General features: G+C 51.0%; 49 protein-coding genes (2 of these 49 cut by a window edge). 32 read left to right on the top strand and 17 right to left on the bottom strand.

The features are described 5' to 3' along the window. The 6 genes from ACFMKP_RS06595 to rplU form a co-directional block, all read right to left on the bottom strand. A protein-coding gene (locus ACFMKP_RS06595) for a VanW family protein (protein WP_382290183.1) crosses the window boundary here: on the bottom strand, positions 1 to 1,805 show its 5' portion. 250 nt of this gene lie to the left of the window's left edge; only the first 1,805 of its 2,055 coding nucleotides appear in the window; the start codon lies at positions 1,803 to 1,805; the stop codon falls past the left edge of the window. A gap of 232 nt (positions 1,806 to 2,037) precedes the next feature. Further along, on the bottom strand, positions 2,038 to 2,646 hold the full coding sequence (locus ACFMKP_RS06590) for a phosphatase PAP2 family protein (RefSeq protein WP_382290179.1): 609 nt from the start codon (positions 2,644 to 2,646) through the stop codon (positions 2,038 to 2,040). A 2-nt stretch (positions 2,647 to 2,648) separates the two neighbouring features. Further along, positions 2,649 to 3,257, bottom strand: a complete 609-nt coding sequence (locus tag ACFMKP_RS06585) for a thymidine kinase (protein ID WP_204754447.1) — start codon at positions 3,255 to 3,257, stop codon at positions 2,649 to 2,651. Positions 3,258 to 3,368: 111 nt separating this feature from the next. Then, positions 3,369 to 3,686, bottom strand: coding sequence for a 50S ribosomal protein L31 (gene rpmE, locus ACFMKP_RS06580; protein WP_054535363.1), 318 nt, complete (start codon positions 3,684 to 3,686; stop codon positions 3,369 to 3,371). A gap of 23 nt (positions 3,687 to 3,709) precedes the next feature. Then, complete coding sequence (rpmA, locus tag ACFMKP_RS06575; RefSeq protein WP_012190209.1) at positions 3,710 to 3,976, bottom strand: 50S ribosomal protein L27; 267 nt, start codon at positions 3,974 to 3,976, stop codon at positions 3,710 to 3,712. A gap of 41 nt (positions 3,977 to 4,017) precedes the next feature. Then, complete coding sequence (gene rplU / locus ACFMKP_RS06570) at positions 4,018 to 4,335, bottom strand: 50S ribosomal protein L21 (RefSeq protein WP_054535362.1); 318 nt, start codon at positions 4,333 to 4,335, stop codon at positions 4,018 to 4,020. Positions 4,336 to 4,750: 415 nt separating this feature from the next. On the opposite strand from rplU, the gene ACFMKP_RS06565 reads away from it, so the two are divergent. From ACFMKP_RS06565 to ACFMKP_RS06545, 5 genes are all read left to right on the top strand, one after another. Continuing rightward, entirely contained in the window at positions 4,751 to 6,169 is a 1,419-nt protein-coding gene (locus ACFMKP_RS06565; protein WP_382290175.1) for a DNA/RNA non-specific endonuclease, read from the top strand. Positions 6,170 to 6,341: 172 nt separating this feature from the next. Beyond that, positions 6,342 to 7,244: an ABC transporter ATP-binding protein gene (locus tag ACFMKP_RS06560; RefSeq protein ID WP_204754445.1), complete on the top strand. Its 903-nt coding sequence runs from the start codon at positions 6,342 to 6,344 to the stop codon at positions 7,242 to 7,244. Continuing rightward, positions 7,241 to 8,479, top strand: a complete 1,239-nt coding sequence (locus tag ACFMKP_RS06555) for an ABC transporter permease (protein ID WP_382290173.1) — start codon at positions 7,241 to 7,243, stop codon at positions 8,477 to 8,479. Before ACFMKP_RS06560 ends, ACFMKP_RS06555 begins: the two co-directional genes overlap by 4 nt. Beyond that, a complete protein-coding gene (locus tag ACFMKP_RS06550; RefSeq protein ID WP_382290171.1) occupies positions 8,469 to 9,752 on the top strand; it encodes an ABC transporter permease in 1,284 nt (427 codons plus the stop codon). The genes ACFMKP_RS06555 and ACFMKP_RS06550 overlap by 11 nt, the downstream gene beginning before the upstream one ends. A 166-nt stretch (positions 9,753 to 9,918) precedes the next feature. Beyond that, positions 9,919 to 12,291, top strand: a complete 2,373-nt coding sequence (locus ACFMKP_RS06545; protein ID WP_382290169.1) for an alpha/beta hydrolase family protein — start codon at positions 9,919 to 9,921, stop codon at positions 12,289 to 12,291. Positions 12,292 to 12,347: 56 nt separating this feature from the next. Here ACFMKP_RS06545 and ACFMKP_RS06540 read toward each other — a convergent pair whose 3' ends face one another. The 3 genes from ACFMKP_RS06540 to ACFMKP_RS06530 form a co-directional block, all read right to left on the bottom strand. Then, on the bottom strand, positions 12,348 to 13,586 hold the full coding sequence (locus ACFMKP_RS06540; RefSeq protein ID WP_382290167.1) for a glycosyltransferase: 1,239 nt from the start codon (positions 13,584 to 13,586) through the stop codon (positions 12,348 to 12,350). 136 nt (positions 13,587 to 13,722) lie between these two features. After that, on the bottom strand, positions 13,723 to 14,376 hold the full coding sequence (locus tag ACFMKP_RS06535) for a thiamine diphosphokinase (RefSeq protein ID WP_382290165.1): 654 nt from the start codon (positions 14,374 to 14,376) through the stop codon (positions 13,723 to 13,725). Continuing rightward, positions 14,376 to 15,044, bottom strand: a complete 669-nt coding sequence (locus ACFMKP_RS06530; protein WP_382290163.1) for an HAD family hydrolase — start codon at positions 15,042 to 15,044, stop codon at positions 14,376 to 14,378. The genes ACFMKP_RS06535 and ACFMKP_RS06530 overlap by 1 nt, the downstream gene beginning before the upstream one ends. Before the next feature lie 103 nt (positions 15,045 to 15,147). On the opposite strand from ACFMKP_RS06530, the gene ACFMKP_RS06525 reads away from it, so the two are divergent. The 14 genes from ACFMKP_RS06525 to lspA all read left to right on the top strand — a co-directional run bounded on the left by ACFMKP_RS06525 (position 15,148) and on the right by lspA (position 30,540). Continuing rightward, positions 15,148 to 17,673 (top strand): glycosyltransferase, encoded by a 2,526-nt coding sequence (locus tag ACFMKP_RS06525; protein ID WP_382290161.1) that lies wholly within the window; start codon positions 15,148 to 15,150, stop codon positions 17,671 to 17,673. Between the two features lie 210 nt (positions 17,674 to 17,883). Beyond that, a complete protein-coding gene (locus ACFMKP_RS06520) occupies positions 17,884 to 19,044 on the top strand; it encodes a glycosyltransferase family 4 protein (protein ID WP_382290159.1) in 1,161 nt (386 codons plus the stop codon). Positions 19,045 to 19,060: 16 nt separating this feature from the next. After that, positions 19,061 to 19,936: a class I SAM-dependent methyltransferase gene (locus ACFMKP_RS06515; RefSeq protein WP_382290157.1), complete on the top strand. Its 876-nt coding sequence runs from the start codon at positions 19,061 to 19,063 to the stop codon at positions 19,934 to 19,936. A 21-nt stretch (positions 19,937 to 19,957) separates the two neighbouring features. Further along, entirely contained in the window at positions 19,958 to 22,000 is a 2,043-nt protein-coding gene (locus ACFMKP_RS06510) for a glycosyltransferase family 39 protein (protein ID WP_382290155.1), read from the top strand. Continuing rightward, positions 22,000 to 23,880 carry a selenocysteine-specific translation elongation factor gene (selB, locus tag ACFMKP_RS06505; RefSeq protein ID WP_382290153.1) on the top strand — a complete coding sequence of 627 codons (1,881 nt, stop codon included), beginning with the start codon at positions 22,000 to 22,002 and terminating at the stop codon, positions 23,878 to 23,880. Before ACFMKP_RS06510 ends, selB begins: the two co-directional genes overlap by 1 nt. Before the next feature lie 101 nt (positions 23,881 to 23,981). After that, positions 23,982 to 25,172 (top strand): zinc-dependent metalloprotease, encoded by a 1,191-nt coding sequence (locus ACFMKP_RS06500; RefSeq protein ID WP_382290151.1) that lies wholly within the window; start codon positions 23,982 to 23,984, stop codon positions 25,170 to 25,172. 244 nt (positions 25,173 to 25,416) lie between these two features. Beyond that, positions 25,417 to 25,899, top strand: a complete 483-nt coding sequence (locus ACFMKP_RS06495; protein ID WP_382290149.1) for a hypothetical protein — start codon at positions 25,417 to 25,419, stop codon at positions 25,897 to 25,899. A 16-nt stretch (positions 25,900 to 25,915) separates the two neighbouring features. Then, on the top strand, positions 25,916 to 26,620 hold the full coding sequence (locus ACFMKP_RS06490) for a maleylpyruvate isomerase family mycothiol-dependent enzyme (RefSeq protein ID WP_382290147.1): 705 nt from the start codon (positions 25,916 to 25,918) through the stop codon (positions 26,618 to 26,620). Between the two features lie 10 nt (positions 26,621 to 26,630). After that, positions 26,631 to 27,119, top strand: coding sequence for a hypothetical protein (locus tag ACFMKP_RS06485; RefSeq protein ID WP_054537416.1), 489 nt, complete (start codon positions 26,631 to 26,633; stop codon positions 27,117 to 27,119). Next, positions 27,116 to 27,877 carry an MTAP family purine nucleoside phosphorylase gene (locus ACFMKP_RS06480; protein WP_382290145.1) on the top strand — a complete coding sequence of 254 codons (762 nt, stop codon included), beginning with the start codon at positions 27,116 to 27,118 and terminating at the stop codon, positions 27,875 to 27,877. The genes ACFMKP_RS06485 and ACFMKP_RS06480 overlap by 4 nt, the downstream gene beginning before the upstream one ends. Next, a complete protein-coding gene (locus tag ACFMKP_RS06475) occupies positions 27,874 to 28,536 on the top strand; it encodes a hypothetical protein (RefSeq protein ID WP_382290143.1) in 663 nt (220 codons plus the stop codon). The genes ACFMKP_RS06480 and ACFMKP_RS06475 overlap by 4 nt, the downstream gene beginning before the upstream one ends. Before the next feature lies 1 nt (position 28,537). Next, a complete protein-coding gene (gene map, locus ACFMKP_RS06470; RefSeq protein WP_382290141.1) occupies positions 28,538 to 29,287 on the top strand; it encodes a type I methionyl aminopeptidase in 750 nt (249 codons plus the stop codon). 3 nt (positions 29,288 to 29,290) lie between these two features. Then, on the top strand, positions 29,291 to 30,043 hold the full coding sequence (map, locus tag ACFMKP_RS06465) for a type I methionyl aminopeptidase (protein ID WP_382290140.1): 753 nt from the start codon (positions 29,291 to 29,293) through the stop codon (positions 30,041 to 30,043). Beyond that, positions 30,040 to 30,540, top strand: a complete 501-nt coding sequence (gene lspA, locus ACFMKP_RS06460; protein WP_382290138.1) for a signal peptidase II — start codon at positions 30,040 to 30,042, stop codon at positions 30,538 to 30,540. Before map (ACFMKP_RS06465) ends, lspA begins: the two co-directional genes overlap by 4 nt. 197 nt (positions 30,541 to 30,737) lie before the next feature. On the opposite strand, the gene ACFMKP_RS06455 is transcribed toward lspA, so the two are convergent. Further along, positions 30,738 to 32,486 carry a diguanylate cyclase gene (locus ACFMKP_RS06455; protein ID WP_382290136.1) on the bottom strand — a complete coding sequence of 583 codons (1,749 nt, stop codon included), beginning with the start codon at positions 32,484 to 32,486 and terminating at the stop codon, positions 30,738 to 30,740. A 302-nt stretch (positions 32,487 to 32,788) separates the two neighbouring features. Between ACFMKP_RS06455 and ACFMKP_RS06450 the strand changes: the two genes are divergently transcribed. Further along, positions 32,789 to 33,673 (top strand): roadblock/LC7 domain-containing protein, encoded by an 885-nt coding sequence (locus ACFMKP_RS06450; protein WP_382290134.1) that lies wholly within the window; start codon positions 32,789 to 32,791, stop codon positions 33,671 to 33,673. 55 nt (positions 33,674 to 33,728) lie between these two features. On the opposite strand, the gene ACFMKP_RS06445 is transcribed toward ACFMKP_RS06450, so the two are convergent. Continuing rightward, positions 33,729 to 34,880, bottom strand: a complete 1,152-nt coding sequence (locus tag ACFMKP_RS06445; RefSeq protein ID WP_382290132.1) for a DNA/RNA non-specific endonuclease — start codon at positions 34,878 to 34,880, stop codon at positions 33,729 to 33,731. Between the two features lie 399 nt (positions 34,881 to 35,279). Between ACFMKP_RS06445 and ACFMKP_RS06440 the strand changes: the two genes are divergently transcribed. Then, on the top strand, positions 35,280 to 36,464 hold the full coding sequence (locus ACFMKP_RS06440; RefSeq protein ID WP_382290130.1) for an MFS transporter: 1,185 nt from the start codon (positions 35,280 to 35,282) through the stop codon (positions 36,462 to 36,464). 44 nt (positions 36,465 to 36,508) lie between these two features. Here ACFMKP_RS06440 and ACFMKP_RS06435 read toward each other — a convergent pair whose 3' ends face one another. Beyond that, positions 36,509 to 38,938 (bottom strand): hypothetical protein, encoded by a 2,430-nt coding sequence (locus ACFMKP_RS06435; protein WP_382290128.1) that lies wholly within the window; start codon positions 38,936 to 38,938, stop codon positions 36,509 to 36,511. A gap of 241 nt (positions 38,939 to 39,179) precedes the next feature. Here ACFMKP_RS06435 and ACFMKP_RS06430 point away from each other — a divergent pair, with 241 nt between their 5' ends. Continuing rightward, complete coding sequence (locus ACFMKP_RS06430; protein ID WP_382290126.1) at positions 39,180 to 39,998, top strand: expansin EXLX1 family cellulose-binding protein; 819 nt, start codon at positions 39,180 to 39,182, stop codon at positions 39,996 to 39,998. A gap of 61 nt (positions 39,999 to 40,059) precedes the next feature. On the opposite strand, the gene ACFMKP_RS06425 is transcribed toward ACFMKP_RS06430, so the two are convergent. Together ACFMKP_RS06425 and ACFMKP_RS06420 are read right to left on the bottom strand one after the other, a co-directional pair. Then, positions 40,060 to 41,481: a glutamine synthetase family protein gene (locus tag ACFMKP_RS06425; protein ID WP_382290124.1), complete on the bottom strand. Its 1,422-nt coding sequence runs from the start codon at positions 41,479 to 41,481 to the stop codon at positions 40,060 to 40,062. Positions 41,482 to 41,757: 276 nt separating this feature from the next. Continuing rightward, positions 41,758 to 43,653, bottom strand: coding sequence for an ATP-binding protein (locus ACFMKP_RS06420; protein ID WP_382290122.1), 1,896 nt, complete (start codon positions 43,651 to 43,653; stop codon positions 41,758 to 41,760). Between the two features lie 180 nt (positions 43,654 to 43,833). Here ACFMKP_RS06420 and ACFMKP_RS06415 point away from each other — a divergent pair, with 180 nt between their 5' ends. From ACFMKP_RS06415 to ACFMKP_RS06405, 3 genes are all read left to right on the top strand, one after another. After that, complete coding sequence (locus ACFMKP_RS06415; protein ID WP_204754417.1) at positions 43,834 to 44,340, top strand: polyhydroxyalkanoate synthesis regulator DNA-binding domain-containing protein; 507 nt, start codon at positions 43,834 to 43,836, stop codon at positions 44,338 to 44,340. A 62-nt stretch (positions 44,341 to 44,402) separates the two neighbouring features. Beyond that, the gene (locus ACFMKP_RS06410; RefSeq protein WP_382290119.1) at positions 44,403 to 45,638 is read left to right on the top strand and encodes a patatin-like phospholipase family protein; all 1,236 of its coding nucleotides are present in this window, start codon (positions 44,403 to 44,405) and stop codon (positions 45,636 to 45,638) included. A 468-nt stretch (positions 45,639 to 46,106) separates the two neighbouring features. Then, entirely contained in the window at positions 46,107 to 48,848 is a 2,742-nt protein-coding gene (locus ACFMKP_RS06405) for a chitinase C-terminal domain-containing protein (RefSeq protein ID WP_382290117.1), read from the top strand. Positions 48,849 to 48,987: 139 nt separating this feature from the next. Here ACFMKP_RS06405 and ACFMKP_RS06400 read toward each other — a convergent pair whose 3' ends face one another. Together ACFMKP_RS06400 and ACFMKP_RS06395 are read right to left on the bottom strand one after the other, a co-directional pair. Further along, on the bottom strand, positions 48,988 to 50,256 hold the full coding sequence (locus ACFMKP_RS06400; protein WP_382290115.1) for a hypothetical protein: 1,269 nt from the start codon (positions 50,254 to 50,256) through the stop codon (positions 48,988 to 48,990). Further along, the gene (locus ACFMKP_RS06395; protein WP_382290114.1) at positions 50,243 to 50,776 is read right to left on the bottom strand and encodes an RNA polymerase sigma factor; all 534 of its coding nucleotides are present in this window, start codon (positions 50,774 to 50,776) and stop codon (positions 50,243 to 50,245) included. The genes ACFMKP_RS06400 and ACFMKP_RS06395 overlap by 14 nt, the downstream gene beginning before the upstream one ends. 190 nt (positions 50,777 to 50,966) lie before the next feature. On the opposite strand from ACFMKP_RS06395, the gene ACFMKP_RS06390 reads away from it, so the two are divergent. After that, positions 50,967 to 51,425: a redoxin domain-containing protein gene (locus ACFMKP_RS06390; RefSeq protein WP_382290112.1), complete on the top strand. Its 459-nt coding sequence runs from the start codon at positions 50,967 to 50,969 to the stop codon at positions 51,423 to 51,425. Here the strand turns inward: ACFMKP_RS06390 and ACFMKP_RS06385 are convergent. Further along, entirely contained in the window at positions 51,408 to 52,106 is a 699-nt protein-coding gene (locus ACFMKP_RS06385) for a helix-turn-helix domain-containing protein (RefSeq protein ID WP_382290110.1), read from the bottom strand. The genes ACFMKP_RS06390 and ACFMKP_RS06385 overlap by 18 nt on opposite strands. Before the next feature lie 508 nt (positions 52,107 to 52,614). On the opposite strand from ACFMKP_RS06385, the gene ACFMKP_RS06380 reads away from it, so the two are divergent. The 6 genes in view from ACFMKP_RS06380 to ACFMKP_RS06355 are tightly spaced (each overlapping or abutting the next) and all read left to right on the top strand, a layout consistent with a single transcriptional unit that may run on beyond the window. Beyond that, on the top strand, positions 52,615 to 53,544 hold the full coding sequence (locus ACFMKP_RS06380) for a proline racemase family protein (protein ID WP_382290108.1): 930 nt from the start codon (positions 52,615 to 52,617) through the stop codon (positions 53,542 to 53,544). Then, the gene (locus ACFMKP_RS06375) at positions 53,541 to 54,650 is read left to right on the top strand and encodes an NAD(P)/FAD-dependent oxidoreductase (protein ID WP_382290106.1); all 1,110 of its coding nucleotides are present in this window, start codon (positions 53,541 to 53,543) and stop codon (positions 54,648 to 54,650) included. The genes ACFMKP_RS06380 and ACFMKP_RS06375 overlap by 4 nt, the downstream gene beginning before the upstream one ends. Beyond that, positions 54,647 to 54,889, top strand: a complete 243-nt coding sequence (locus tag ACFMKP_RS06370) for a 2Fe-2S iron-sulfur cluster-binding protein (RefSeq protein ID WP_382290104.1) — start codon at positions 54,647 to 54,649, stop codon at positions 54,887 to 54,889. The genes ACFMKP_RS06375 and ACFMKP_RS06370 overlap by 4 nt, the downstream gene beginning before the upstream one ends. Beyond that, positions 54,879 to 56,102, top strand: a complete 1,224-nt coding sequence (locus ACFMKP_RS06365; protein WP_382290102.1) for an FAD-dependent oxidoreductase — start codon at positions 54,879 to 54,881, stop codon at positions 56,100 to 56,102. The genes ACFMKP_RS06370 and ACFMKP_RS06365 overlap by 11 nt, the downstream gene beginning before the upstream one ends. Then, positions 56,099 to 57,013, top strand: coding sequence for a dihydrodipicolinate synthase family protein (locus tag ACFMKP_RS06360; protein WP_382290100.1), 915 nt, complete (start codon positions 56,099 to 56,101; stop codon positions 57,011 to 57,013). Before ACFMKP_RS06365 ends, ACFMKP_RS06360 begins: the two co-directional genes overlap by 4 nt. Then, on the top strand, positions 57,004 to 57,671 hold the 5' portion of the coding sequence (locus ACFMKP_RS06355) for an aldehyde dehydrogenase (NADP(+)) (RefSeq protein ID WP_382290098.1). The gene runs 901 nt beyond the window's last position; the window shows 668 of its 1,569 coding nt (coding positions 1–668); the start codon lies at positions 57,004 to 57,006; its stop codon lies off the right edge, out of view. The genes ACFMKP_RS06360 and ACFMKP_RS06355 overlap by 10 nt, the downstream gene beginning before the upstream one ends.

Raw genomic sequence — 57,671 nt, 5'->3', positions numbered from 1 at the left:
TAAACCGTAATATCCATGCCATCGCGAGCGGTATCGGTCTGATTGAAGACACCGACTGGCTCTTTGGCATCAGCGATAAAGGTTGGCTCAGTTGGCTTAGGATATTCTTTGGTCACATAGGGGCCATCAAGCACAACTTCGCGATCAGGAGCCGTGCCATACAAGGCGTAGGTAACGGTAGCAGTTGAATCGTTGACATAGGTGTTGAGCAACAACCAATTGCCAGTATCATTGACAAAGCGGAAGTCCAATGCCCCAGTGAAGATTGCCGCATCCATGCCAAACGATTCGTACACTTCATACCACGAAATGCGGAAGGAGTGAGTATGGCGCTCGGTAATGGGCAAACCAGCGTGGAACGCAGCGCGGAACAAGGTCGTTGAATCTTGGCAAATCCCACCGCCCCATTCTTCTTGGGTGCGATTGCCAACAATTGCATAGCCCTTGACGAAGCCATTTGATTCGTCGATTGAGCCAACCGCATTGTTGAACGAGAATTCCTCGCCAGGCTTGATCAAGATACCATCAAGCAAGTACGAGCCAGCTTTGATATTGGTAACCCGATATGAAGCCGAGCCTTTGTAGGAGCTTTGGCCAACCCCAACCGTTTCGACAATCCCCAAGCTATGCAGGTTTTCGGCGGTTACATCGGGCTGCACTTCTTTAATCACCAATTCGATGGTTCGGGTTTCGCCAATCGTAGCTTGCTCGATAATCCGCAGCGCTGAGGCTTCTTCATCGAGGCGCAAGCCAGTGCGGCCTTCGCGAGTAATTGTTAGGGCACCGCCATCCCACGCCACGCGCGGATTGACTGAGCCACGGCCAATTTCGTCGGCGAAGCTTGCGACCCGTTGGCGAATCATTTGCTCGTTCAACGAGGCCACCATTTTGGTTTTGCCATTCGCGTCGGTGTGGGTGTCGAGCCGAATCAAAGCCCGCAAATCATCAACGCTCAATTCCCATTGCAACTCGCCTGCAACCAACGTCAACGGTGATTGCAAGACAGCATCAATCGTTTGTTTGGCTTCAGCAACTCCATCATCAAGCACGGTTGGCACAACCATTTCGGTGCGCAACACCACTTCAGCTGGCGAGAGCGTTTGCAACTGAGTCAAAATATCCTGTGCAGTTTCATCAATCAAGATCAAACGTCCTTCGCGGGCAGGAGTCATGGTGGCGTTATTACCAGCCACAATCAAGTTAGCATTGACTGGCGCAGCAATCAAATCGTTGGTTGCAGTGCTCAGATAATCGCCCAATTGGCCTTGATCGATCGTCACTTGCAACGGAATATCATAGCCATTTTGCCAAATACCTGAAACTGCTTGCAAGGTATTGATGATATTACCACCACGCCCAAGCTTATAGGCCTCATCGACCGATTGCTCAACCGAGAGGCTGATGCCTGCAGCTTGCGCTGAAGGCTCCCAGGTTTGACCATTGAAACTGAGTGCTAAAGGCCGCTTGAGCAAATCGGCGTAGCGCTCGTTGAGCAAGGCTTTGGCTTCATCAGGCGTTTTTTGGCTCATATCGATACCTTGAATTGCCACATTTGGATAAATGCGGCCTTCAAAGGTGCGGTTGAGATACCACAGCCCTACGCCAAATAGCAAGCCAAACAAGCCCAACGTAATGCCAGCGCCCCAGATAAATGTTCGCAGACGGCTGCGTTTACGTTGTGGTGGCGCAGCCGATCGAACGGGGAGATCGTCGGCCAATGGGGCAGTTGCTTCGTACTGCTCGACATCGCCATTTTGACGGCGACGCTCCATGGGGCCATATTTTTGATAAAATTCATCTGCCATGCCAAACACTCCTAGCGACCAAACAGCACAATAGTTTTATAAATTAACAAACCAAGCCTAATGTGCTTAGATGTTGATGAAAATACTGGCAATTAACGAAAATACCAAAACCACCACCAGAATGATGGACACAATTCGGTAAATTTGTTTAAGCTGCTGATTATTCACCGAGGACTCTCCTAGTTAAACATTGTGGCTATTATACCATTGCTCAGGTATTATGTCGTTCCGTTTAAAGCTGATGTTTCGCTGAAAAATCGGCAAATAAACGCTTTGCAACCATGCGAGCAAGCAGCATACCAGCAAGTACATCCCAGAGCCGATGTTGTTTGGTAGTGAGGGTGCTGATGATAATTGCCAAGGCCCAAGCCGCTACGAGCCAACGCCAGCGCGAACGCAAACGCCAATGGGCCTCCGCCAACACCACCGCATATGCCGTGTGCAAACTTGGCAAGGCATTGTACGGTGGATCAACGCGCCAAAGCCAAGCAAGCAGGCGGTTGGTTGCTGGTTCTGGGCGGGGCACGCTGGTGCGCACACTGCAAAACAGCATTGAGCCAAGACCATTGAGCAGGCTAATTGCCCAAAAAACTCGGCGGGCTTGGACGGGCTGAGGCCAAAAATAAGCAGCATTCAAGCCTAAAAAGGGGTAGAGCGAAAGATAGGGGAAGACACTGGCGGGGATAAGTGGAATCAGCCGATCAAGCGCGGTTTCGGGCACAATATAGGCTGGCTGATCGGGAACGTGGCTTGCAGCAAAGTAACCGCCAAACGAGATCAAGGCAAGCGCCAGATCGGGGCTTGGCGAGGCCATCGGCGATTGTTGCTGCAAGCCTAGCATATTTAGCTATTCACAGCCGATTCGCTGTAGTGATTGCCGTTGCGGATGGTGCGTGGCACTTCATGGCAACGGCGACAGCGTGCTTCATAGGCTTCTTGCGCCCCAACCAAAATAATTGGGTCATCATACGAGGCAGGCATGCCGTTGATCAAGCGTTGCGTGCGCGAAGCAGCCTGACCACAAATCACACAAATTGCTTGCAGCTTGGTCACTTCTTCGGCTTTGGCGAGCAAGGTTGGCAATGGGCCAAATGGCTCACCGCGAAAATCTTGATCTAAGCCAGCGACAATGACCCGAATGCCGCGTTGGGCTAAAATATCGCATAAATCGATCACCGCAGGATCAAAAAACTGAACCTCATCGATCGCCACGACAGTTGTTTCAAGCACAATCGCCGCCGCAATATCGGCAGCAGTTTGCACGGGAGTTGCCAGCACGCGTACTCCATTATGTGAAGCAACTTCTTCATCGGAATAGCGAGTATCGATGGCTGGCTTAAACACTTGGATTTTTTGCCGGGCGATTTGCGCGCGCTTGACGCGGCGAATCAGTTCCTCGGTTTTGCCGCTAAACATACTGCCGCAGACAACTTCAATCCCACCACGTTGCATGAGAACTCCTTATCGCATCAAGAGGAAGTGTAGGCCGCAAGGCAACAAAAGAGCCACGCGAAGCCTAGTGGTATCGCGTGGCTGTTTGTAGTTCAGAACAACGATCAAACCTTATTCTTCGGTTGAAGTTGGTTCTTCGCCGTAGACTTCATCGTAGAGGCTGCGCTTCTTGGGGGCTTGTTGAGCGCGAGCTTCGCGGCGGCGTTGGGCATCTGATTGCTTTTCTTGGCTTGATTGCAAGCGCTTCATAAAGCGATCAACTTGACCAGCGGTATCCAAGATGCGTTGTTCGCCGGTGTAGAACGGGTGGTTGCCTGACCAAACGTCCAAGCGCAATTCAGGCTTGGTTGAGCCAGTGATCAAGACTTCTTCGCCGTTCACCACAATTTTGGCATTTGGATAATATTTTGGGTGAATGTTCTTCTTCATGATAACTCCTCGATGGTGATGCTTTAGGCTTCAGCTTCAGCAGGTACAACGCTCACCATTTTTTGGGTGCGGCTGTAATCTTCGAATTTGACATGACCATCAATCATCGAGTAGATGGTGTAATCGCGGCCAAGGCCAACATTTGCGCCAGGGCGCACTTTGGTGCCACATTGGCGAACGATGATTGAACCAGGCTGAACCAACTCACCACCGAAGCGCTTGATACCACGCATTTGCGGCTTGCTGTCGCGCCCGTTTCGCGAGCTACCTACACCTTTTTTATGTGCCATTTGCAGGCTCCTTTCAGACGCGGGCCAACCGCGCGGTCAGATTACTTGTTGGGAACTACAATATCGTTGATGGTGATTTCAGTGTATTTTTGGCGATGGCCGGTACGGCGGCGATAGCGTGCTTTTGCTTTGTAGCGGAACACGACGATCTTTTCGCCCTTCACAACTTCGCCAACGGTTGCTTTCACAACTGCGCCACTGATCAAGGGTGCGCCAACAAAGGTGTCAGCTCCACCAACCATCAAGACTTCATTAAATTCGATAGTGCTTCCATCTTCAGCGTCGGTCAAGGCAATTTGTAATGTTTGGCCTGGCTCAACGCGATACTGTTGGCCACGGTCTCGAATAATGGCGTACACGATGCCGCTCCTTCTGGCGGTTTGGTCCGCCGCCGATAAAAAAGAGAGGGGCATCTGCCCGCCCTCTTTTAATGATATTTTTTCTTTACAATACGGCGACGAATTATAACAGAGAGCTTTGATGCTGTCAACCACAGCGATTTGAATTTTTAGGCCGCTTGGCTAGCGCAAATCACGCTCGATTTGAGCATTCCCTCACCCCCCAAACCCCCTCGCCCACGAAAACGCGGGCGAGGGGGAGCACGCCTACTCACCTCTGCGAGCTAGCCCAATAGTCGTTGTCGGCTTTGCCAAATATAACTAGCTTTTGACCATGCTTTAATAAATTATTAAGTATGGTATTCTATAGTACCTACGCTCAGAGCAAAGCATAACAACCCTCCAGATCAGCAATTCCATTCTGAAAGGAACTTAAATGAAGGATCATCGGCTGATTACCCTGCTCGCGTTGTTCGTCATTATTTTTGCTGGGGCCAGCATGGTTCACCCATTGGAAGCCAAAACCGTCAGTAGCGATAACTTGGTTTTGGGCAATCCTAGCGGGGCGGTCGCCAGCAGCAGCTATCCTACCAATTATTTGATTCAACGTAACCAATACGCACTTTCGTATCATCGTGATAATGGGATCGCCAATTGGGTCAGTTGGCACCTCGATAGCAGCGATATTGGCAGCGCCTCACGCAGCGATTTCCAACCAGACAGCAGTTTACCCAGCGGTTGGTATCGGGTGGCAACCGGAGACTATAGCGGCAGCGGCTACGATCGCGGCCACATGACTCCCTCTGGCGACCGCACCTCAAGCTCCAGCGACAACCAACCAACATTCTTTATGACCAACATCATTCCCCAAGCTCCCGACAACAACCAAGGCCCATGGGTCGACCTCGAAACCTATGCCCGCGAGTTGGTTAGCGCAGGCAACGAGTTGTACATGATCACTGGCGGTGCTGGCTCACGCGGCACAATCGCCAATGGCAAAGTGCGCATCCCCAACTCAACCTGGAAAATCATTGTGGTGCTGAGTCAAGGCAGCAATGATCTGAGCCGCATCAGCAATAATACGCGGGTTATTGCAATCAACATGCCAAATGTGCAAGGCATTCGCAATAACGATTGGCGCGATTATCTGACCACGGTCGATGCGCTCGAAAGCTTGACTGGCTATAACTTTCTCTCGAATGTTTCAACTAGCATCCAAAGTATAATCGAAGCGCGGATTGATGGCTCGACCACCCCAGTGCCAACCTCAGTGCCAAACCCAACCTCGGCTCCCAACCCAACCGCGACTCCAGTACGCACCGCAACGCCGCCACCAAGCACTGGCTGTAGCTCAACGCGCTTGTTCTTCTCGGAATATGTCGAGGGTAGCGGCAGCAACAAAGCCTTAGAACTTTACAACAACACTGGAGCCAGCGTCAGCTTGAGCGGCTATAGCATCCAGCTGTATGCGAATGGCGCAACCAACGCCACCAGCAGCGTTAATTTAAGTGGCTCGCTGGCCAATGGCGCAACCTATGTGATTGCCAATGCCTCTGCTTCGAGCAGCCTCTTGAATCTGGCCAACATTACTAATGGCGTGGCCAACTTCAATGGCAACGATGCCTTGGTATTAACCTACAACGGCACAGTTGTTGATAGCTTCGGCCAAGTTGGCAACGACCCGGGCAGCAGTGGTTGGGGTGGGTTGACCAGCGACCGCAGCTTGCGCCGCAAAGCCAACATCGCCTCAGGCGACACCAATCGCATCGATAGCTTTAGCCCAAGCAGCGCGTGGGATGCCTACAGCAGCGATACATTCAGCGGATTGGGCAGCCACAGCGTGAGCTGTCAATAACGCTTTAGACAATTTTTCTGAAACCAATAACATGCCACTGGAGTACTATCCAGTGGCATGTTCGTCCTTAAGGACGAGAACGATTCGCCCTCGAATACCTGTTTAATAATTAATGAGCCATGGTATTCTTAGGCGGTGGGTAGGCTCCTAGCCTACAGGAGGAAACGATTGAATGGCAATGTTAAATGTTGTTGATGTTAAAAAGTCTTTTGCGGGAACGCAGGCAGTTCGCGGAGTCAGCTTTAATGTTGAACCTGGCGAATTGTTTGGTGTACTTGGCCCCAATGGGGCCGGTAAAACCACCACGATCCGCATGATTCTCGATATTTTGCGCCCCGATAGTGGCTCGATTGAAGTCCTCGGCGGCCCAATGGATGAATCCAAGAAAAATCGCATTGGCTATTTGCCCGAGGAACGCGGCCTCTATCGCAACCTCAAAGTTATCGATTGTATGGTCTATTTGGCAACTCTCAAGGGTATCGAGCGCAACGAGGCTCGCAAACGAGCCAGTGCCTATCTCGAACGGGTCGAACTCGGCCATGTTGCCCAGAAAAAAGTCAGCGAATTGAGCAAAGGGATGCAGCAAAAAGTGCAATTTGGCACGACGATTTTGCACGAGCCAGACATCGTAATTATCGACGAACCCTTTGAAGCACTCGATCCGGTCAACACGCGTATGGTCAAAGATCTCTTGTTTGATATTCGCCGTGAAGGTCGCGCGGTGCTGATGTGTACCCACCAAATGCACCTGATCGAAGAAATGTGCGACCGGATCGTGATGTTCAATCGCGGCGAAATTGTCTTGAACGGAACCTTGCGCGATGTACGCCGCCGCTTCGCTCCTAACGCAGTTTGGGTTGAAGGCAATGGCTCGTTCGATAATTTGCCTGGCATCGAGAGCGTCCAAACCGAAAATGGCCAAGTGCAGCTCAACCTGCAAGCTGGCACCAGCCCCCAAAGCGTTTTCCAAGCCTTGGCAAGCCGTGGCGACACCACGATCGATCGTTTTGAAGTGGCAATTCCGTCGCTTGACGATATTTTCGTGCGCGTCGTCAATGGGGAGCGTGGCCAATGAGCAAGGCAAAATGGTGGACAATCGCCGCTCATGAATATGCAGTTCATGCCAAACGCAAAGGTTTTTTGATTGCAACCTTTGGCACGCCGCTCTTGCTTGTGGCAATCTTCGCGGCAATCTTTGCCTTTATTGCCTTCGGCGATCAGAGCAATAGCCTTGGCGTGGTTGACCAAGCAGGCATCACCCAAAAACTACCTGCTACAGTCACGATCACCGATACCTTGCGCAAAGATGTGGCGGTTATTCGCTTTGATAGCGAAGATTTAGCCAAAACGGCGCTTAGCAAGCAAGAAATTGATGGCTATGTGGTTATTCCAAGCGATTATCTGCAAACTGGAGCCTTGCGTGGCGTTGCCAACGAAGGCAATTTGAGCAGCGATGCCCGTGGCCGCTTCACCGATTACATGCAAAAAGCCTTGATTGCCAATCAACCATCGTTGAATGATCAACGAGCGCTTGAGCCAATTGATCAGGTCTACAATCGCAAGCCAAATAGCGATGTTGAAACCAGCGAAGGCCAAGGGGTTTTGCTCTTTTTCGCGCCCTATATGTTTGGCATTTTCTTCTTTATCGCTGTGTTTAGCTCAAGTGCCTACTTGATGACCGCCTTGGTTGAAGAAAAAGAATCCCGGGTAATGGAAATTTTGGCGACCTCGTTGCGGCCATTTGAGCTAATGGTTGGCAAAATTGTCGGCCTTGGCTTAGTTGGCTTAACCCAAATTAGCATCTGGGTGGGCACAGCGCTGCTTGCCTTTACGATTGCCCGCGCCAACATCGAAGGTATGGCCAATTTGACCTTGCCAACCAACGTCTTGTTGATTGGCGTAGTGATGTTTGTGCCAGCCTATCTGATGGTTGCGGGAGCACTCGGCGCAATTGGCGCAAGCGTTTCAGCAGTCCAAGAAGGACAGCAATTCTCGGGCATTATCTCGATCTTGATGATTTCGCCAGTCTGGTTTATCAACATGATTATTGAAAACCCGAATGGCCCATTAGCCCTGTTCCTGAGCCTGTTCCCCTTCACAGCGCCCATTGTTATGATGCAGCGGGTTGCGTTGGTGAGCGTGCCAGCATGGCAAATTGGGCTATCGGTGCTGTTATTGATTGGCATGGCTTTATTAATGATTTGGCTTGCAGCCCGAATTGTGCGGGTTGGGATGTTGCGCTATGGCAAACGGCTTACATGGACCGAAATTCGCCGCGCATTGAGCCTTGGAGGTCAACATGGCGAATAAAATGCTCAGTGTCGCCCAAAATGAATTTATTAAACACATTCGTAAACCAACCTTTTGGCTCGCTGTTTTCGGCATGCCGCTGCTAATTGCGGTGGTTGGCTTTTTTAGCCAATCCAACAACAATAATCGTAGTGGTTTTGCGGTGCCAGGCTTGGGCGACCCAGCCAAAATCAACGAAGATATTCTTTCGGGCGAGCTTAAAATTGGCTTTGTTGACGAAAGTGGCGTAGTTAAAGGCATTCCAAGCAGCTTCGATCCCCAAACTGCTTCGCTGTATATCCAATACCCCGATGTGGCGCAAGGCTTGGCAGCGATGGAAAAAAGCGACATTCCCGCCTTGTATGTGATTCCAAGCGATTATTTGGCCACTGGCAAGGTGCAACGCTATAGCAACCAAGTTAATCCTTTTGGCGATTCGCTCCAATCATCGTTGGTCGAATTATTGCTAAGCACCAGTTTGTATCCCGATAACGGTAGCAGTTATGCCTTTTTGCTCCAGCAGCCAACCACCCAGCTCAAAGTTGAGGGGCCTGATGGGCCAATCAACAAGGCGACGAACGAAGGCGAACGCATGCAATCGGCCTTTCTCTTAGGTATGGGCCTGGCCTTATTGCTCTATATTTCGATCTTCTCATCGGCCAACTTGCTGTTGCAATCGCTGATTGAAGAAAAAGAAAATCGGGTCATCGAGGTTATGCTTTCGTCGTTGCGTCCTCGCAGTTTGTTGCAAGGCAAAATTCTTGGCCTCGGCCTCTTGGGCTTGGTTCAAGTTGCAATCTGGATTGCAATGGGTGCGTTGATTACGGGTCAAGGTGCAGCCTTGGGCAGTATGATGGCCAATGTCGAAATTTCGCTGGGCGCATGGTTGCTGGCGTTGATAAGTTTTGTGCTTGGCTATGCCATGTATGCGTCGCTGATGGCGGGCATTGGGGCAGTGGCCAACACGATGCGCGAAAGCTCGCAACTGACGGTCATTGTTGGCTTGCCAATTATTATCCCGTTGATGTTCATCAGCGTGATTATCGAGCAACCAAATGGTGGCTTGACCACAGGTCTGAGTCTGTTCCCATTGACCGCACCGGTCGTCTTGACGATTCGCAGCGTGTTGACCAGCGTGCCACTCTGGCAAGTTGGGCTGTCGGTTGGATTAATGATCGTGACCGTGATTGGCTTGCAATTTGTCACAGCGCGTATGTTCCGCGCCAGCACCTTGCTGCGTGGTAGCAAAGCCTCATTTGGCGCAATGTGGCAAGCCTTACGTCAACCAGAATAGGCTGCAACATTCAAAATGCTGGCGGCGTTAAATAATCCGCCAGCATTTTGGCAAAATTGCTCTCGTTTTTTAGCAGCAAATCTGCTACAGTAGACTCCTGAGTTGGAACTTGTTCGGTTGTTGGGTTTTGTGTGGAAGAGCTTTGCTCTAGGAGGAACCTAGCGTTATGCGAAAACGCATCGGCTTAATACTGGCTTTGCTGGCAGTTTTGTTCACAACAATGCCTGCAGCAGCAGAAATTGTCAATGTCCCCTACGCCGAAGAACCAGAATTTTTGCTTGACGACGAGGAGTTGTTGAAAGTTGCGCAACTGCAAGACAACACCTACCCCGGCGTTAGCAGCACGATCAGTCCTGATGACACCACCGTATTGATTGGCAACTATCGCTACAGCGATACTGGCTCAGCGTTGTTGAATGTTGTTGATGGCTCAATCGTGCCAGTTCAACCATTGCAACTGCCAGAAGATAGCGATTTCTTTCCATTTTCTGCAACTGAAATGGTTTGGCTCGACAACGACCATATTGGTCAAGTCTTGTTTGACCCATTCACGGGCAGCATGATGCTGTCAATCGACCGCAACACTGGTGCAATTAGCCTGTATCCCGTTAATTTGCCTTACATTCCATTGTCAATTGCGCCAAACGGCTCAAGCTTGTTGGTTGTGACCTTCGATCAAAGTGAACTCGAAGCCATGCGCCAAGCACCTGATTCGGTCAAATTACCGTTCAGCGTCGAAGCGCCAAAAACAACCATGGAACGGGTCAAGCCAAAAGATCGGGTTGCCTACTACGCCCACACCGACTCCCGTGGCCGGATGAGCGAAGAAACCATTGATTTGGCAATCTACGACCTGAACACTGGCGCATTGACCCCATTGTACAGTGTGCCCGACCACACCTTGCTCTACGATTATGCTTGGGCAAAAGATGGTAGCAAGCTGGCCTTGATTCGCGATAGCGTGATCTTGGGCGAAGGCTTTGGCGAAAAACGCTTGGTTGATATTATGACCCAAGATGCACTTGGCGGTCTGTCACCCAAGGATAACCCACTCTTCACCCAAAATGTGCTCGACACCTTCGATCTGACGACTGGCAACTTCAAGCCTGAAGCTTGGCGGGCAGTCGATGGCGATGGTCGGGTTGTACGCGACATTGAATGGAGCACCGACGGCCAACGCTACATCGTGCGCTTGGAACGCCCAGCTCAAATCGCTGGTCGCCCAAACCCAACCTATATCTTCCCAGATATGGCAAGCTATGAATTCCGCAGCGTTGATGGTAGCTTACTGCGTGAATTGTACACGCCAGAATTGCAAACGCCTGACGCTTCAGCAATCAAGTTCCTGTCACCAGATGAAGTCTTGTTCAACACCGTCACTGGCACCAACCAAGCCTTGTACTACTTCAACCAAGGTTCAGGTGAGTTCCGCAAGATCTCAACCATGGATGGCACCTACTTCGGCGCGATCAGCACTAACCTGACCCAACAATTGATCTTCAGCTATATGTCGTTCAGCCAGCCAGCCGATATTTATCGTATGAACTGGAACGGCCAAGCCTTGAGCCGCTTGACCTGGGGCAACGGCGAGCTGGAAAAGATCAGCAATGTACGGGTTGATAGCGTTTCGTTTACCGTCAGCAGTGGCGCACAACGCAACGGCTTCTTGATCCAACCAGGTGGCGCTGAGTTCCCACCAAAAAATGTGCCAATTGTGTTCTGGCAAGAAGGTGGCCCACGCGCTACCATGACCCAATTCTTTGCAGCCAACACGGAAAACCCTTACAACTTGTTGCCAAACTTTGGCATCGCTGTGTTGTATGTGCCACTTCCAGGCCGCTTGGGCTTTGGGCCAGAATTCTTGAACGCCTTGGCTGATAACGACAACTTTGGCAAAATCGACATCGACGAAGGTGCCGAAATTGTTGGCCAAGCAATCGCACGTGGTTGGACTTCACAAAGCAAAATTGGGGTTACCGGTTGTTCATACGGCGGCTATTTCAGCGCCCAAAGTATCACCCGCCACCCAACTCGCTACGCTGCTGCCAACCCACAATGTACCTTGTTGAACACTGCCAATGAATTCCACTTTGGCTTGGGGCCATTAATTGCCTACCTCGAAGGTGGCACGCCAATGGATAAGCCCGCAGAATACAACGCAGACTCGCCATTGAGTCGCGCTGATCGCGTGCGCACCCCAACCATGTTGTTCCATGGCGAATACGACTTCTTGCCAGTCAAGTATGCAGTCGATTTCCATGATCAAATCGAAATTCAAAAGCATCGCGTCAAGTTGGTAACCTATGAACTCGAAGGCCACGGCCTGAGCGACCCAGCCAATCAATTCCGTGCTGCTCAAGAGCAAATCTTGTGGTTCCGCCAATATTTGAGCGGCGACCCAAGCGTTGCTGGCGAGCCAGTCGTTGCCGATGCAGCAACCATGACGGTACCTGAAACCACGAATGTGATCGTGTTTGAAGAAACCACCACGGTTGCCCCAAGCTTCCAACTCAGCAAAAACTGGATTGCTGCTCAGTAATTTGGTTGAATGCAACAAGCGGAGCCATAACGGCTCTGCTTGTTTTTTGTTTAAGCCTAAGCGGTATCCTTGCTTGCTTGCAGCAATTGGTCAAGGCGTTGAGCAGCCAACTCAGCACCATTCAAGGTAAGTGTTGGCGCTAAGGCAGCAGCACGCGAGACAACATCAGGCGCAAGCGCCGCTTCTAAGGAGTCAATAACTCGATCAAGTGTCAGCTCTGCCACACTAGGAATCTCTACCCCCACACCTAACGTTTGCATACGATGCGACCAATAGAATTGATCATAGACATGCGGTACAAGCACTTGGGGTTTGCCTGCTAAAGCTGCGGCCATGGTTGTTCCTGCTCCGCCATGATGGCCAATCAGAGCTACTCGTGGAAACAATTGGCTGTGATTAACTTCGCCCACACTCAGCACATCTGCTTCATCAATTGGCGCAAAATTCCCCCAACCACGCAGCAAAATAATCCTTCGCCCAACCATGCGTGCTGCTTGAATTAGGCTGTGGCCAGTTGCTGAATCAGTGCGCATACTGCCAAAACCAAAGCACAGCGGTGGCTCACCAGTAGCCAGAAAACGCTCAAGCTCAACTGGCAATTGATTCGAATCTTGCACCAGCCACCCTCCGGTTTGCCACACGCTCAGATCATTCGTCTTGCCCGCTGGACCTAAAACCTTGTCAGCGGCAAGCCACGGATGGTCGGTGGTAATGTAACGGGCAACATTTGTGATTGCAGGTAGCCCAAGCAAAGCACGTTGTTGGTTGATCGCCGACCTAAACATCTGATCAAACATGTGGGCATCAGCCAGCCAAAGTTGCAGATTTGCTTCCGCTGAGGCAACTTGTTGATGACGCATGCCCATTGTTGCCGGAGGATAATCCGACGATGGTAGGCTCGCTGGGCAATAGGCCGTATACACATAGGGAATGCGCAACAGCTCAGCAATTGAGCGTCCAGCGGTTTGGAGCATGCCACCAACTAGCATCAGATCACAGCCATGAGCGGCCTCGGACATAACCCGAAATTGCTCAGCTACGGTGTGGCTGGCCAGTTGCTGCAATTGCTCAGGCGTTGGCTTCGCTGCGCTTGATTGAGCAGGAGCCATCCGCGTCCAGGCTTCTAAATCAGGTCCAATTGGCACAAATTCAAGGCCGAATGAATCAACAAATGGTTGAAAATTGGGTGCAACACAGATCACGGGCGTATGTCCAAGGCTGCGTAATTCGAGTGCCAGCGCTAGCAGTGGCTGAACATCGCCGCGTGATCCAATTGAGGAAAGTAATAGCCGCATATCCGCTCCTTATCAAGGTTCAAATATGGGCCAAGTTTAGGCTAGCGCCACCCCAAATACATCTTGCCCGCGCCCGATCCGCAGGGCTTGCATGGCGTGCTATACTCCTAGTGCCAAACAAGGACGAGCAATCTGACTATGCCAAATAGCCCGCTTGCAATTCGCGCTCGATCATCGCCAACAACAGCCCCGAGCGAATGCTCACCTGCGCGTTCGGCGCGGCAAATTCGTTGCTTACGCCACGCGCAGGGCCAATTGGCAGGTCTTCATCGCGCAAGGGATAGCGCAAGCCCTCAGTGCGCACGCCCCCAACATCGCCCAACGGCAATAATGAAACCCGCAAGCCAGCTTTGCCTTGAAATTCCAAGTGCTGGCGAATCAAACGCACTTCCCAAGCGCCATCAAGCAACGCCACATCACGCCCAATCAAGGATGGATGGGTCAGCAACAATTGATTGGCCATGTGCATATCAGGGCGGCCACCAAGCGCCGCCAAAATGCGAATTTGATCTGCGCCCCGTTCTACTGCCAACAACAAGGCCAATTCGAGATCGGTCTCGTTTTTGGCGGCAGGAAAGCGCAAAATTTCGACCTTGCGGGCTTGCATAATCTCCAACATGGCAGGCTGAATCGAATCCAAATCGCCAATAATCACATGTGGCGTAACCCCGTGATTAAGCGCATGACGCGCCCCGCCATCAGCAGCAATCAACAAATCGGTGCTGCTCAACAAGGGCAATGCTGAACGAATATCTGCTTGCGGCGCATCGGCCAGAATAACGGCTAGCATTAGGCTCCTTGGCTCAGTGGCGCTAAATCCAATAATTCAGTCAGCGAGCTAATCACATAATCGGTTTGCACCGCCCGCACTTTGGCCCCAGGCCGCTGCAACAGCACCGTGGTCATGCCAAATTTTGCTGCGCCAGCATGTTCTTGGGTATCGCCATCGCCAACATACACCACCTCGCGCGGATCAACCCCAAGCGCATCGATCGCGTGTTGGTAAATGCCAGGCTCAGGTTTGGCCGAACGCACATCGCACGAGTAGGCAATTGCATCAAATAAATTGAGCAAGCCCAGCGGCTCCATCATCGGAATCGTTTCAGCCGAACAATTGGTGACCAAGGCAATTTGGTGGCCGCGATCGCGCAAGGCTTGCAGGGTCGGAATGGTGTCGGGATAGACCCGCAACGTGCTGAAAAACTCCAAGCGCTGTTTGGTGAGGGTCGCATGCACCTCAGGCGTAACCGTAATGCCCAAATAGCTCAGAGTTTGGTCTACAATCTCCTCGGCCTGGCGATAGGTGCCGACCATGCGCGCTTGATACGAGCGGCCAGCGGCAGTATGAAAAGCGTGATCTTCGATACCCAAGATTGGAGCCGCCAAGGTTGCCCAGTTGTAGGCAGGGTCTGGCTCGATCAAGGTAAAGTAGAGGTCGATAAAAACAGGTCGTGGCATAAACGCTCCGTCGCATAAAATAATCTTGCAGCTATTGTATGCAGATTGGCGTTTTGTGGTACGATGCTGGCTGATTGTGGCCTTTAATTCCGAAGGGTTGTGCATGGATCGGCCAAGCGTTTCAATTATCGTGATCAATTTTAATGGTAAAAAACACCTCGTTGCTTGTTTAAACTCCTTGCTTGCCCAACGCTACCCAAGCAATGCACTCGAGATTATTGTGGTCGATAATGCCTCGCACGATGGCTCTTGCGACTTAATTCGCCAACAATTCCCCAGCGTCCAGCTCATCGAAAATCGTGAGAATTTGGGTTTTGCGCCAGCAGTTAATCAAGCGGTGCGTTTAAGCCAAGCCCAATATGTGGCTTTGATCAACAACGATGCCAAAGCTGATCCCACTTGGATCGAATGCTTAGTTGCTGAAATCGAAGCCCATCGCGCTGAAAAAGTGATTGCGATTGGCGCAAAAATGCTCGATTGGGAAGGCCAGCAGATTGATTTTATCCAAGCAGCATTAAATATTTTTGGCCATGGCAACCAACCCTTTACCCGCATGCCAGCCGCGAGCGTTTTGGGCCACGCTGGCCCGCAACTTTTTGCCTGTGGCGGGGCGATGCTGGCTGATCGGGCAACATTTTTGGCAATTGGCGGCTTCGATGAAAGCTATTTTGCCTATTTCGAAGATGTCGATTTTGGCTGGCGGGCTTGGTTGCTCGGCTATCAAGTACGTTTTACGCCAGCAGCAGTGGTTTATCATCGCCAACATGCCACCGCCAACACCATGGGCGGGCATCAAATTCGCAGCTTGCTTGAACGCAATGCACTGCGCACAATCATCAAACATTATGCAGACGAGCAATTGTGGCGCATTTTGCCAGCAGCACTGTTGCTAATTATTCAGCGTAGTTTGCTTGATGGCGCTGGCGGTTTTGATCGCAAAGAATTTGATTTGCGCCTGCGCAACCAAGGCGATCAAACGAGCACCATGCACGTTCCCAAGATTATGTTGAGTTATATCGCAGCTTTGGGCGATGTGCTCGATGGCTGGGATGGGCTATGGGCTGAACGCCAACGCATTCAGCAATTGCGCCAACGCAGCGATGCTGAACTTTTTAAATTATTTGAACAACCATTTGGCTTGATCGATATTGATATTCAATTGCATATGCAACAACAAACCATGGTCGAAAGTTTTAAATTGCGAGAACTTATGCCTCACCCAACCACCAATGTGCTGATCGTCAGCATCGATCCATTACAAGCAGCCTTGGCCGGGCCAGCAATTCGCAGCGTCCAAATTGCCAAACAACTGAGCCAGCATTGCAAAGTTGTGCTCGCCGCGCCCGATCGGGCTGATGTGACGATTCCCAATGTGCAAACCATCGCCTTCCCCAGCAACGATGGCGCAAGTTTGGGCGAGTTGGCGCTGAATGCAGAAGTAATTATCGTACAAGGCTATAGTTTGCAAAAATATCCCCAATTGCTGAATGCAGAACGTATTTTGGTGGTTGATCTCTATGATCCCTTCCATTTCGAGGCGCTTGAGTTGGCCGAACGCCGTGGCATGAGCCTTGAGCGGGCAATTGCGGTCAATGATGCCAGCGTTGAAGCCATCAGCGAGCAATTAGCGCTAGGCGATTTCTTTATCTGTGCCAGCGAGCGCCAGCGCGATTTGTGGCTGGGTGCGTTGACCGTGAGCAAACGCCTAACTCCCGAACATTATCGCAATGACCCAACCTTGCGCAAATTGATCGATCTGGTGCCGTTTGGCTTGCCAAGCGAGCCACCGCAAGCAACCCAGCCGGTGATGCGCGGCGTGATTGAGGGCATTCATCACGACGATGTGATTGCCTTGTGGGGTGGCGGCATCTGGGAATGGCTTGATCCCTTGACAATTATTCGGGCCATGGCCGAATTGCAGCACAGCCACCCGCAGTTGAAATTGGTCTTTATGGGCGGCCAGCACCCAAATAGCCAAGACGTTGGCGTGATGCAGCGCTATACTGAGGCCGTTGATCTCGCCAAAGCGCTTGGTTTATACGCCAAAACCGTTTTTTTCAACCAAACTTGGGTTGAATACGAGCAACGGGTCAACTATTTGCTCGAAGCTGATCTGGGGGTCAGCGCTCATCATAACCATACAGAAACCCGCTTTGCCTTTCGCACGCGCTTGCTCGATTATCTCTGGGCCAGTTTGCCGATGATTGTCTCTGCAGGCGATAGCTTGGCCGACGTGGTGCAGCACGAGCAACTTGGCCAAGTCGTGGCAATTGAGGATGTGCAAGGCTGGGTTGCGGCTTTGGCCCACGCGGCGGATACCCGTTCGAATCGGGAGCAACGCCAAGCGCAATTTGCCCATGTGCAACAAGCCTATACTTGGGAGCAAGCCTGTGCGCCGTTGGTTGCGTTTTGCCGCCAGCCGCAGTATGCCGCCGACAAACGGCGCAATGTCAAGGCTCAAAGCAAACAAGCGGGCCATACTAGCATGCGCTATCGCATGGATGAGCTTGATCGGGTGGTGGCTGAGAAAAACGAGCACATCGTCCACCTCGAACAGCATATCAAAGGCATGGAAAATGGTAAAGTGATGCGCCTCTTGCGTTGGCTCAATCGTTTGCGTAAGGGTTAGGAGAACCTTTAACCACGAAGGACACGAAGAGCACGAAGATGAGGCTATGGGCTTTGGGCTATGTGTCTAAGCCGAGCACCCGATCCCCAGCCCCCGACCCCTGATCCCCATTTTGATTTTTGCCTTTTGACTTCTGACTTTCATATGTTCTTTGTTCTAAATGGATAGGGTATAATAACCACGTTTAACTAGTATGGCTGGAATTTTCCCATGAAAATATTATCTGCCTTGACCTACTACGCGCCACACTGGACGGGCTTGACCATGCATGCCCAACGGGTGGCTGAAGGACTCGCAGCTCGTGGACATCACGTCACTGTCTTAACAATCCAGCATGAGCCAACGCTGCCAACCGAAGAAATCTTGAATGGCGTGCATGTGTTGCGGCTCAAGCCAGCAGCCCAAATTAGCCGAGGCATGCTCGCCCTCAACTTTCCCTTTGTGGCTGCCAAATTGATTCGCAGCCACGATGTGGTGCACGTGCACACGCCACAGCTTGAGGCCTTGTTGCTTTCGGGCTTATGCCGCGTGCTGAATAAGCCACTGCTGATGAGCCATCACGGCGATTTGGTCATGCCAACTGGCCTCGTCAATCGTGCAATCGAAAAAGTGATGATTGGCCAAATGGTGATGGCAGGCAAATTAGCCCGCCGCGTCAGCGCCTATAGCCGCGATTACGCCGCACATTCCAGCTTTTTACAAAAATTCAGCAAAAAATTGACCTATATTTACCCACCAGTCGAGTTGCCAACGCCGATTCCTAGCCAAGTTGCGGCTTGGAAAGCAGAACTCGGCATTAGCGATAAGCCAATTGTTGGCTTTGCTGGGCGCTTCGTTGAAGAAAAAGGTTTTGATTTCTTACTCAAAGCCATGCCGATGATCGCCGAGGTCTTTCCCGATGTGCGTTTTGTGTTTGCTGGCGAGCACAAAATGGTCTATGAAGATTTCTACTCGACCTGCTTGCCGATGATCGAGCAAAACCGCGAGCGAATCGTGTTTCTTGGTTTGTTGCGCGATGCCCAAAAACTGGCTAATTTTTATGCAATGTGCGACCTGTTTACCTTGCCAAGCCGCACCGATTGCTTGGCGATGGTGCAGATTGAAGCCTTATTGGCGGGCACACCGCTGGTGACCAGCGATATTCCAGGCGCACGGGTTGTGGTTCAAGAGACTAGGTTTGGGCGCTTGGTAGAAACTCAAAATCCGCGCGCTTTGGCTGATGGCATCATTGAAGTGCTGAAAAATCCCCAAGCCTATAAAGTTCAGCCCGCCAAAGTTGAGCAAGTTTTCTCAGTAAAAGGCATCCTCGATAGCTACGAACGGACGATGGCCGAGATGTGTGGCCAGCCCGTTTCAGCATCGGTTGTATAAGAAAGAGCAAATCACTATGACTGAACAACCTTACGCCCCTTTAGCGCCCCACGATGCAGCGCTGATGGATACGATGCTGCGCAACGAGGCCGACCCAGCCTATAGCCGTCGCGCCCGTCGCTTGATGGAATACCTTGATCTGCACGATGGCGATACGGTGCTCGATTGCGGTTGTGGCTATGGTTTTTATACCGCGATGATCGACAAGCTGCGTGATTTGCACGTCGTTGGCTTCGACGAGGCCTTTGATCGCTTGTTGGTCGGCCAAGAGCATGCCAAACGAGCGACGTTTGTGCGCGGCGATGGCCAAGGCATGCCCTTTGCCGATAATAGCTTCGATAAAATTCTGCTTTCGGAAGTGCTTGAACACATTCCCGATCAACAAGCAGCCCTGCACGAGTTGCGCCGCATCCTCAAACCAGGCGGTATTTTGGCCATCTCCGTGCCGCACGCCAATTATCCATTGTGGTGGGACCCTGCTAGCTGGATCTGGACGCGGCTTGGCGGCAAGCCCTTTACCCACACCAAATTTGGCAGCATTTGGGAAAACCACGTGCGCTTGTATGAACCAGCAGAATTGGTGCGTCAAGTGCGTATGGCCGATTTCGAGGTTGAATGCTGCGAAGAAGCCACCCACTACGCGATTCCTATGACTCCGTATGTGGTCTATGGCATTGGCAAGCCCTTAATCGAATCGGGGATTTTGCCCGAACGCTGGATGAAGAGTGCCGACCGCATGCGTGGCGACCAAAACCAAGGCAGCAAATTGAACCCACTCAATCTGGCCCGTGGCATCATCAATTATGTCGACCAATTGAATGAACGCCCAGAAACGCTGCAAAAACGCAGTTTTGTCAATGTGTTTGTCAAAGCGCGCAAGCCCTTGAGTTAAGTCTTTCAGGAGATCGTTTCCATGCTACGAGGTGTCTTTCCGAGCCAGCGCGTAGGCTGGCTCTGGCTCTTAGGCTTGCTTGGAACTGCCCTAGCGCTGATGATCAAGGTGCAAGCGAAGCTTCAGTTTCGCCAGCTCGATGGCGCAGTTTTGCTGGGAGCAGCAGTCAGTTTGGGCATCTGGTGGTGGCTGATCAAACGCCAACCGCCAAAACCCGATGTGTTGCCAAGCATCGATCAGCACCCAATCAAGCATCTAACCTTGCGGCTAGGCATCAGTGCTGTGGCAATGTTTAGTGCGCTCGTAGCATGGCATAATCTCTTTGGCAATGAATTTAATCCACTTTCGACTTGGGCATGGCTGATTGCAATTGGCTTATGGCTCTTGGCGTGGCTGCCATGGCAACGTCCACATCTGCCCAAAGCTGATCGGGCCGAAACCAAACGGGCATGGCTGACCTTCGGCTGTTTGCTGGCTGTGACTGCCGTTGGTTTGTGGATTCGGCTGTATCGGCTTGATCAAATGCCCTACGACATGACGGTTGACCACGGCTGGAAGATGGAAGATGTTTATACCATTTTGCAGGGTGGTCGGCCTTTATTTTTGCCCAACAACACAGGCCGCGAGCCAGGTCAATTCTATTATATCGCCACGTTGATTCGCTTTTTTGGTGTGCCGTTTGGCTTTATCGCGCTCAAACTTGGCAATGTAATTATCGGCACGCTAACGATTCCATTTATCTATTTGTTTGCCCGCGAGCTTGGCGGACGCAAACTTGGCATTTTGAGCGCGATGCTGTATGCGCTCGGCAAATGGCCACTCGAAACCACCCGCATGGGCTTGCGCTTTCCCTATGCCACCTTGCCCGCCGCCTTGGTGCTGTGGTCGCTCTGGCGCTATGTGCGCTTGGGCAAACGCAGCGATGCCTTGCTGGTCGGTGTATGGATGGGCATGGGCTTGTATGGCTATATCGGGGTTCGGGCAGTGCCATTCGTCATTGCCGCCGTTTTTGGCTTGATGGCCATTGATCGTCGCCGCCGCAATCGCAAGGGCTGGCTGACCTTGCTCGGCCATGGCAGTCTAACCCTGATTACAACGGCGCTGATTTTCCTGCCGCTGGGCCATTTTATGCTCGATTATCCCGATGTTTTCTGGTTTCGCGTCAGCACCCGCACCAGCAACCATCTCGATGAAATTAGCCGCGAGTTTTGCCAAGATACTAGCAGCGAACGCGCCTGCGATATTAAAAAATTCGTCGCCAACAACGTCAATTTAGCGGTAGCCTTCAATTGGCGCGGCGATCGCAACGAAGTCAATAATGTGCGCTTCGACCCATTGCTGGATAAAGTTAGCGCAGCATTGTTCTTGCTCAGCTTGCCAATTATCGTTTGGCGCTTATTTATTGAACGCTCGTGGCGTTGGTGGATGCTGGTGGTGAGTTTGCCATTGCTTGGTTTGGCCACAACCCTCAGTTTGGCTTACCCGATTGAAAACCCGAGCGCTGCCCGCACTGGTGTGCTGATGCCCGTCATTTTCACTATGGCTGCAGCTCCGTTGGCGCTAGCAATTGAATGGCTTACCAAAGCCAAGCCGTTTGATCAATGGTGGCGCGGCTCGCGAGCCTTACAAGGCGTGCTTAGCGTTGGCATGTGTATTTGGTTGTTGGCATGGGCTGGGCGCGAAAATTTCCAGCGTTACTTCGTCGATATGGCGCGCCAATACACAGGCTTTATTCCCAATAATCGCGAGGTTGCCGATGCAATTCGCTACTATCGCGATGCCCAAGGCGTACCCTACGCCAATGCCTACCTCATGCTCAACAGCTATTTCTGGAAGGAATCGCGCAACATTAGCGTGCATTTGAACGATATGCAATGGTATGCCAGCAACACGATTAAGCCCGAAATGGAGTTAATTGTGCCCGAAAAGCGCCCTGTGATTATTGTGCTCAATCCAGATGATCAAGTGCATATTGAGCAATTGCAGCGCGAGCATCCCGAGGGCGAGTTGCGCCGCATCAGCAGCGCGGTTGGCAAAGATTTTCTTGTGTTTCACCTGCGCTGATGCTTACGCTTGGCACTGCTGGCCATGTTGATCATGGCAAATCGAGCTTGGTTCAAGCCTTGACGGGCATCAACCCTGATCGCTGGGCCGAAGAGCAACGCCGCCAGATGACGCTTGATCTAGGCTTTGCATGGTTCAACACGCCTGCTGGCCATTCGGTCAATTTGGTCGATGTGCCAGGCCATGAACGCTTGATCAAACAGATGTTGGCCGGAGCAACTGGCTTCGATGGTGTGCTCTTTGTAGTTGCCGCCGACGAAGGCATGCAGCCGCAAAGCCACGAACATCTGCAAATTCTTAGCCACCTCGGCATCGATCAAGGGCTGATTGTGCTGAGCAAAAGCGATCTGGTCGATGCTGAATGGCTTGAATTTATGACTAGTGAGATTCAAGCCCAAGTTGCCAATACCAGCCTGGCGAATGCGCCAATTGTGTCAGTTTCGGCTCGCACTGGTGCTGGTATGGCCCAATTAGTCGCCGCAATCGATCGCTTGATTAGCCAATTGCCAGCCCGAACACTCCAGCAACACAACCCACGCTTGCCAATCGATCGGGTGTTTAGCATCGATGGCTTTGGCACGGTCGTCACGGGCACGCTGCGCGATGGCAATTTAAGCGTTGGTATGGAGATCGAAATTCAGCCCCAGCAGCTGCGTGGCCGGATTCGCGGCCTGCAATCGCAACAAATCAGCCAGCAATCAGTCCAAGCAGGCATGCGCGTAGCAGTCAATCTCAGCGGCATCGAGCGCCAACAGCTCAAACGTGGCGATGTTGTGACGATACCCCAAAGCTTTGCCCCAACCAATTTACTTGATGTGATTATTGCAACAACCGCCGATGCGCCAACCCTAAGCCACAATATGTCGTTGCAGCTCTACCTTGGCAGCGCTGAAATCAGCTGTAGCTTGGCCTTGCTTGATCGCGATAGCGTACCAGCTAATACCCAAGCCTTTGCCCAATTGCGCTTAAATCAAGCCAGCATCGCCCAACGCGGCGATCGCGGTATTTTGCGCCGAGCCTCGCCAGCAGCAACTGTTGCAGGCATTCAGGTGCTCGATGCGCATCCGCAACGCCATCGCCGCATGCGCCCAGCAGTAATCGCGCATTTGCAACAACTGGTTAATGGCTTGCCGCATGAAATTCTGCTGCAACAACTCGAGCAGCAATGTTTAACCTGGCAGCAATTGCAACAACGCAGCGGCTTGGAGAGCCAAACCGCCTTGGAGGGCCTAACCACAAGCTGCAACAACGGCATGATCGTGATCGTCTCAGCAACACTGGCCACGCTCACGGCCAGCAGTTTAATCACCAGTTCAGGCTATTGGCAGCAATTGCAAACCAAACTGCGCCAACTCCTCGCCGAGTACCATCAAACATGGCCATTGCGCCAAGCGATGCCCCGCGAGGAGTTGCGCAAACGCATGGGCCTTGAAGCAAGCAGTTTCAGCCATATTATCCAAGCCTTAGCCGAGCAGCCATGGCTCCAAATTGAAGCTAATCAGATTAAACTTGCTGACCATCAGGCCCAGCCTAGCTCCAGCCAACAAAGCCAAATTCAAGCTTTGCTGGCCTTGTGGCAGAGCGATCCGGCCCTGCCGCCAAGCCGTGAGCATTGGCCAACCATCGATCAAGAACTCTGGCGGTATCTGTTGCAAACCGAGCAGCTGATTCAAATTGCGCCAGAGGTCTACTTCTTGCCAACCCAATATCAGCACATGCACAGCTGGGTTCTGACGCAACTCGCCAATGGCGAAAGCATCAGCCTTGCCCAAGCGCGCGATGCCTGGCAAACCAGCCGCAAATATGCCCAAGCTATGCTTGAGCATTGCGATCAACTGCGAATCACGCAGCGGGTTGGCGATGTGCGGGTAGCCTATTGAGCTTAACGAAGTGTTAGAAAAGCTTGACAGCCCTAGCCCCGCCCAAATGCTCGTGTTATGCTGAAGCAATGGTGTTTGTGCCAGCGGAAAGGATGTCGAACGTGAGTACAAAACGTTTATCAATTAAACAACTTGGTAGTGTGCTTTTGATTAGTGCTGCCGCAGGCGCAGGCGCACGCTATCTCGCCAATAAAACTCGCCAACAAGGCCAAAAAATCTACGATTATACAACCCCCCAAAAACTGATCGATTGGTCGGTTGCGCGCACCATCGCCTTGCGCGTCTCGCAATGGCAGGAGCATCCAGTCGTCAATCGGGCTGAACGCCAAGCTGAATACGATCAGATGGTCGAGCGCAGCCAGCCCTTAATCGATGAATACCTGAACGTCAAGCTGCCCGAAACCCTTTCACGGGTCAAAGTCGTTGACCGCAAAGAATGGATCGATGCTAATTTGCGTTCGTTTGAGCGTTTGTTCGAGCCAATCGAAAAGCTCTATCGCCAAGCAGCCCAAAATGCAGGCCGCAATCCATCGGTTAATGCGATTAATCGGGCGTTTGTCGGCGCACAAGTCGGGGCCATGGTTGGGGTTCTTGCTCGCAAAGTGCTTGGTCAATATGATTTGAGTTTGCTCTCGCCCCAAGCTGAGCCAGGTATGCTCTATTTCGTCGAGCCAAATATCGCCCGCGTGCAAGAAGGTTTAGGCGTTGATGACCATGACTTCCGCTTGTGGATTACGCTGCACGAAACCACTCACGCCTATGAGTTTGAAGCCTATGGCTGGGTGCGCGATCACTTCAGCAATTTGATTCAGCGCTATTTCAATGAGCTTGGCGGCCAGCTCGATGCCTTGCGCAATGGCTTTGGCAGCTTCATCAACCGTATTTTCAGCAACAGCAAAGACCAAACCGATGGCCATTGGATGGAGCAATTGCTGACCCCAACCCAGCGCCAAGTATTTAGTGAATTGCAAGCATTAATGTCGTTGGTTGAAGGCTATAGCAACCACATTATGAATGAAGTTGGCCGCGAAATTCTGCCAAACTTCGATCAGATTGAAGCGCGCATGAGCGATCGCAAGGAAAAACGCTCAATCTTCGATGAATTGTTTAACCGCATTACCGGCATGAGCCTCAAAATGCAGCAATACGAGCAAGGCGAGCGCTTTGTAAATGCGATTGCCGACCATGGTGGCAAGGATTTGGCGGCTCGCGTTTGGGAAGGTCCAGAAATGTTGCCAACCCTCGAAGAAATTCGCAACCCACAACTGTGGATCGAGCGCGTCGGGGTATAGTTGACGTTCCCTTACCCCTCAAGCCCCCTCTCGCACTGAATGCGGGCGAGGGGGAGCACCCGTTTTTACCACCTAATGCGGCAAAACCACGCCATTAAAGCCCCTCGTCCTCGCCCGCGCCACGGGCGAGGGGTTGGGGTGAGGGAATCTTAAAGCCTACCATCTTGCAACAAATCCAAGATTAATAACGCAGTCACAATTTTTGGTTAAAATACTGCTGCTCTTTTAGCCAATTAGGAATTGTATGAACGAATTGAATCAAGCCCAAGCAGCTTTACTTAGTGGTGATCTGACGCGTGCGCGTGGCCATCTAGCGCTCGTCATTCAACAAGAGCCAGATAATGTGTTGGCTTGGCTGATGCTCAGCGAAGTTGTGCATCAACCGGAGCGGCAACGCGAATGTTTGCAACGGGTTTTGGCGCTTGAACCGCACAACCAAACTGCCAAAAAACGCCTAACCGCCATCGATCAGCCTATAATCGCCCCCGCCAAGCCCACAATTGCCCCAAGCACAGTGCAGAAGCTCAACCAGCAACCGCAACCAGCGCGTCAACCAAGCAATAACCCTCCAACCAACACCAGCTTAATCTCGATGATTAGCATTGCAATCGCCTTAGTCGTTTTGTTAATTGTGGCCGTGATTGTCCTGCGTGGAATCCCCGAAAGCCCAAGCGAACAGAGCCAAAGCCTGCAAGGATTGCTTGGCCTAGCCATCGCCCAAAGGTGAAGCATGATACAATATCATGAGAATTTTAGTGCTTGGAGTTGCCATGAATGCTTCGCAATTGCTTAAACAAGAACGCGCTGATGCCGTGGCATTACTTGAATCGTTAACTGAAGACCAATGGCAGGCGACTACGCTCTGCGAAGGCTGGAACGTCACCGATTTGCTGGCGCATATGGTTGCCCGCGAATCGCAACCGATCCGCTTTATTGTGGCGGAATCGACTAAAGGTAAGCTCGGCGTGCACCCCGACGAGTTGATGCGCAAGGCGCGCAACCAAGGCCGCTTTAAATTATTGCAGGAATTTCGCAATGGTCCGCCCTTGGCATTTCGTTTACCAGGCATTGCGCTGGCCAATTTTATTGAGCAATGGGTGCATAACGAAGATTTGCGCCGTGCAGGCTTGAACAAACCACGTATCTCATCGCCAGCAGTGCAAAACCTGATCTGGAAAATGCTGCATATCAATGCCCGCATGATGCTGCGCTCATTCAAAACAGCTGGCATTATTAGCTTGGTGCGCCCCGATGGCCAAGCTTTGGCATTTCAGGTTGGCAGTGTATTTCCGCGTCAAGCCGACCCAGCCGATGCTACGCTTAAAGTAATTGGCGAGCCAGGCGAAATTTTGCTGTATTTATTTGGCCGCAAAACTGCCGCAAATGTGACGATCGAGGGCGATCAGCGCTTGGCTCAAGCCTTACGCGACACGACGATGGGGCTATAGGAGAGCAGCAATGCAACAGCGTAAGGTCGCTCATTATATCGTTACTGGCTTAATGCTCATTCTTGGCTTGATTTTCGGCGCTTTCTTTGTGGTTTGGTGCGGCCTGTTGCGCTTTCTTTTTACTGAAGATGGCTGGACTGGTTGGTTTTTGCTAATTATGGCTGGTTTTATCGCATGGCGTGCGATCGAAGCTGGCCGCGATGCTTGGGATGGCTTGCCCAGCGCACCGCCAAGCGCGATTGCGGCCTTGTTAGCAACTCAATTTTTGTTTGTGGTGATTCAGGTGCATGCCCGCTGGTCAGGCCAAAGCACGGGCATCGATTTGCTCACGATTTTGCCGCATGCGCTGATTTTTGGCTGTATTGGCTTAATTTTTAGCCTCAACGGTCAATTTACTGGCCACCTGATCGAATATGCCGATGACGAATTTTTGGCTGAGCCAGCACCAAGCAATGAGCATGATGATGACGATGATTTGATGTATTTGGGGGGAGCATGATTTTATTGCTCGGTGGCACTGGCACTTATTTTCTTGACCTTGAGGCCACCTTGGGCGCTGGCAGCTACCAAACGCTGGAAACGCCCTATGGCACCGCCGGCTCAATCTATCAGCCAGCTCAGTTTGGCGGCAAAATTGGCCTTGCCTCGCGCCATGGCTGGGGTCGTTTAGATGCCTCACCACCTTTCGTCAATAGCCGCGCCAACATTTGGGCCGCCAAAGAGCTGGGCTACCAGCAGATTTTAAGTTGGAATGGGGTCGGCGCAATCAATCAACTCTTGCAAGTTCACGATTTAGTCGTGCTCAACTACGTGCTCAATGGCACCAAAACTCGCCCGATCAATTTTGCTGGCGATCGCCCAAGCCCAACTGCTTGGCAGATTCCACAAGCTGTTTTTGATGTAGCTAGTGCCCAAGCGCTCTATCAGCAAGCCCGCAAGCAACAAGCGCGTAGCTTTGATTGTGGCACCTACGCATGTTCGGAAGGCCCACGCCTAGAAACTGCCGCCGAAATTCGGGCTTGGGCCAATTTTGGGGCTGATGTGGTTGGCATGACCTTAGTGCCAGAGGTGTTGTTGGCCTACGAGTTGGGAATTAAATTCGCCTCGTTGGCCTATGTGACCAACTATGCGACGGGAATTGAGCCAAGCGCAGGTGCACCACGCTTCTTTGGGGTTGAAGTGGCCCAAACATGTCTCCAAATTGTGCTAGCAACCGCAGAACACTTGCTGGCAACTAGCGATGTGAGCAACCAATGACGTTTACCATAACCTCACTTAATACGCCATTTGGGCTGGCGATGTTTGCCACGAAAAACAGCCCCAGCGGCACGGTCGCAATTTTGCTTGACGAACCAAACCCGCATGCGGCGCTGTATGCAGCCAAAACCCAAGGCGTTAGTTGGATTATCGAGGCCGTCAGCATGCAGCCATGCGATGGCCTGCTTCAACCAGACGATATTGTGATTCCCGATCAGCTGGTCGATTTGACGCAGCAACGGGCATCGACCTTCTTTCGCAATCGTGGCTATGGCTTTGTTGGCCAAAACCCAGTCTGGTGTCCCGATTTGCGTTCCAGTTTATTAAGCGCTGCCCAAAGCGTCAGCCAACGGGTGTTTAGTCGTGGTACACTGGCGGTTGGCGAGGTCGATACCACGCTTGAGGCCGCTCAAAGCTGGCAAGCCCATGGCCTAAGCCAAAGCGCTGCCCCAGCGGCTTATCTCGCCAAAGAATTAGAATTATGCTACGCTGTCGTCGGCATTGTTGGCACGGCAGCCAGCACCCTTGGCAATACATTAATTGCGGCAGTCGCCCAGCACTTGCCTTCAAGTGCAAGCTGCAACTGCCGCCAGACCATGCAATCGGCGCGCGATCGGGGCCTAATTGGCGACGATTGGCGAACATGGATTGGGGAATAAGATGGCACTTGTATTACGTAACAGCACACAAATCGAAAAAATGCGCACCGCTGGCCGTTTGGTTGCCCAAACCCATGCCATGCTGCGCGAATATGTCGTTCCAGGCGCAGTCTTGCTTGATCTCGATAAACTGGTTGAAGACTATCTGCGGGAGCATGGCGCAACGCCATCGTTTAAAAATTACAAGGGCTTTCCAGCCTCAACCTGTATTTCAATTAACGATGTAATTTGCCATGGCATTCCCGATAAATCGCGCTTGAAAGATGGCGATTTGGTAGCGATTGATATTGGGGCGTTTCTCGATGGCTGGCATGGCGATTCATGCGTAACTTACGCCGTTGGCAAAATCGATGCTCAAAGCGAAAAGCTGATGAAAGCAACCGAAGAAGCGATGTGGCGCGGGATTGCTCAAGCCCGGCCAGGCAATACGCTTGGCGATATTGGCGCGGCAATTCAAGAATATACCGAAAGCCAAGGCCTCTCGGTGGTGCGCGAATATACCGGCCATGGCATTGGCCGCAACATGCACGAAGCACCAACCGTTTTACATTATGGTGAGTGGAGCAAGGGCTTACGCTTGCGCGCAGGCATGACCTTCACGATTGAGCCAATGGTCAATCTTGGCAGCTATGCCACTCGTTTGCTCAAAGATGGTTGGACGGTTAAGACCGTCGATGGCTCGCGTTCGGCCCAATTTGAACATCAAATCGCTGTTACCGACGGCGATCCCTATATTTTAACGGTGCTGTAAACAATGGCAATCAGGATCTACAATCAATCACAAATTAACGAAATGCGCAAAGCTGGCATGTTGGTTGCCCAAGCCCACGCCATGCTCCGCGAATATGTTGTTGCTGGCGCAGTGTTGCTTGAGCTTGATCAACGGGTGGAACAATTTATTCGTGAGCACGGCGCAACGCCATCATTCAAAGGCCATGGTGGGTTTCCGGCCTCAACCTGTATCTCGGTCAACGATGTGGTTTGCCACGGCATTCCCGATGGCACGCGGCTGAGTAACGGCGATATTGTCTCAATTGATATTGGGGCATGTCTCAATGGCTGGCATGGCGATTCATGTGTCAGTTATGCCGTTGGTAAGCTCGATTCGCAAAGCGCCAAGCTGCTGAAGGTGACCGAAGAAGCCATGTGGCGCGGGATTGCTCAAGCCCGAGTTGGCAAAACCATTGGCGATATTGGCGCAGCGATGCAAGAATACACCGAAAGCCAAGGCTTCTCGGTAGTGCGCGAATATACCGGCCACGGGATTGGCCGCAAAATGCATGAAACCCCACCAGATGTTTTTAATTTTGGCGAATGGGGCAAAGGCCTCAAACTACGGGCTGGAATGACCCTGACGATTGAACCGATTGTGAATATTGGCTCGGCGCGAACCCGCGTGCTGCGTGATGGCTGGACGGCCAAAACCGTCGATGGCTCGCGCTCGGCTCAATTTGAACATCAACTAGCGATTACCACTGGTGATCCAGAAATTTTAACCAAATTATGAAATTAACCAAACGCTATAGTGGCTTCGCAGTCATGCTTGTGGCAATTCTCGCGCTTGATCGCTGGGTTAAATGGTGGACGCTCGATACACTTACGCCCTTGGGCAATCCAGGCACCGAGCCAATTCCTGGCATTTTGCGCTTTGTCTATGTTGAAAATCGCGGCGTAGCCTTTGGTTTTATGCAAAACAACTCACTGTTGCTGGGGATTCTGGCGCTCGGCGTAATTGGCTTTGTGCTGTTTCGCTCGCGCACATGGTTTCGCGATGCAGGCCTGCTTGGGCAAACGGCGGTTGTGGCAATTATTGCTGGCGGTTTGGGCAATATTATCGATCGCTTTGCCTATGGCTTTGTGGTTGATACCTTCCACATTATTCCGCTGCCAATTTTCCAAGTATTTAACGTTGCCGATATGGCGATTTCGTTTGGCGCGGTTGCCCTCTTTATCACGCTTTGGCGCGAGGATGCAGCCAAGCGGCGCAGCCAACAAACTGCTTAAACCACCGCCTGATCCCCTCACCCCAACCCCTCTCCCACATAGCGGGAGAGGGGCTTCCGCTGGTGGTTTTACCCTCTATCGTGGTAAAAATGATCGACTCCCCCTCGCCCGCGTCCAGTGGGAGAGGGGGTCGGGGGGTGAGGGAACATGGTTGATAATCCAATTGAACCAGTACATTGTAGGAGCGCTTTTCAATTTTAGGCCCCAAAGGTTTGAACATTATTGCGCCCAGCAGCCTTGGCTTGATACAGCGCTTGATCTGCTTGCTGAATCAACTGCTCCAAGGGAATTTCGGCATGATCGTGGCAGAACGCCAAACCAAGGCTCACCGAGCTGCTAATTGGCTGTTGATCATAGGTTAACCGTTGTTGTTCGATTGCGCTGCGCAAGCGTTCGGCAACCAACAGTGCCTCAGCCTTGGTCACGCGGCTCAACAGCACAATAAACTCCTCGCCACCATAGCGGCCAATCAAATCGGACTGGCGCAAGGCTGCTTGGGCAGTTGTGGCAATCGATTGCAGCACCTGATCACCAACATGATGTCCATACTGATCGTTAATTTGCTTAAAATGATCAATATCAAACAGCATAATTGCAACTGAATTGCCAGCCAGCGCGGCTTGTTCTAACAAAACTTGAGCCGAAACCAAAAAATGGCGGCGATTGTACAGGCCAGTCAGGCTATCAGTCATTGCCAAGCGTTCCAATTCAATCCGTTGCCGATCACGTTCTTGCATCTCTGCCACCAATTCTTGAGTTTTTTGATAATACAAGCGGGCTTGTTGTTGGGCTTGCTGCACCTGATGCTTTACTTGCAATAAGCGCAAACGTTGGTCTGAGCGTTCGTTAAACAAGCTTTCGCGCAAATGATGATAGGCTTTGAAATGCTGGATAGCGTTGGCATAGTCGGCCATTTGCTCGTAGATAGCGGCCAAAGCGCTATGCGCCGTTGCTTGTTGGCTAAGATCGTTGGTATCGATTGCCAGCGCCAAACCCCGCTGCCCAAACGCCAACGCTTGCGCATAATCGTGCTGACTTGCTACTAGGATACCACGCTGGATCAAGGAAAAAATCATATCTTCTTGAAAACCAAGCCGTTGGGCCATGCCAAAACTAGCTTCAAATTCGGCCATAGCTTGGGCCGAGCGCCCAAAGCGCTGATAGACCACGCCCAAAATATTCAAGACCTCAACAATTCCCTGCGACCAACTAAGCGCCTGGTATAGCTCCAAACTGGCATTAGCATAAATCAAGGCATCGTACAATTGGCCATATTCCAAGGCGACCCAGCAAGTATTATCCAGCATCGTGGCATACAAGCGTTTTTGGGCTTTGGTTTCAAGTTGGGCTGGCAGGCGTTGAAATGCGCGTTGCAAATAACTTTCTGCTTCCATTGGTTGTTCTAAAACGCGATATAAATAGCCAATATTGCTATTCAGAATCGTTTGCATCCATTCATTATTAGTATTGATCGCAATTTCTTCAGCAATCAGATAATGCTCTAAGGCAGCATCAAGCTGCGATTGCAACGCCAAAGTTACGCCTAAAATGTTATGTAATGTCATTATATCGACCCAATTATCAATAAATTGGTCGGGAGCATCTTGGTAATAGCTTGCAGCAGGATTTTTCAATTCAAAGATATTGGGATTCACATAATCGCAATATTCGAGTGCTTTATAAAAACAATTTAATGCTTCAGCATATTTTTTATGCACGCTATAAAATTTGCCACGCCAATACCATGCTTCAACCAAGCCTTGATAATAGGGCGTGTGGGCAAATAGGCCATTGCGCGTATGATACTCTGCCTGATAATTTATCTTCCATGCTTGCGCTAAATCGATGTGACGTAAATTTGCCGCCCATACATTTAATAAATCGATAGTACGAGCAGGATTGGTAGATCGTTTTAATTCTTGCTGAATTTGCTGTGAGACAACCATAGTGTGCTTTCGTTGGCAAACTTCTTGCTCTCTGGATTGATCCAATCCAGTGTGATCGCACATGCGGCGATCAATATAAAAACTTTAACATATACATAATCTTTGCACCATCCCCTCAATGGTGCAACCAATGTTTGGTAAAATCTACCGCTTTCGGGAGATTTTTCGCAACGTACGTGAGTAGTTTTGCGAGCGTAAGCAATTTTGTTAAGCAATTGATCTAGACTGCATTTAAACGCTATTTTTGAAACGGCTTGACGCTCAATTGCCAACATCAACGCCAATCAAGGAGCATCGCAGCAATGACAACCCAGCGCATCTTGGTCGTTGGCGCTGAAGCAGAGCCGAAAACCAGATTTATTCAGTCGATTTGTGACACGTGGAGCAGTCACGAGCTTGATGGAGCAAACATCCAGAGTAGCCAAAGCAGCGTACTCATGGATATAGGCCATTTGGACTACGCCGAACAACCTTCGGTATGGTATGGAATTCCTGCGAGTGCTAGCCCAATCATTCATGAGCTTGCCCAAACCGTCAACGGTTGTCTTGTATTAATTGATCCAAGTGCTGATAATGAGGCGATGCTTGAGCTTGCCGATCAGCTTCAACAATCGGTTGCTGGGCCAATTATGTTGTTGGTAACGCAGCAAGCAGCCGTATCCGACCACCTTCGCACTGCCTTAAATCGTTCAAACCATTACATAGTAGACAGTTACAACATGCATAAATCAGAATCAATCCACCGAATCATGACCGCCTTGGGTGGCAGTTTGCCCACCAACAGCTCTGTGCAAAAAGAATATATCACCGCAACGTTTGATCAAGTGAGCAAAGTGCAAGCCCTGTTTGAGCAACTTGCGCTGAATACCAATCACGACATTATTGGCACAGCCTTAATCGACACCAACGGCGAACTGCTAGTTTCAACCTTGCCAGCCAAAATTAGCCCTGAACAATTGGCAGCGATTAGCGGGCCATGGTTACGCATTGCCGATAAAGTAGCCCACAGCGCTGCTTTAGGCCAAACCGAAGAAAGCATTATTCGCACTGCTGAAGGATTGTGCATTATTCGCCCAGTTCATAGCCATATTTTGATTACCTTGCTCCAACCACATGCCAACCTTGGGCTTTTTTGGCTGAATGTCGCTGATATGGAGCGCCCATTGACCGAGCTATTGGCAGCCTAATGCAACCTACAATCGAGGCATCCCGCTAGCTTGTAGCGGGATGCCGTTTTTTTAGCTATTTAGCAACGTAGGGCAAGAAGATGTGTACTTGAGGAATAACCACGGTTGCACTCACTGAGGGCGTGGCACTCGCGCTAACAATCGGGGTTATGCTTGGAGTAGCGCTTGCCAATGGCGTTGGGGTAAAAGTAAAGCTTGGCGGACCACTATCGGTTGGGCTAGCGGTGACGCTCACTGCTGGCGTAGCCGTTCGTGTGGCCGTCGCCGAGACTGTTGCTGGCGTAACAGTTTGGGTTGCCGTTAGGCTTGGGGTGGCCGTGCGAGTTGCCGTTGGGGTCGCCGTGGCCGTGCGGGTTGCGGTTGGGCTAACAGTGCCTGGCGTGACCGTTACCGCTGGCGAGCCGTCAACTTGGGCCTCAACAAAATTTTGAATTGCCGTTGGCACATTTGAGAGAAAATCAAAGCCAGTCATGCTTTCAATATAATCGACACTGACCCGATATTGCTCCCAAGCATTGCTGCGAATTCCTTGATTGTTGGGCATCCAAATGCCGATCACCCGAGTATTGGCGGCGACGCGATTAGCATCATCATTCCCCACAGGCAGGATAACAATCACCTTCCAGGTGAAGGCGGGAATGTTTACCCGACCACTGGCAATCGTGCCTTTTGTGCCATAGCCACCAGTCATAATGTAGAGTTCATTGCCAGCCCGCGCCCATGTGCGACACATATTTTCCAAATTGGCCCATGGGCCTTGGTTATTATCAGGCGCTTGGGGAATCATATTCGACATGATGAAGGTTTGATCGTTGGCAGCTCGCGAGACAGTCCGGTCGCCTGAGGGGATCATATGGCCACGGTCATAGCCGCTACCACTATAATCGCCTGGCTGGACCCGATACCAACCACTTGGCAGGCTCGAATCGGCCACAAAATCGCCGCGTGAGGTGCTGCCAAGATCCTGCACTTCCAAGTGCCAACTAACCCAAGCTGGAATTCCAGCATCGCGTTGGTAGGCCATAGCATATTGGGTGCGTTCGATTAAATAATTATCTGGCACCAATGGATCGCTGACCGCATTGCTCGGGTTGCCTAAGGTGAGGTGTAAACTATCGTTGGGAGCCGCTTGGGTGGTTGGTTGACGCAGGCCCAGCGCCAACAGTCCTAAAATGAGCAGACCAAAAAGCCGACGCAGACCAGTCATGACAGCAATGTCCTTTCGCAATGAAAGTATGATGAATAGCTTGCATACTGTACCATAGCTGTCTAGGCATAAATCAGCGGTGCATGACCACCAAAATCCTGCTTGGCGCTGGCCTCACCTGTATGGGGGATATAGAACTACAACAAAGCTGTTATATGATCATACTTGCAATTTTAGAAATTAGCTGTATCGTTACAGACGTGAAGTAAGACACATGCTTTGCAAAAACGAGTTGCTCCAGAAAGCGCTCGTTTTTTTGCAATCTACAGATGCAAAAACGCGGCAATGAAGCTGGCGAGGCAGGCGTAGCGCTCGTCAGCTTTGTTGTATGCCCAAAATTCCCAGCATGAGCTTACGAATCACGGCGGAATCCTGTTGGAATCTATGAGGAGTCAGCGTATGGGCAGCCGTTTGGCGCTCTGGCGGTCGAATGCACGGCCCGGGGTTCGGGGTAGTTTATATTATTTGTGTTTTTGGTCGAGCGTTGGCATGTACGTGCCATTTATCAATGTGTACTTTACCAACCTTGGCTTAAGTGGCCAACAAATTGCCATGTTTGGGGCAATTAGCCCGTTGGCGGTGCTGTTATTTAATCCCTTGGTAGGAGCAACGGCTGATCGGCGGGGCTGGCATGTGCAATTATTGCTCAGCATGTTGGCATTCACCGCCTTGAGCCAAATTGCCTTGGCGTTTCCAACCAGCTTCTTGACGATCTTGCCAGTGATGGTTATGTTGGCAGTGGCTCGCGGCCCAATCGCACCCTTGGCTGATAGTATGATTGCGGGCATGGCGGTGCGCCATCAGCTGGCGTATGGCAAATTGCGGCTCTGGGGGTCGGTTGGCTATGCAGTTACTTCATTATTAGGCGGCATTTGGTGGGCCAAAACAGGCTATCCAACCATGTTTATTTTGACTGGGTGTATGACAGGCTTGGTTGCGATTGTTGCCAATAGCCTTGATCACACCCCAGAATTGCGCAAAACCACCGTCAAGCCAGCCAAAGCGCCGCGCGATGCAGCCTTTATCGCGATTGTGATTATCACGGGTTTGGTCGGCGCAGCCTTCAGCATGGTTTCGATGTTCGATGGCAATTTGATTCAAAAACTCAGCGGTGGCAGCACAATGATGCTTGGCATTTTGCCCTGTGTGATTGCCAGCACCGAAGTGCCAGTGATGTTGAAGGCCGATCAGGTGATTGCGCGCTTTGGCACGGCCAAAACCCTAGCCATTGCCACCTTGATTCTTGGGCTGGGCTTTATTGGCAGCGGTATGGTCAGCGAAGCTTGGATGTTAATTCCAATTGGCATGTTTCGTGCGTGTGGATTTGGCTTGTATTCAGTTGCAATTATTCGCCTGATTACCGAGCGAATTCCAACCAACTTGCTGGCGACGGCCCAAGGCCTGATTAGCGCCATCGGCGGCGGCTTATCGCCGTTGTTGGCAACCCAAGCTGGCGGCTATATGTTCGATGTTTCAGGGCCACAACTGGTCTTTATTGTGGCTGGCACATGCATTGGTTTAGCAACCTTGGTCGTTGGGCTAGGCCTCAAATTGAATTGGTTCAAGCCAGCCGCCCAGGTTTAAACAAAAAATCCCCAGCATGGATCAGCCATGCTGGGGATTTTTCTTTATTTTTTTTCCCGCTGACGAGCTGAAAGCCATTTCTCATCGTATCTTCTCGCCCATAATTGTTCGATTCGATGGGATAAGAGCGCATGGTTATGATGGAAAGCACCAGATTTGCGTAATTGATTGAGTCGTGTATGAATTGTCCATAAAATCGCTAAACAACTATAAATAACTATTCGGATCTTACGAGCTTTTGGAATTGTATAGCCCCAGTTTCCATTTTCATTAAACCATTTTAGTACATTAATTTCGCCATTATTGTAATTAATACTTAAATTATCTTTATCAAAAACCATATCAATAAAACCATTCTCGTCAACTTTCTCTAATACACTTTCTATAACATCAATAAATACTTGATATATATCATTATTTACTGCTTTATTTTTTATCTCTATCATAAATTCAACAACCCATTCAATATATGGCTCAAGATCTTCATGATCGCCTGTTCTACTTACAATAATAGCTTTATATTCGTCATCTATAATTTTATATAAACTTTCTTGCATTTTCTCAATTATTCCACATTCACTATCAAATTCTTTTTTGCGAGTCATCCATTTTGTTATTTTTTCAATCTCTTCTATATTCAATTCAAATGCTGCATCAATAAATAGAGAAAATAGTGATATTTCCTGTAAGTCATTTTTATCACTTTCATTTATCTCATCATTACGATTTTCTTCATCAATCTTATAATTAGGATAACTTTTAACTTGGTGAGTATTTTGAAATGTAAATACTGCTGCGTTTTTAGCATCACTCCGACCATCAGCAGTTATCTCTTCATTCCAAACAGCAGAGATAGTTAATACAACCCCGCCTGATTCAGTGTCATCGATTGAAATCTCTTTAAGTCCATATTCTTGATCATTCCATAGAGCAATAACGCTCGAGCCAGACTCGCCTTTATCATTTTGCGAAACCCGAACTAAACCTAATGAACTAACCGATAAAACGGAGGTACCAGGATCATCGGCCATAACCGTAGCATAGCGTGAGGGCCAACGCGACTTAAGTTGCGGGCCATCCATCAGCAACGCAATCAGCAAGGTTGGGCCAATTCCACGAATAAGCTCTGAGACTGGCTCCAAACGAGCTAGATCTTCACAAATTAAGGGGCAAAGGGTGAGCCAATTATTAGGAGCCAAAACTGATAGGCGGCGCTTTGGAATATGAATCGCCTCCCACCAATCACTCTCACCACCTAAAACCCCTGAAAGCCCATAGCGTCGAATCTGAGGTGGGTTCAATTTCCAGCGATGATGTTTATCTTGACCCATTTTGTACCATTTACCTGCAAAAAAAGTGGCAAGAATCACTTTATTGCGGCCAAGTTCAGTTGAGCGCTCTGAGGTTGGATGATAAATACCTGCCAGCACCATTGGTAACTTAGTACGATCAAGATGTTCGCTATTTTGCAAAGCTTGTAATAAATCGTTGAGATTCTCTTCATTTAAAGCAGTTTCAGGGAAAACTATCAAATGAATGCGTGGAACATGCTTTTGTGAATCTACAATCATTGAAATCAAAGCTGATGGCGTAAAATCTTCCGACGTACCACGATATTGAAAATATCGGGTACGTTCTTTTGTGTCACGATTAACCGTATAGTTGCTTGGTGAAAATGCTGATGACTTAATATGATATGGCCAGGGAATAATCAAAATATTAAGTGTATTATCGTCAATATTGACCCAAGGCATAGTTCGCCATTGAATATCGACTTCGGTTCGATGTGCAGTTACATGATGCGATAGTGATCGAAGTGTTATTCCCGATCGGGATGTGCGCATTTTTGGTAATACACGGACTGTCAAGATTGGTAATCGTGATAAACTCCCATGCAATGTTAAGAACATATTGGCAATGCCATGAACAATTTTGTTATCATCCTTAACCCAATTGTTTGCTGAAGGTGTACCCATTCCAGCGCAAGCTTGATCGGCTAGCATATGCAAACACAATAAAACTTGACACAATTCCCAAGTATTTTTATCAAATGTCCCATCACTGGAACCATTTCTTTCCGTGAGTCGATAAAGATCGTTAACTGTAACTTTTTCATATAGGCTTTCTATTTTTTCTTTAATAAAAAATAATATTTTGGGCATCTCTTTCTCATCAGTTTCGATCCATGTATACCATTCATTTTGAATTGAGTTAAACACATCTTCATAACTAGTATGCGAGCCTATCAGGTTACTTATAATTTCGTCGTTATTATTGGGCCATTTCTCACCATCAGGTAAATCGATTACCAAGGTATAAATACCAGTTTTTTTCAAAAGAAGCGAGGTAAAAGCAAAAATATCAGGTGGCCATACAAACCAATCATCTAATGTCTTCCAATCACGGGTCAATGTTTGCAGCATATACGTAGCAACCGTTTCATCGCGGTGTTCTGGGGCTTGCATACCATTCATTATCAGATCCTCCTTAATTATTTTAACTATAATTAAATGTTGGGAATCAGTTAATTTTGGTGGCGAGAATCAATTTAGTGTTGGGTTAATCAGCGGTGAGGTTAATAGTATTCATTTGATAGGCTATGACAACCATAACCTAGAATTGATGATTATGCAAGGATTAATTTTAGCCCGACTTGACAGCAACGACAGCATTGCGTAGAGTGCAACTATTAATTATTAGTTAAAGGTCATTCGTATGCACACTCGACACATGGTTCGTTGGCTATTGTTCGCAAGTTTGTTAATCATTGTGCTTGGGAGTTATGCGTGGCAGCAACAAAGCTTTGCCCAAAGCCCAGCCACAATCACCAATCCATGGGCGCTGCGCCAAGGCAAGGCCACTTATTACACTGCAACCGGCTTGGGCAACTGTAGCTTGCCGTTACCAAGCGATTTGTTGTTTGGCGCGATGAATAATCCCGATTATGCCACGGCGGATTATTGTGGCGCGATGGTTAAAATTACTGGCCCCTTGGGATCGGTCACAGTGCAAATTACTGACCGTTGCCCTGAATGCCAAACTGGACATATCGACCTTAGCCCGCAAGCGTTCGATCGCATTGCGCGGCGGGTTGATGGAATTGTGCCAATCAGCTGGCAATTGATCAGCAATCCAGCCACCACTGGCAAGGTTGGCTATCATTTTAAAGATGGTAGCAATCAATGGTGGACGGCGGTGCATCTGCGCAATCATCGCAATGCAATTGCCAAATTTGAGTATCGGATGGGCCAAGCGCCGTATAAAGTGGCTCCGCGCTTTATTTTCAATTATTTTATTGCCGAAACTGGCATGGGTGCTGGCCCCTATAGCTTTCGCACCACCGATGTCTATGGCAATGTGATTGTTGATGAGAATATTGCACTAGGCGATAACGTAACGAGACCAGGCCAGCAGCAGTTCCCCTATGTTGCGCCGCCAGGCTCAGCAACGCCGACCCCAAGCCCCACGCCGCGCCCAACCTTTCCACCCGAAAGCCTGACCGACCACGTTTGGCTGCCGTATACGCGGAAATAGCTAAAAACACTAAGGCCCAGCGCAATTGCACTGGGCCTTGACTGTAACTCATTCCAAAAATTTAGAACTTGCTCCAGAGGTATTGGTTGGTTACTTCGTGGTGGAATTGAACTTCCGAGCGCTTGATCAACGTGCCCAAGCGATGTGGACAGCGATCAGCTGAGGCCGTCTTCAGTTCAGCATATTTGGCTTGAATTTCTTCGCCCAAAACTGAAGCGATGATTTCGCTCGATTGGAACGATTCGATTGCATCGTAAATGTTATCGGGCAATACTTTTGCGCCCTTGCGAACTGACAAATCGGCCTTTGGCCCTTCTAAGCCGACCTTCAAGAGCGCGTAAATCGCCATGTATGGGTTGGCATCGGGAGCAATCGAGCGCACTTCGATCCGTGCTGAACGAGCATTGCCTAATGGAATCCGCACCATGGAGCCACGGTCGATTGCCGAAGCCTTAATTTGGTTTGGCGCTTCGTAGTGTGGGTCGAGGCGGCGATAGGAGTTGACGCTGGCGTTCAACAGCAAACACAGATCCAAGCCGCTGGTCAAAATGCGGTCAACATAATTCCAGCCGTATTCCGACAAGCCTTCTTCGCCGTTGGCATCGTAGAACAAGTTGGTATCGCCCTTGGCCAATGACATGTTGGTGTGCATACCGCTGCCGTTGACCCCAGTTACGGGCTTGGGCAAGAAGCTGGCGGTCAAATCGAGTTTGTAGGCCAATTGGCGACAAATCAATTTATACAGCAACACTTGGTCGGCTGCGACTGAGGCTTCGGTGTAGGAATAGTTCATTTCGAACTGTGAAGGCGCAACTTCTGGGTGATCTTTTTCATTTTCAAAGCCCATTGCGCGTTGTGCTTCAGCAGCAGCATCAATGAACAAGCGCAGCGGATCGCCAGGCAATGAGTTGTAGTAGCCACCAGTACTAACTAAATCGAAGTGACCAGTATCGCGGTAGTGTTGCTCAGCGTTACGGCCCTTGAACAAGAAGCCTTCAATCTCGTTAGCAACATTACAAACGATGCCTTCTTTAGCCAACAATTCAGCGGTGTAGGCTTGCAAGCGCGCGCGGAAATCGGCTGCATAAACTGAGCCATCGCGTTCGAGCACTTGACCAAACACCAACACTTTACCAGGCCCAAAGATGTCTGCTGGCAACCAGTAAAATGCACCCCAGTCGATGCCCAAGCGCAAGTCAGATTCTGATTGTTGCGAGAAACCACGGATTGAAGAGCCGTCAAAGGTCAAGTTATCAGCTGATTTCAACAAGAATTTTTTGTCGTAATCGAGCATGTGCAAGCGGCCTTCAAGGTCGGTGAAACAAACGGTCACCGCTTTGATGCGGCGTTCGTCGTTCAAATAGCGCATGCGCTCTTCTTGCAACTTGCCCAATGACGTGCGGGCAACCCGTTGAGCTTTGGCAGCGAGGTTCAGTTCTTCCAACTCTTCGTAGGGAATTTCGAGAAAGTCGCGAAGTGTCATGGTGTGTCATCCTTTGTTACTAACAAAGCCATACTCGGTGTCCCGCGAGCATGGAGGCTTCGTAGTGGGTTTGGAACATTCAGGGATATGGCCAAGGAACGCGCGATCCATTCAACTAGGTCGCATTATACGCAATCCCATCACACCAGAACTTGTGTAATCTACCCAAAGTTTAAATTGCGCTATTTGTACAAGTTGCACAAAAGCTTTGCTAATTGCTTGCCGCTAGAGGCCACATGGCGGGTTGTAGGCGAAACATTCATTGTAGCAATCTGCCTAATCAGCCGCTTCGACCAAGCATGGAAAAATAATGGTAAAAATCGAGCCTTGGCCAAACACACTTTCAACCTGAATCGTGCCATTCAATAGCTCAATAAAATGGCGACATAACGCCAAGCCCAAGCCCGTGCCGCCATAGCGCCGTGTCGTCGAGGCATCGCCTTGGGTAAACGGCTCAAACAAACCCAATATTTGCTCGTTGGTCATGCCAATGCCGGTATCACTCACCCGACATTGGACATGCTGGCTAGCTGGGTCAAAACTCACACTCAAATTGATGCTGCCATGGTTGGTAAATTTTGCAGCATTGCTCAACAGATTAAGCAAAATCTGGCGCAGCATCGCCCGATCAGTATGAATTAATGGCAATTGTTTGTTTGGCTCAAACGCGAGGCTATTGGCATTTTTATAGGCCATTGGGCTAATGGTGGCAATCAATTCATGGCCTAATCCATTCAAATCAAACGTTTCGGCAGCAATTTGATATTTACCAGCCTCAACTTTGGCCAAATCAAGCACATCATTGACCAAGTTGAGCAATTGATGGCCTGCATCGTTAATCTGACCAATATCATGGCGAAAATCGTCAAGCATGCTGGGATCGCTAAAATCGGTATCGTCCATCAGCAATTCGCTATAGCCAATAATCGCATTCAGCGGCGTGCGCAATTCGTGGCTCATATTGGCCAAAAATGTGCTTTTGGCCCGATTAGCGGCTTCAGCAGCATCGCGGGCATGGCGCAAGGCTTCTTCTGCTTGTTTGCGCGCTGTTATTTCTTGAATCGTGCCCTCTGCATAGAGCGCAGTCCCATCATCTGCATACACCAAACGCGAGGTTTCGCTAATCCAGATCCGTTCGCCATTCGCAGGCCGATAGACTTCCGACTCAATTTCATCATACCCGCCATGGCTGTGCAGCAACTCGCGCAAATATTCGAAGCGCTCGGGATCAACATACATCGTGTTGAGATCGGCCACGTAATCGACCAATTCATGTTCGTGAGCAAAGCCTGCTAAGCGCACCAAGGCCGGATTGGCCCGTAACACTCGGCCATCAAGCGTGATCCGAAAAATGCCAATTTTAGTCGTTTCAAAGATTGTGCGATAATCGCGCTCAGCCATGCGCAACGCATCGGTTAATTGATGATGCTCAGTTATATCTTGCAACGAGCCATAGATTTTGATGGGCTGGCCAAACTCTAGCTCGACGCGCCCGGTAAAACGCCCCCAAAACATGCGCCCACGAAAGGTGCGCATTTCGAGGCTCAGATCAAACGAACCACGCTGCTCGATCATCTGGCGAAAAATTGCCTCAAGCTGAATAAGCGTTGCATTGGTATGAAAAAAATTCTGATTCTCGATCGTTGGCGTGTATTCAAGCGACGAGGTATCTAAAATTCGATACATTTCGCGCGTCCAATAGACTTGGTTGGTGCGCAGATCAATTTCCCAGCCAGCAACATGGGCGGTTTGCTCAGTTTGCAGCATCAAGCGCTCAAGCCGATTGCTCTCGGTAATATCGCGCACCAACCACACTTGGCGCTGGCCATGAGCCGCCAATGTACATTCTAAAAGGCAGCTTTGGCGTTGACGATTAACAATAAAGCCTTGGATTGTTTGGCCCAAGCTCGATGCTGAGGCAGCTGCATACAATTGGCGCATGCTAGCAGCCTCGGTGGGATATAACAGTTGAAACCATTGCTCAGTAGTGGTAATTTCGGCGTTGCTATAGCCAATCATCGCCGTAACTGCTTGATTGAAAAAAACCTGAGAACCTTGAAACCAGACCAAACCAACTGGAAATTGCTCAAGCGTCACATCTTTACGGCGGGTCGCTTTGATCAAACGGCGTTGCCAAGCGCTGGTCAGTGGCCATTTCAGTTTCTGAGGCATAGGGTATCGCCCTCACAACTCAAGTTTCAAGCCTTCGGTCTAAGCCCTATTGTAGTATGAGAAGCCCAACGATCCAAGTAGATTAAGCAAGCGTATCATTTATGACGCACTGCACAGCAGCAAGCAACGACCATGCTATAATGAGTTTCCCGCAGCACAATTCAGATCGCAGGAGGCGTTGTGGAATTAATTAAGAAATACGGCAATCGCAAGCTTTATCATACGAATGCCAAACAATATATTACGTTGCATGGCATCGCCAAGTTAATCCGCGCTGGCAGCGATGTTCGGGTGGTCGATAATGTTACTGGCGAAGATTTGACGGTGCAAACGTTATCGCAAATTTTGCTCAACAACAAAGGCCGCCGTTCAGGCCCGCTACCAATTCCGCTCTTATCCGATCTGATTCAAACCAGCGGCGAGACGCTCTCGCAGATGCGCCGCAATCTGTTCCAATCGCTTGGTGGCAGCCAAATTGTTGAAGCCGAAATTCGCTTGCGGCTTGAACATTTGCTCGATGAAGGCAAAATCAGCGAAGAATTATGTCAACGGATGGGTCAATTATTGCTCAATGATTCGGGCCATGCGCACGCCGAAAATCTGCCCGATCGCTCTGATGTCGAACGCTTGAAAGGCCAAGTTGAGCAACTTGCCAACTTAGTCGAACAATTGTTACAGGATAAATAAGCAATCGCCGTTTCTCCGATTCGTTTGCCGACGTATCGCCAATGGCAATGAGGCCACGATCAATGAAGAATTCAACCCCATCTAAACGCGCGCTCGTCCTTGCCGGTGGTGGCATCTCTGGAGCTGTTTACGAAATTGGCGCACTCCGTGCCATCGATGATCTCCTCACAACCCTCACAATCAATGATTTTGATATGTATGTTGGCACCAGCGCAGGCAGCTTAATTAGCTCGTGTCTGGCCAATGGCATTACGACCCGCGAGTTGCTGCGTATTCTCGAAGGAGCCTTGCCCGATGCCAAACGCCTGCAACGCGACCAAATTTTGGCGCTCAATTTGCGTGGCTTAGTCAAACGCGGGCGACGCTTGCCACGGCTTTTGGCCCAACGAGCGATCGAAACCTTGCGCCATCCACGCGATTTTGCGCCCTTGGATTGGGCTTGGAAGATGCTCGAAGGCTTGCCCAACGGCATTTATTCAACCAATAGTTTAGAGCGCTATCTACGCAATTTCTTGGCCGAACGTGGTAGCAATCATTTTGCTGATGTGCAACGCGAGCTGTATATCGTGGCGACCGAGCTTGATAGCGGCGATCGGGCGGTGTTTGGCGAGGGCAGCCTGCGCAATGTGCCAATTTCGGCAGCAGTCGCTGCATCAAGCGCGATGCCGATTGTCTATGAGCCAGTGCGGATCAATGGCGTTGATTATATTGATGGTGGCGTGCGTGGCACGGCCAGCCTCGATGTGGCGATTGATCGCGGGGCCAAATTGATTGTCTGTGTCAATCCGCTGGTTGCCTTTGATAATCGCAAGCAACAGCTTGGCAGTCGCATCGCCGATGCAGGAATTCAGGCGATTGGCAACCAAGTATTTCGCACCTTTATTCAGGCTGGTTTACACTATCACATCAAAAAATTACGCCAGCAACACCCAGATGTTGATATTATTTTGATTGAGCCACGGGCTGATGATGCGACGGTGTTTGGCGAACATGTGCTGCATTATGATGAGCGCATGATGCTAGCCCGCCATGGATACGAATCGGCCACGATTCGCATGGCCGACCAATATCAAGATTACAAGGCAATTTTGGCCAAGCATGGCGTGCAAATCAGCCGCCAACGGGTTGCTAAAGAGCTACATCATCTGTTTGCCAGCGACGATGCCGACACCGTGCACTCGTTACTTGCCCGCGACCCCAGTGGCAAGCGCCTGACCAACCCCCAAAAAAGCTGGCGCACTGCCAACCTCGCCCACACCCTCGACGACCTTGATGCGCGGCTTGGCAACTTGGAATAATTGAGATTGATCCCCTCACCCCAACCCCTCTCCCACGGCGGCGGGCGAGGGGCTTTAATCTCGTGGTTCGTGCATGAAGCGTGGTGGAGCGTCCCCTCACCCCAATTCCTTTCCCACGCGGCGGGCGAGGGGCTTTAATTTTATCGTTCGTGCATGAAGCGTGGTGGAGCGTCCCCTCACCCCAACCCCTCTCCCACGCGGCGGGCGAGGGGCTTTAATCTCGTGGTTCTCTCCCAGTTCCTTGGTAAAAAAAAGTCGGCTCCCCTCGCCCGCGTTCAGTGGGAGAGGGGCTGGGGGTGAGGGCATGTTCTTGATTGCCAATCCAATCAACCCTATGTTCTATGTTCTATGCTCTTTTTTAACCTCTACTTGACAAATTCATTAATTTTTTATAAAATCTTTATAATTTCAATGAAATAAGTAAGGTTTTAGTCCATAGGCCAAAATGACAATCAATGGAGGAATGTCATGGATGTTGCGTACCGAAGGACGGCCAAGCTGCGCGGAGCATTTTCGCTCACCATCACCCTTGCTCTGCTGGCGGGAATGCTGCTGACGCGGGGCACGCCAACGCAAGCGGCAGGCAATGCAGACTGTCGGCCTGATGGGATGGCTCCAACCGCTGGAGTCGACACGCCCTATTGTGCCATTTACGATACCGCTGGCCGCGAAAAAATGGGCAGCGATCACCCACGCCGGATTATCGGCTATTTTCCAAGTTGGCGGACTGGCACGAATGGCCAGCCAGCATACCTCGTCAATAATATTCCTTGGAATAAAATCACCCACATCAACTACGCCTTTGCCCACATTCAAAATAGCCGGATCTCGGTTGGCAGCAACACCGCCACCAACCCCTCGATTGGTATGACTTGGCCTGGCGTTGCTGGCGCTGAAATGGACCCAGCCTTGCCTTACAAAGGCCACTTCAACCTGTTGACCCAATACAAACGCCAGCACCCGAATGTCAAAACCCTGATTTCGGTTGGTGGTTGGGCAGAAACTGGTGGTTATTTTGGCGATAATGGCGATCGGATTAGCGATGGTGGCTTCTTCAGCCTAACCGTGAACGCCGATAACAGCGTCAATACCGCAGGCATCAACACCTTTGCCGATTCAGTGGTTGGCTTCTTGCGTGGTTATAATTTCAACGGGGTTGATATTGACTATGAATATCCAACCTCGATGAAAGACGCTGGCCATCCGCTTGATTGGGTCTATGCCAACCCCCGCCGTGCTAGCCTGATGAAAGGCTATGTGGCGTTGATGAAAACCCTGCGCGAAAAGCTCGACGCTGCTGGGGCTGCTGATGGCAAATATTACATGCTAACGATTGCCTCACCCTCATCAGGCTACTTGCTGCGCGGCATGGAAACCTACCAAGTAACTCAATATCTCGATTATGTCAATGTTATGTCATATGACTTGCACGGCGCATGGAACGAGTATGTTGGGCCAAACGCTTCGTTGTATGATGATGGCAAAGATGCAGAATTAGCTGCGGCTGGAGTGTATACCACAGCCCAATATGGCGGCATCGGCTATCTCAACACCGACTGGTCGTACCACTACTTCCGTGGCAGCATGCCAGCGGGCCGAATCAACATCGGCGTGCCCTATTACACCCGTGGCTTCAAAAATGTCAACGGTGGCACAAATGGGTTGTGGGGCACAGCGGTTGGCTCGAATTGTCCAATTGGCTTGACCAAGTGTGGTGATGGCGCGCGCGGCATCGACAACATTTGGCACGATACCGAAAACGGCCAAGAAGTTGGCGCTGGCGCAAACCCAATGTGGCACGCCAAAAACCTCGAACAAGGACTTGCTGGTAGCTACATCAGCCAATTTGGCCTGAACCCAGCGACCGACCCAGAAGATCGCTTGACTGGTACCTACGTTCGCAACTACAGCAGCTCATTAGTTGCGCCATGGCTTTGGAATAGCCAAAAACGCGTCTTTATTTCAACTGAAGATGAGCAATCGCTGGGAGCCAAAGCCGATTATGTCGTCAACAAAGGCTTAGGCGGGATCATGTTCTGGGAGCTTTCGGGCGACTACGATTGGCACGCCGAGCGCAACAACGGCCAAGGCGAATATTTCATGGGCGATACCCTGACCAGCCTGCTGTATGACAAGTTCCGCAGCGCGCCAGCCTATGGAGCCAACAAAGCCAATCGCACGATGCCCAGCAATTTGCTCAACATCAAGGTCGATTTCACCAACTGGCCAATTGGCGATAACAACTATCCAATTAGTCCCAAAATGGTGATTACCAACAACTCAAATGTGACGATTCCCGGCGGCGCAACCTTTGAATTCGATTATGGCACCTCGGCTCCCAACAACGCCAAAGATCAATCAGGCTTTGGCTTTACCGTAACGAGCAGCGGCCACACTGGCAGCAACGCTGGTGGCTTGCGTGGCGATTTCAACCATATTCAATTCAAATTCCCGGGCTGGCAAACCCTTGCTCCAGGCGAGAGCGTAACGATTGATTTCGTCTACTATCTGCCAATGAGCACGCCATCGAACTGGACTGTGAACTTTAACAACACGACCTATGGCTTGGTGAGCGATTATCCACGTGGCACGGTGGTTGGCCCAACCCCAACGGTTGGCAACCCAACGAATACGCCAGTTGCGACCGCGACCCGCACGCCGATTGCGACCGCAACCCGCACGCCAGTTGGCCCAACGGCTACACCAACCCGCACGCCAATTGCCACCGCGACCCGTACGCCTGCACCAAGTGCAACGCCAACCCAGCCAGGTACGTGTACAGCGCCAGCATGGGAAAGCAGCAAAGTCTATCTGCGTGGCGATTTGGTTTCGTACAACAATCGTCAATGGTTTGCCCAATGGTGGACGCAAAATGAAACCCCGGGCAATGCTCAAGTTTGGCAGGATCAAGGGGTTTGTGGTGGGGGCAACCCAACCAATACACCAGTCGTGCCAGCAACCAGCACGCCACGACCAACCAATACGCCTGTTGTGCCAGCAACCAGCACGCCACGACCAACCAACACCCCAGTCCAACCAAGCGCTACCCCAACCAATACCACTGGCGTGCAGCCATGGGCAGCTAATGTAAGCTATGCAGCTGGGGCAAAAGTAAGCTATAACGGCATCATTTATACCTGTCTGCAACCGCATACCTCGTTGCCAGGCTGGGAGCCAAGCAACGTTCCAGCGCTCTGGCGCGCCAACTAAGCTCGCCATTGTTCAAGCCGCCGCGCCATGCACTCTAGGCCAGTGCATGAACGTGGCGGTTTTTTAGACCCAAAAACCCACGCCTGCAAGCTATTTTGCAGGCGTGGGTTTCGTTTAACTAGTATAGTTCTAAGTTAAGTTAGTGAGGAAGGGCGGTTGGTGGTGGCGTTGGGCCAGTTGGTGGCGCTGCCGTTGGCCGCACCGTGCTGGTTGGCACTGGCGTTGGATCGGCTGGGTTATGCGGCGGGCTGGTTGGAACCACCGTTGCCGTAGCTGGTGGCAATGCCGTTGGCACTTCGGTTGGGCAGGTTGTACAAGCCGCTGGCGTGCTGGTTACTGGCGGAACAACCGTTGGGCAAATCGTGCTACCACATGGCAATGGCGTGCTGGTTACTGGTGGCAATGCCGTTGGTTCTTCCGTTGGTACCTCGGTTGGACAGACCGTGCTGCCACATGGTGCTGGCGTGCTGGTTGCTGGTGGAACAATCGTTGGGCAAACAGCACCATTACATGGTGCTGGCGTGCTGGTTGCTGGTGGAACAATCGTTGGGCAAACAGCACCATTACATGGCAATGGCGTATTGGTTGGATACTGTGGCTCGCTCGTTGGAACCGCAGTTGGATCTGGCGGCACAACCGTTGGCTCTTGGCCCGCTGGAGTTGCGGTTGGTGGCACAACCGTTGGCTCTTGGCCCGCTGGAGTTGCGGTTGGTGGGCCTTGGGTTGGCACAGTTGTTGGCACAGTTGGATTACATGGATTGGTCGTGCTTGGTACACAAGCTGGCGTTGGCGTGCTGGTTGGCACAAGCGTTGGCCAAGTTGGTGGCAACGCAGTTGGTTCGATTGGGTCACATGGCCGCGTCGTGCTTGGCACACAGGTTGGCAATGGCGTAGCCGTCATACTTGGATTACAGGTAGTTGAACCTGGAACACAGGTTGGCAGCGCTGTCGCAACTTGGGTTGGCACGCTAGTTGGAACACTCGGATTACACGGCTTGGTTGTGCTTGGCACACAGGTTGGCCGAGCTGTCGCAACTTGGGTTGGCCGCGCAGTGCGCGTCACAACTGAAGCTACTTCAACATTTTTGCCAGTCTCAACTGGTTTGACTGCCCAAACTCCGCCAGCAATCAAAAACATCAGGCCCACTGCAAAAGACCACATCATTATCGTTTTGGTTCGAATCATTGTCGTTACTCCAAGCTTGGCACGGATCGTCCGCACCTGTTCGGTCGTAAGGTGGAGCGTGCTGGTTGGCAACTGTTCTAACAACTGGCTGGTTGTTTGTTGCTGACGAAGTGCTTGGCGACAAGCTGCACATGCAGCAACGTGCTGATTCACTACTTGCCACTCATCCTCAGTCAGGTGTTGCCAATCGCTGAGGAGCGGCTGAAGATCATGACACTTCATGGCCACGTTCCTCCTCATATAAACTCCGAAAACGATCACGGGCCCGTGATAATCGTTTGCGGACTGCACCTAATTCTTCACCGTTTAATTTAGCGACTTCTGCTGGACTACAGCCAGCGTAATGGACCATCAAGAGCACTTCTGCATCTTGGGGTTTGAGTTTGGCTAAGCAACCACGAATGGTTTGATTAATTTCAACATTCTGGGCGAAATTATTGGCTTCTGGTTGCCAGCTGCGCATAAACCAACTCCAACGCCGCTGGCGCCGAAGGTGATCTACGGCGAGGTTGCTGGCAATTCGGAAAAGCCATGCTTGGGGAATCGCTGGCAAAACCGCTGGATCAAGCACCTTCATAGCGCGGAGGAAGGTTTCTTGCACCAAATCGGCTGCCTGCTCAGGTTGCCCCACAATTCGCGTCAGATAGCGAAACGTTGCATCGTGATAGTCATCAAACCATTGGCTTATGACTTGGGTCACTGCCGTCTCTCGTTCGGTTGTGTGCACATAAGGAATAATCATAGGCTGCTTGCCCCGGCCGTAGCATGCTGTCTGCAATTAATGACGAACAGCTCGCCCCAAAATGGACAGGCAGAATCGCAATTATCCAAAATTGCTCAAATGTGCATGAAATCAGTACCGCAAGTTTATTCGTAAGGTTGAGCACGTAAAGTAATCAGGCGATTGATTAGTACTGAGGTCATAGTTTCCAATGAGTGATCTGACGTTGTTTACCCATGATTATCGGTCAACGATGTGGCATAAATTAAATCAGCAGCAACCGATTGTGGCAATCTTCGTTAGTCATTCGGTCGATGCCAGCTCGCAACAAATGCTGCGCACGCTCGAAGCCCAACAGGCGCAATTCCGTCAGTTACAAGCCCAACCAGTCATTTTGACCAAAACCAATCCCGCTCATTTAAACGCATTTATTCAGCACTTCCAGCCAATCTATCCTGTGCTCAGCGACCCTAACGGCGATGTGTTTCGCAGCTATAGCTTCGCCAGCGAACAACTCGAATTGCAAGGTGGCATTTTGGTTTTGCCACCACGCTCAATCACCGCAGTTTTTCGCTTTGTGCCGCAAAACGATGAGCAACAATTGCCAATCAATGAGCTTTTGGCATGCGTCAAAATGTTGAATTATTACAACTCAAGCGTTACGGCCTAGCAGCTGGCGATATTGGCGCGGCGTTAGGCCCGTAATTAAGCGAAATTGACGCGAAAACGCGCTATGATCAGCATAGCCACAGGCCAAGCCAATCACGGCAATCGAATCAGCGCCCGCCAGCAGCTGAATACTGGCATCAATGCGGGTTTTAATCAGCAGTTGCTTGGGGGTTAATTCAAAAATCTGTTGAATCGCCCGTTCGTATTGGCTCAATGATAGTTGGGCAAGCGTTGCTAATTGCTGAATTGATATTATTTCAGCAAAATGTTCGTTTAAATAATCAATTGAGCTAGCCACCCGCCGCCAAGTTGGGGCGTTGCGATTTGGGCTACGCAGATCGCGCGAAATCCCAATTAAGCCCACAATGTTGCCATTGCGATCGCGCAACGGGCATTTGTGGGTCACACACCAGCCTATCTGCAAATTTGGGTAAATATGCACCTCTAAGCGATGATTCAAGGCGTAGCCAGAGCGAATAACCTGCTGATCTTGGCTGGCATAACTCGTCCCCAACTCCAACGGAAATAGATCTTCGGGCAAACGCCCAATCAACTCCTGCTTACTGCGACAACCACAGCGTAAACGCAGGGTTTCATTGACCACACTATAGCGCCCCGCTCGATCCTTGCAGAAAAACACCACATCGGGCAATAGATCAAACAAGGGCACAAGTTGCGCCACATCTGGATACTCAATTGTGCAAAAATCCGCATGCTGCATAGCCTAATTGTACAAGACAAATCGCCATAAACCCGCTATTGTAAACAGGGGTCAGGAGCTAGGGGTCAGGGGTCAGCAAAGCAGAACCGCGAAGGACGCGAAGGTTTGATCCACGAAGGACACAAAGAGCACGAAGGAGATAAGGCTTTTGGCTTTAGGCTCTCGGAAAATCATCGAGGTTGGCAACAGACGGTTGGCACAGCACGGAATACCGATCCCTAGCCCGTGCTCCCCGACCCCTCGTGCGAAACCGCGAAGCGCACGAAACGCAAAGTTTGGGGTCACAGAATCAAACGCAACATTCCAGCACCTAAATATTTGGGGTGCAGGGGCTGAAAACCCCTGCGTCTCCCGCCTTGAGGCGGGACGGAAGGGTGGTGATCCTACCCTTGAAAGAATTTCTGAACCCCAATACTCAAGAGATGAAGATAAGGTTGCGAACCACTCCCCAATTCCAAAAGGAGGCATAATGCGCATTACCATTGTCGATTCGCATACCGCTGGCGAACCAACTCGCATCGTGATTGCTGGCGGCCCTGAGCTTGGCGGCGGCAGCGTTGCCCAACAACGTGATGTGCTAGCCCAAAACTACGATTGGCTACGCTCGGCGGTGGTCAACGAACCTCGCGGCTCCGATGTGTTGGTGGGCGCAATTTTATGTCCACCAAGCGACCAACGCTGTTGCACTGGCGTGATCTTCTTTAATAATGTTGGTTATTTGGGCATGTGCGGCCATGGCACCATCGGCTTGGTTGCAACCCTCGCCCACCTCGGCAAAATTGGGGTTGGCGAGCACCTGATTGAAACACCAGTCGGGATTGTCAGCGCAACTTTGCACGCCGACGGCCAAGCAACAATCGAAAACGTGCCAAGTTACCGCTATCAAGCCAATGTTGCACTCGATCTACCGAATCATGGCCGGATTCATGGCGATATTGCCTGGGGCGGCAATTGGTTTTTCTTGGTCAACGACCATGGTCAAGATCTCAGTTTGGCCAATGTTGAGCAACTCACCAATTTTAGTTGGCAGATTCGCCAAGCCCTCGAAGCAGCCAAGATTACTGGCGCAAACAATGGCCTAATCGATCATATTGAATTATTTGGGGCTGGCACTGAGGGAGCCAATAGCCGCAGTTTTGTGCTCTGCCCGGGCAAGGCCTACGATCGTTCGCCCTGTGGCACGGGCACGAGCGCCAAATTGGCCTGCCTCGCCGCCGATGGCAAGCTTGCGCCAAATACAGTCTGGGTGCAAGAAAGCATCATCGGCAGCCGCTTCGAGGCTGAATATCGCCACGCTGGAGAGGCAATTATCCCCAAAATTACTGGTTCGGCCTATGTTACGCTCGAAGGCCAGCTCATTTTGCACGAGGCTGATCCGTTTCGCTGGGGGATTCAATGAGCAGCGCGATTATCGTTGGCGGCGGAATTGTGGGCTGTGCCGTGGCGCTGGAATTGGCGCAGGCTGGCATCAAGGTTACGCTGATCGAGCGCGATTGCCTTGGTAGCGGCGCAACGGCGGCGGGCATGGGCCATATTGTGGTGATGGATGAGGACGAAGCGCAATTAAAGCTCACCTTGTATGGTCAGAAACTCTGGCAAGCGCTTACCGCTGCACACCCACAGCGCCACGAATATCATGAATGTGGCACGTTGTGGGTTGCCACCGATGCTGAAGAATGGCAATTGGTTGCTGAAAAAGCAGCTGTCTATCGTCAGCACCAAATTCCTTGCGAAATCTTGGATGCAGCAGCACTCTATGGCCACGAACCTGCACTGCGAGCGGGCTTAGTCGGTGGCTTGTTAGTACCAAATGATAGTGTAGTCTATCCGCCAAAAAGCGCGGTTTACCTTTGGCAACTGGCAGAAAACTATGCAGCCACGCTGGTCTACGGCGAAGTTAGTAGCATTCAATCCAATGCTGTACAGCTGAGCGATGGCCGCCAACTGCATGCCGATGCGATTGTGATTGCCAATGGCCAGCGTTGCATTGAGCTATTGCCAGAGTTGCCAATTCGTGCCAAACGCGGCCAATTGGTGATTACCGAGCGCTATCCCAACTTGATCAAGCATCAGCTGGTCGAATTAAGCTACATCAAAAACGCCCATGCCAGTAGCGGCGATTCAGTGGCCTTCAACCTTCAGCCACGGCCCAACGGCCAATTGCTGATTGGCTCATCGCGCCAGTTTGATCGCACTGATCGCCAAATCGATCAGCAGTTGTTAAGCACGATGTTGCGCAAAGCAATTGACTATGTGCCAGCGCTGGCCGATGTGCGCTGCTTGCGTACCTGGACTGGCGTGCGCGCCGCTTCACCAGATGGCTTGCCGCTGATTGGCCAGCATCCTGAGCAGGCAGGATTATGGCTCAATGTTGGCCACGAAGGCCTGGGAATTACGACCGCCTTGAGCAGCGCCCGCCTGTTGGCCGACCAAATGCTACAACGCCCAGCAGCGCTCGATCTTCAACCCTACCTGCCACGCGGCTTGCAGCAGGAGCAACGATGAAACAAATTCACATTTCAATCAATGACACACACTATCAGGTTGCTGAGCACAGCAATCTAGCCGCCGTGCTGATGGCCAACGCCATCGTCAATCGGCGCTCAGTTAGCGGCGAGCCACGCATGGCCGTCTGTGGCATGGGCAGTTGTGGCGAGTGCCGCGTAACAATCAACCAGCAAGCTCATCAACTAGCTTGTTTGCAGCAATGCTCCGAGGGCATGGAGGTGCAGTGTGAGCCTTAATTTGGTGATTGTGGGAGCTGGGCCAGCAGGCTTGGCCGCCGCGTGGAGCGCAAGCCAAAGCAAGGCCAATGTCACCCTGATCGATCAATATGATCAGGCTGGTGGCCAGATTTGGCGTGGAGCACACGCTGCGCCGAAGCGTTATCAACATTTGTTTGCTCAGCAGACCACACTGCGTTATCTCAGCAAAACTCATGTAATTGGCGCAAATGACGATCACTTGTTTTTGGCAACGCCGAACGGCCCGCAACAACTCGCGTTTGATCGCGTGATTTTGGCCAACGGTGCCCGCGAATTGTTCTTGCCGTTTCCTGGCTGGACTCTGCCCAAAGTGCTGGGAGTTGGCGGCTTGCAGGCCTTGGTCAAAGGTGGTTTGCCGATTGCTGGCAAAAACGTCGTCGTTGCAGGCAGCGGCCCGTTGCTGGTTGCGGTCGCCAGCCAGCTAAAACAGCGTGGTGCAATCGTTAAAGCCGTGGTTGAGCAAGCGCCATTAGGTCAATTGCTGCGGTTTGGTCGGAGCTTGGCTGGCTATCCAAGCAAAATTGGGCAAGCAGCCCAAAGCCTAGTCAGCTTACGCAATACGCCGTTTTATCCAAATACATGGGTCGTGGCAGCTGAGGGCGAGGGCACGCTGCAACGGGTGCGGTTAAGCAATCATCACATCATCGAATGCGATTATTTGGCCTGCGGCTGGGGCTTAATTGCCAACACTGAGCTAGCCCAACAGCTTGGGTGCAAACTTGAGCACAGTTTTGTGCTGGTTGATCGCAGCCAACAAACCAGCGTCAATCAGATCTACGCTGCTGGCGAATTAACTGGCATCGGCGGCGAAGATAAAGCAATCGTCGAAGGCCAAATTGCTGGCTTTGCGGCAACTGGCAATTATCAGGCGGCCAGTCAATTGGCCCACAAGCAAGCCCAAGCCCGCCAATTTAGCCAACAATTAGCAACAAGTTTCGCTTTACGGCCAGAATTACGCCAACTTGCGCAGGCCAATACGCTGGTTTGCCGTTGCGAAGATGTGACGTTTGAGCAATTGCAAACTCAGCCATCGTGGCGTAGCGCCAAACTCCAAACTCGCTGCGGAATGGGCATGTGCCAAGGCCGAGTTTGCAGCGGCGCAACTCAATATTTATTCGGTTGGGGTCAAGATAGTGTACGCTTTCCGATTCATCCGGTCAGCGTCGCCAATTTAGTAATGGAGTCAGTATGAGCATGTGGCATGGAGTTATTCCGGCAATTACCACCCGTTTTAATCACGATGGCAGCGTTGATCATGGCTTTTTGGCCGAGCACTGCCGTTGGATGTTGGATGCTGGCTGTGTGGGGATCGTGCCGCTTGGCTCGCTGGGCGAGGGCGCAACCCTGAGCGCTGCTGAAAAACAGGCAATTCTGCAAACCTGCGTCAAGGTTGCTGGCAAGAATCCGGTTATTCCAGGGATTGCAGCGCTTTCGACCGCTGAGGCTTGCCAGCTGGCCCAAATTGCCGAAGCCGAAGGCTGCTCAGGCTTGATGGTGCTGCCGCCGTATCTCTATTCAACCGATTGGCGCGAAATGCAAGCCCATATGAGCGCCGTCATTAGTGCCACCGAGCTACCAGTGATGATCTACAATAATCCGGTGGCCTATCGCACCGATTTTGTACCCAGCCAAATCGGCGAATTAGCCGAGCGCCACCCAAATGTGCAAGCAGTCAAGGAATCGAGCACCGATGTGCGGCGGGTCACGGCAATTCGGGCTGAGCTTGGGCAACGCCTCGAAATTCTGGTTGGGGTTGACGATGCGATTGTTGAAGGCATTGCAGCTGGCGCGGTAGGCTGGATTGCTGGCTTGGTTAATGCCTTTCCCAATGAATCAGTTGAGTTGTTTGAATTGGCACAGGCCGTTAGCGCAGGCCATGGCGATCGCGAACGTTTAGCGGCGATTTACGCTTGGTTCTTGCCATTGCTGCGGCTCGATACCGTGCCAAAATTTGTCCAATTGATTAAACTAACTCAGGCTATGGTTGGCATGGGCAGCGAAACCGTGCGCGCACCACGGCTTGAATTAGCTGGAGCCGAGCGTGAAGCAGCAGTTGCAGTGATTGAACAAGCACTCGCGCGACGGCAGGAGTTATGGCCATGAAACCTATTTTGATCAACGGCGAATGGCAGCTTGGCGATTATGTTGGCAGCTTTCAGGCAACCAACCCGACAACTGCCCAAACCATCGCCACCGAATATCCAATTTCTGGGCGCGGTGATTTAGAATTAGCCTTGAATGCTGGAGTTGCAGCCTCACGCGAGTTGGCGCAAAGCAACGCCGAACAACGAGCCACATTTCTCGAACGCTATGCAGACTTAATTGAAGCCAACCGCCAACAATTAAGCGAGCTAGCCCATAGCGAAACAGGCTTGCCAATCGAGCCGCGCTTGAATAGTGTTGAATTGCCGCGCACGGTCAATCAATTACGTCAAGCTGCTAATGCTGTGCGCAACCACACGTGGGAATTAGCAACGATCGACACAAAAGCCAATATTCGCTCGTTGTATGGCAGTTTGGCAGCGCCAGTTGCCATTTTTGGGCCGAATAATTTTCCGTTTGCCTACAACGCGATTGCTGGCAGCGATTTTGCCTCGGCCATCGCAGCAGGCAACGCCGTGATTGCCAAGGGCCACCCAAGCCATCCGGCTACCACTGAACGCTTGGCCCAATTGGCGCATGAAGCGGTTTTGGCCGCTGGTTTGCCTGCTGCGAGTGTGCAACTGCTCTATGGCTTGCCCGACGAATTGGGCTTAGCGCT

Origin of the sequence: Herpetosiphon sp. NSE202, from assembly GCF_042688385.1 — a bacterium.
In the GTDB taxonomy this organism is placed as follows: Bacteria; Chloroflexota; Chloroflexia; order Chloroflexales; family Herpetosiphonaceae; genus Herpetosiphon.
The sequence above is the reverse complement of the archived record's forward strand: the minus strand, read 5'-3'. Positions and strand labels throughout refer to the sequence as shown.

Excerpts from the sequence above, each read along its gene's own strand:
- ACFMKP_RS06590 (WP_382290179.1), bottom strand. The coding sequence starts at position 2,646 with ATGCTAGGCTTGCAGCAACAATCGCCGATGGCCTCGCCAAGCCCCGAT.
- ACFMKP_RS06585 (WP_204754447.1), bottom strand. The coding sequence starts at position 3,257 with ATGCAACGTGGTGGGATTGAAGTTGTCTGCGGCAGTATGTTTAGCGGC.
- rpmE (WP_054535363.1), bottom strand. The coding sequence starts at position 3,686 with ATGAAGAAGAACATTCACCCAAAATATTATCCAAATGCCAAAATTGTG.
- rpmA (WP_012190209.1), bottom strand. The coding sequence starts at position 3,976 with ATGGCACATAAAAAAGGTGTAGGTAGCTCGCGAAACGGGCGCGACAGC.
- ACFMKP_RS06565 (WP_382290175.1), top strand. The coding sequence starts at position 4,751 with ATGAAGGATCATCGGCTGATTACCCTGCTCGCGTTGTTCGTCATTATT.
- ACFMKP_RS06560 (WP_204754445.1), top strand. The coding sequence starts at position 6,342 with ATGGCAATGTTAAATGTTGTTGATGTTAAAAAGTCTTTTGCGGGAACG.
- ACFMKP_RS06555 (WP_382290173.1), top strand. The coding sequence starts at position 7,241 with ATGAGCAAGGCAAAATGGTGGACAATCGCCGCTCATGAATATGCAGTT.
- ACFMKP_RS06550 (WP_382290171.1), top strand. The coding sequence starts at position 8,469 with ATGGCGAATAAAATGCTCAGTGTCGCCCAAAATGAATTTATTAAACAC.
- ACFMKP_RS06545 (WP_382290169.1), top strand. The coding sequence starts at position 9,919 with ATGCGAAAACGCATCGGCTTAATACTGGCTTTGCTGGCAGTTTTGTTC.
- ACFMKP_RS06540 (WP_382290167.1), bottom strand. The coding sequence starts at position 13,586 with ATGCGGCTATTACTTTCCTCAATTGGATCACGCGGCGATGTTCAGCCA.
- ACFMKP_RS06535 (WP_382290165.1), bottom strand. The coding sequence starts at position 14,376 with ATGCTAGCCGTTATTCTGGCCGATGCGCCGCAAGCAGATATTCGTTCA.
- ACFMKP_RS06530 (WP_382290163.1), bottom strand. The coding sequence starts at position 15,044 with ATGCCACGACCTGTTTTTATCGACCTCTACTTTACCTTGATCGAGCCA.
- ACFMKP_RS06525 (WP_382290161.1), top strand. The coding sequence starts at position 15,148 with ATGGATCGGCCAAGCGTTTCAATTATCGTGATCAATTTTAATGGTAAA.
- ACFMKP_RS06520 (WP_382290159.1), top strand. The coding sequence starts at position 17,884 with ATGAAAATATTATCTGCCTTGACCTACTACGCGCCACACTGGACGGGC.
- ACFMKP_RS06515 (WP_382290157.1), top strand. The coding sequence starts at position 19,061 with ATGACTGAACAACCTTACGCCCCTTTAGCGCCCCACGATGCAGCGCTG.
- ACFMKP_RS06510 (WP_382290155.1), top strand. The coding sequence starts at position 19,958 with ATGCTACGAGGTGTCTTTCCGAGCCAGCGCGTAGGCTGGCTCTGGCTC.
- selB (WP_382290153.1), top strand. The coding sequence starts at position 22,000 with ATGCTTACGCTTGGCACTGCTGGCCATGTTGATCATGGCAAATCGAGC.
- ACFMKP_RS06495 (WP_382290149.1), top strand. The coding sequence starts at position 25,417 with ATGAACGAATTGAATCAAGCCCAAGCAGCTTTACTTAGTGGTGATCTG.
- ACFMKP_RS06490 (WP_382290147.1), top strand. The coding sequence starts at position 25,916 with ATGAGAATTTTAGTGCTTGGAGTTGCCATGAATGCTTCGCAATTGCTT.
- ACFMKP_RS06485 (WP_054537416.1), top strand. The coding sequence starts at position 26,631 with ATGCAACAGCGTAAGGTCGCTCATTATATCGTTACTGGCTTAATGCTC.
- ACFMKP_RS06480 (WP_382290145.1), top strand. The coding sequence starts at position 27,116 with ATGATTTTATTGCTCGGTGGCACTGGCACTTATTTTCTTGACCTTGAG.
- ACFMKP_RS06475 (WP_382290143.1), top strand. The coding sequence starts at position 27,874 with ATGACGTTTACCATAACCTCACTTAATACGCCATTTGGGCTGGCGATG.
- map (WP_382290141.1), top strand. The coding sequence starts at position 28,538 with ATGGCACTTGTATTACGTAACAGCACACAAATCGAAAAAATGCGCACC.
- map (WP_382290140.1), top strand. The coding sequence starts at position 29,291 with ATGGCAATCAGGATCTACAATCAATCACAAATTAACGAAATGCGCAAA.
- lspA (WP_382290138.1), top strand. The coding sequence starts at position 30,040 with ATGAAATTAACCAAACGCTATAGTGGCTTCGCAGTCATGCTTGTGGCA.
- ACFMKP_RS06455 (WP_382290136.1), bottom strand. The coding sequence starts at position 32,486 with ATGGTTGTCTCACAGCAAATTCAGCAAGAATTAAAACGATCTACCAAT.
- ACFMKP_RS06450 (WP_382290134.1), top strand. The coding sequence starts at position 32,789 with ATGACAACCCAGCGCATCTTGGTCGTTGGCGCTGAAGCAGAGCCGAAA.
- ACFMKP_RS06445 (WP_382290132.1), bottom strand. The coding sequence starts at position 34,880 with ATGACTGGTCTGCGTCGGCTTTTTGGTCTGCTCATTTTAGGACTGTTG.
- ACFMKP_RS06440 (WP_382290130.1), top strand. The coding sequence starts at position 35,280 with ATGGGCAGCCGTTTGGCGCTCTGGCGGTCGAATGCACGGCCCGGGGTT.
- ACFMKP_RS06435 (WP_382290128.1), bottom strand. The coding sequence starts at position 38,938 with ATGAATGGTATGCAAGCCCCAGAACACCGCGATGAAACGGTTGCTACG.
- ACFMKP_RS06430 (WP_382290126.1), top strand. The coding sequence starts at position 39,180 with ATGCACACTCGACACATGGTTCGTTGGCTATTGTTCGCAAGTTTGTTA.
- ACFMKP_RS06425 (WP_382290124.1), bottom strand. The coding sequence starts at position 41,481 with ATGACACTTCGCGACTTTCTCGAAATTCCCTACGAAGAGTTGGAAGAA.
- ACFMKP_RS06420 (WP_382290122.1), bottom strand. The coding sequence starts at position 43,653 with ATGCCTCAGAAACTGAAATGGCCACTGACCAGCGCTTGGCAACGCCGT.
- ACFMKP_RS06410 (WP_382290119.1), top strand. The coding sequence starts at position 44,403 with ATGAAGAATTCAACCCCATCTAAACGCGCGCTCGTCCTTGCCGGTGGT.
- ACFMKP_RS06405 (WP_382290117.1), top strand. The coding sequence starts at position 46,107 with ATGGATGTTGCGTACCGAAGGACGGCCAAGCTGCGCGGAGCATTTTCG.
- ACFMKP_RS06400 (WP_382290115.1), bottom strand. The coding sequence starts at position 50,256 with ATGAAGTGTCATGATCTTCAGCCGCTCCTCAGCGATTGGCAACACCTG.
- ACFMKP_RS06395 (WP_382290114.1), bottom strand. The coding sequence starts at position 50,776 with ATGATTATTCCTTATGTGCACACAACCGAACGAGAGACGGCAGTGACC.
- ACFMKP_RS06390 (WP_382290112.1), top strand. The coding sequence starts at position 50,967 with ATGAGTGATCTGACGTTGTTTACCCATGATTATCGGTCAACGATGTGG.
- ACFMKP_RS06380 (WP_382290108.1), top strand. The coding sequence starts at position 52,615 with ATGCGCATTACCATTGTCGATTCGCATACCGCTGGCGAACCAACTCGC.
- ACFMKP_RS06375 (WP_382290106.1), top strand. The coding sequence starts at position 53,541 with ATGAGCAGCGCGATTATCGTTGGCGGCGGAATTGTGGGCTGTGCCGTG.
- ACFMKP_RS06370 (WP_382290104.1), top strand. The coding sequence starts at position 54,647 with ATGAAACAAATTCACATTTCAATCAATGACACACACTATCAGGTTGCT.
- ACFMKP_RS06360 (WP_382290100.1), top strand. The coding sequence starts at position 56,099 with ATGAGCATGTGGCATGGAGTTATTCCGGCAATTACCACCCGTTTTAAT.